This is a genomic window from Sneathiella sp. (assembly GCF_036960985.1).
In the GTDB taxonomy this organism is placed as follows: Bacteria; Pseudomonadota; Alphaproteobacteria; order Sneathiellales; family Sneathiellaceae; genus Sneathiella.
In genome coordinates this window covers 1-56028 of record NZ_JBALWD010000008.1, presented here as the reverse complement: position 1 = coordinate 56028, position 56028 = coordinate 1, and the positions used below count along the sequence as shown (strand labels likewise).

62 protein-coding genes, 1 tRNA gene and 1 pseudogene (1 of these 64 only partly in view) are annotated in these 56028 nt (G+C 48.0%); 34 read left to right on the top strand and 30 right to left on the bottom strand.

The features are described from left to right. From V7723_RS06395 to V7723_RS06385, 3 genes are all read right to left on the bottom strand, one after another. A protein-coding gene (locus tag V7723_RS06395) for a sensor histidine kinase (RefSeq protein ID WP_335683612.1) crosses the window boundary here: on the bottom strand, positions 1 to 417 show its 5' portion. The gene continues 1515 nt to the left of window position 1, outside the view; the window shows 417 of its 1932 coding nt (coding positions 1-417); it begins with the start codon at positions 415 to 417; the stop codon falls past the left edge of the window. Between the two features lie 198 nt (positions 418 to 615). Continuing rightward, positions 616 to 1923, bottom strand: coding sequence for an adenylate/guanylate cyclase domain-containing protein (locus V7723_RS06390; RefSeq protein ID WP_335683611.1), 1308 nt, complete (start codon positions 1921 to 1923; stop codon positions 616 to 618). Positions 1924 to 2090: 167 nt separating this feature from the next. Then, entirely contained in the window at positions 2091 to 3350 is a 1260-nt protein-coding gene (locus V7723_RS06385) for an FAD-dependent oxidoreductase (RefSeq protein WP_335683610.1), read from the bottom strand. Between the two features lie 307 nt (positions 3351 to 3657). Between V7723_RS06385 and V7723_RS06380 the strand changes: the two genes are divergently transcribed. From V7723_RS06380 to yddG, 4 genes are all read left to right on the top strand, one after another. Then, the gene (locus V7723_RS06380; RefSeq protein ID WP_335683609.1) at positions 3658 to 4902 is read left to right on the top strand and encodes an alpha/beta fold hydrolase; all 1245 of its coding nucleotides are present in this window, start codon (positions 3658 to 3660) and stop codon (positions 4900 to 4902) included. Positions 4903 to 5053: 151 nt separating this feature from the next. Continuing rightward, positions 5054 to 6226, top strand: coding sequence for an acetyl-CoA C-acetyltransferase (locus tag V7723_RS06375; RefSeq protein ID WP_335683608.1), 1173 nt, complete (start codon positions 5054 to 5056; stop codon positions 6224 to 6226). Positions 6227 to 6254: 28 nt separating this feature from the next. Beyond that, on the top strand, positions 6255 to 6977 hold the full coding sequence (gene phbB / locus V7723_RS06370) for an acetoacetyl-CoA reductase (protein ID WP_335683607.1): 723 nt from the start codon (positions 6255 to 6257) through the stop codon (positions 6975 to 6977). 75 nt (positions 6978 to 7052) lie between these two features. After that, the gene (gene yddG / locus V7723_RS06365) at positions 7053 to 7976 is read left to right on the top strand and encodes an aromatic amino acid exporter YddG (protein ID WP_335683606.1); all 924 of its coding nucleotides are present in this window, start codon (positions 7053 to 7055) and stop codon (positions 7974 to 7976) included. On the opposite strand, the gene V7723_RS06360 is transcribed toward yddG, so the two are convergent. Then, positions 7956 to 8384: a cupin domain-containing protein gene (locus V7723_RS06360; protein WP_335683605.1), complete on the bottom strand. Its 429-nt coding sequence runs from the start codon at positions 8382 to 8384 to the stop codon at positions 7956 to 7958. The genes yddG and V7723_RS06360 overlap by 21 nt on opposite strands. A gap of 13 nt (positions 8385 to 8397) precedes the next feature. Next, on the bottom strand, positions 8398 to 9168 hold the full coding sequence (gene gloB / locus V7723_RS06355) for a hydroxyacylglutathione hydrolase (RefSeq protein WP_335683604.1): 771 nt from the start codon (positions 9166 to 9168) through the stop codon (positions 8398 to 8400). Between the two features lie 66 nt (positions 9169 to 9234). Here gloB and V7723_RS06350 point away from each other — a divergent pair, with 66 nt between their 5' ends. After that, complete coding sequence (locus V7723_RS06350; RefSeq protein ID WP_335683603.1) at positions 9235 to 9990, top strand: methyltransferase domain-containing protein; 756 nt, start codon at positions 9235 to 9237, stop codon at positions 9988 to 9990. A gap of 10 nt (positions 9991 to 10000) precedes the next feature. Here the strand turns inward: V7723_RS06350 and metW are convergent, their stop codons facing one another. Together metW and metX are read right to left on the bottom strand one after the other, a co-directional pair. After that, on the bottom strand, positions 10001 to 10636 hold the full coding sequence (gene metW / locus V7723_RS06345) for a methionine biosynthesis protein MetW (RefSeq protein ID WP_335683602.1): 636 nt from the start codon (positions 10634 to 10636) through the stop codon (positions 10001 to 10003). After that, complete coding sequence (metX, locus tag V7723_RS06340) at positions 10633 to 11778, bottom strand: homoserine O-acetyltransferase MetX (RefSeq protein WP_335683601.1); 1146 nt, start codon at positions 11776 to 11778, stop codon at positions 10633 to 10635. The genes metW and metX overlap by 4 nt, the downstream gene beginning before the upstream one ends. Before the next feature lie 170 nt (positions 11779 to 11948). Between metX and V7723_RS06335 the strand changes: the two genes are divergently transcribed. From V7723_RS06335 to V7723_RS06325, 3 genes are read left to right on the top strand one after another with little or no spacing between them, the layout of a single operon-like run. Further along, positions 11949 to 12800 (top strand): chorismate mutase, encoded by an 852-nt coding sequence (locus V7723_RS06335; RefSeq protein ID WP_335683600.1) that lies wholly within the window; start codon positions 11949 to 11951, stop codon positions 12798 to 12800. 30 nt (positions 12801 to 12830) lie between these two features. Beyond that, complete coding sequence (gene hisC, locus V7723_RS06330) at positions 12831 to 13919, top strand: histidinol-phosphate transaminase (protein ID WP_335683599.1); 1089 nt, start codon at positions 12831 to 12833, stop codon at positions 13917 to 13919. 1 nt (position 13920) lies between these two features. Then, entirely contained in the window at positions 13921 to 14850 is a 930-nt protein-coding gene (locus V7723_RS06325; RefSeq protein WP_335683598.1) for a prephenate/arogenate dehydrogenase family protein, read from the top strand. Between the two features lie 11 nt (positions 14851 to 14861). Here V7723_RS06325 and V7723_RS06320 read toward each other — a convergent pair whose 3' ends face one another. Together V7723_RS06320 and V7723_RS06315 are read right to left on the bottom strand one after the other, a co-directional pair. Then, positions 14862 to 15296 (bottom strand): DUF3995 domain-containing protein, encoded by a 435-nt coding sequence (locus tag V7723_RS06320; RefSeq protein ID WP_335683597.1) that lies wholly within the window; start codon positions 15294 to 15296, stop codon positions 14862 to 14864. A 10-nt stretch (positions 15297 to 15306) separates the two neighbouring features. Further along, the gene (locus V7723_RS06315) at positions 15307 to 16329 is read right to left on the bottom strand and encodes a DUF2125 domain-containing protein (protein WP_335683596.1); all 1023 of its coding nucleotides are present in this window, start codon (positions 16327 to 16329) and stop codon (positions 15307 to 15309) included. 101 nt (positions 16330 to 16430) lie between these two features. On the opposite strand from V7723_RS06315, the gene V7723_RS06310 reads away from it, so the two are divergent. Next, positions 16431 to 17339: a DMT family transporter gene (locus tag V7723_RS06310; protein WP_335683595.1), complete on the top strand. Its 909-nt coding sequence runs from the start codon at positions 16431 to 16433 to the stop codon at positions 17337 to 17339. After that, a complete protein-coding gene (locus V7723_RS06305) occupies positions 17336 to 17938 on the top strand; it encodes a gamma-glutamylcyclotransferase (RefSeq protein WP_335683594.1) in 603 nt (200 codons plus the stop codon). Before V7723_RS06310 ends, V7723_RS06305 begins: the two co-directional genes overlap by 4 nt. A gap of 56 nt (positions 17939 to 17994) precedes the next feature. On the opposite strand, the gene V7723_RS06300 is transcribed toward V7723_RS06305, so the two are convergent. Then, entirely contained in the window at positions 17995 to 18837 is an 843-nt protein-coding gene (locus tag V7723_RS06300) for a TauD/TfdA dioxygenase family protein (protein WP_335683593.1), read from the bottom strand. 103 nt (positions 18838 to 18940) lie between these two features. On the opposite strand from V7723_RS06300, the gene V7723_RS06295 reads away from it, so the two are divergent. Then, complete coding sequence (locus V7723_RS06295; protein WP_335683592.1) at positions 18941 to 19612, top strand: TetR/AcrR family transcriptional regulator; 672 nt, start codon at positions 18941 to 18943, stop codon at positions 19610 to 19612. Here the strand turns inward: V7723_RS06295 and V7723_RS06290 are convergent. From V7723_RS06290 to ftsE, 6 genes are all read right to left on the bottom strand, one after another. After that, a complete protein-coding gene (locus tag V7723_RS06290) occupies positions 19599 to 21920 on the bottom strand; it encodes an adenosylcobalamin-dependent ribonucleoside-diphosphate reductase (RefSeq protein ID WP_335683591.1) in 2322 nt (773 codons plus the stop codon). The two genes, V7723_RS06295 and V7723_RS06290, sit on opposite strands and share 14 nt — an antisense overlap. 87 nt (positions 21921 to 22007) lie before the next feature. Further along, positions 22008 to 22739, bottom strand: a complete 732-nt coding sequence (locus tag V7723_RS06285; RefSeq protein WP_335683590.1) for a lysophospholipid acyltransferase family protein — start codon at positions 22737 to 22739, stop codon at positions 22008 to 22010. Then, entirely contained in the window at positions 22736 to 23344 is a 609-nt protein-coding gene (locus tag V7723_RS06280) for a YdcF family protein (protein WP_335683589.1), read from the bottom strand. Before V7723_RS06280 ends, V7723_RS06285 begins: the two co-directional genes overlap by 4 nt. A 4-nt stretch (positions 23345 to 23348) precedes the next feature. Next, on the bottom strand, positions 23349 to 23894 hold the full coding sequence (locus V7723_RS06275) for a D-glycero-alpha-D-manno-heptose-1,7-bisphosphate 7-phosphatase (protein ID WP_335683588.1): 546 nt from the start codon (positions 23892 to 23894) through the stop codon (positions 23349 to 23351). Between the two features lies 1 nt (position 23895). Beyond that, positions 23896 to 24783 (bottom strand): cell division protein FtsX, encoded by an 888-nt coding sequence (locus tag V7723_RS06270; protein ID WP_335683587.1) that lies wholly within the window; start codon positions 24781 to 24783, stop codon positions 23896 to 23898. Then, on the bottom strand, positions 24780 to 25478 hold the full coding sequence (gene ftsE, locus V7723_RS06265; RefSeq protein ID WP_335683586.1) for a cell division ATP-binding protein FtsE: 699 nt from the start codon (positions 25476 to 25478) through the stop codon (positions 24780 to 24782). Before ftsE ends, V7723_RS06270 begins: the two co-directional genes overlap by 4 nt. A 124-nt stretch (positions 25479 to 25602) precedes the next feature. On the opposite strand from ftsE, the pseudogene V7723_RS19765 reads away from it, so the two are divergent. From V7723_RS19765 to V7723_RS06225, 10 genes and pseudogenes are all read left to right on the top strand, one after another. Continuing rightward, a pseudogene (locus V7723_RS19765) lies at positions 25603 to 25698 on the top strand (MJ0042-type zinc finger domain-containing protein); the annotation flags it as partial. A gap of 30 nt (positions 25699 to 25728) precedes the next feature. Next, on the top strand, positions 25729 to 26310 hold the full coding sequence (locus tag V7723_RS06260) for a DUF3426 domain-containing protein (RefSeq protein WP_335683585.1): 582 nt from the start codon (positions 25729 to 25731) through the stop codon (positions 26308 to 26310). Between the two features lie 67 nt (positions 26311 to 26377). After that, positions 26378 to 26917 (top strand): hypoxanthine phosphoribosyltransferase, encoded by a 540-nt coding sequence (gene hpt / locus V7723_RS06255; RefSeq protein ID WP_335683584.1) that lies wholly within the window; start codon positions 26378 to 26380, stop codon positions 26915 to 26917. A gap of 13 nt (positions 26918 to 26930) precedes the next feature. Next, positions 26931 to 27407, top strand: coding sequence for a response regulator (locus V7723_RS06250; RefSeq protein ID WP_335683583.1), 477 nt, complete (start codon positions 26931 to 26933; stop codon positions 27405 to 27407). Positions 27408 to 27452: 45 nt separating this feature from the next. After that, positions 27453 to 27644 carry a mercury resistance system transport protein MerF gene (locus V7723_RS19760; protein WP_443024198.1) on the top strand — a complete coding sequence of 64 codons (192 nt, stop codon included), beginning with the start codon at positions 27453 to 27455 and terminating at the stop codon, positions 27642 to 27644. Then, positions 27578 to 27733: a GDCCVxC domain-containing (seleno)protein gene (locus V7723_RS06245; RefSeq protein ID WP_335683582.1), complete on the top strand. Its 156-nt coding sequence runs from the start codon at positions 27578 to 27580 to the stop codon at positions 27731 to 27733. Before V7723_RS19760 ends, V7723_RS06245 begins: the two co-directional genes overlap by 67 nt. A gap of 70 nt (positions 27734 to 27803) precedes the next feature. Further along, on the top strand, positions 27804 to 28574 hold the full coding sequence (locus V7723_RS06240; protein WP_335683581.1) for a 2-keto-4-pentenoate hydratase: 771 nt from the start codon (positions 27804 to 27806) through the stop codon (positions 28572 to 28574). A 150-nt stretch (positions 28575 to 28724) separates the two neighbouring features. Further along, a complete protein-coding gene (locus V7723_RS06235; RefSeq protein ID WP_335683580.1) occupies positions 28725 to 30536 on the top strand; it encodes a hypothetical protein in 1812 nt (603 codons plus the stop codon). Continuing rightward, on the top strand, positions 30533 to 31570 hold the full coding sequence (locus V7723_RS06230; protein ID WP_335683579.1) for a glycosyltransferase family 2 protein: 1038 nt from the start codon (positions 30533 to 30535) through the stop codon (positions 31568 to 31570). Before V7723_RS06235 ends, V7723_RS06230 begins: the two co-directional genes overlap by 4 nt. A 33-nt stretch (positions 31571 to 31603) precedes the next feature. Further along, positions 31604 to 31957, top strand: a complete 354-nt coding sequence (locus V7723_RS06225) for an EamA family transporter (protein WP_335683578.1) — start codon at positions 31604 to 31606, stop codon at positions 31955 to 31957. A gap of 9 nt (positions 31958 to 31966) precedes the next feature. On the opposite strand, the gene V7723_RS06220 is transcribed toward V7723_RS06225, so the two are convergent. Together V7723_RS06220 and V7723_RS06215 are read right to left on the bottom strand one after the other, a co-directional pair. Then, complete coding sequence (locus V7723_RS06220; protein ID WP_335683577.1) at positions 31967 to 32488, bottom strand: A24 family peptidase; 522 nt, start codon at positions 32486 to 32488, stop codon at positions 31967 to 31969. Positions 32489 to 32625: 137 nt separating this feature from the next. Continuing rightward, positions 32626 to 32711 (bottom strand) — tRNA-Leu (locus V7723_RS06215). A 166-nt stretch (positions 32712 to 32877) separates the two neighbouring features. Between V7723_RS06215 and V7723_RS06210 the strand changes: the two genes are divergently transcribed. From V7723_RS06210 to V7723_RS06200, 3 genes are read left to right on the top strand one after another with little or no spacing between them, the layout of a single operon-like run. Then, positions 32878 to 33459, top strand: a complete 582-nt coding sequence (locus V7723_RS06210) for a YqaA family protein (RefSeq protein WP_443024197.1) — start codon at positions 32878 to 32880, stop codon at positions 33457 to 33459. Positions 33460 to 33490: 31 nt separating this feature from the next. Then, positions 33491 to 33979: a disulfide bond formation protein B gene (locus tag V7723_RS06205; RefSeq protein WP_335683575.1), complete on the top strand. Its 489-nt coding sequence runs from the start codon at positions 33491 to 33493 to the stop codon at positions 33977 to 33979. 10 nt (positions 33980 to 33989) lie between these two features. Beyond that, positions 33990 to 34556 (top strand): demethoxyubiquinone hydroxylase family protein, encoded by a 567-nt coding sequence (locus V7723_RS06200; protein ID WP_335683574.1) that lies wholly within the window; start codon positions 33990 to 33992, stop codon positions 34554 to 34556. A gap of 4 nt (positions 34557 to 34560) precedes the next feature. On the opposite strand, the gene V7723_RS06195 is transcribed toward V7723_RS06200, so the two are convergent. The 5 genes from V7723_RS06195 to V7723_RS06175 form a co-directional block, all read right to left on the bottom strand. After that, positions 34561 to 35289, bottom strand: coding sequence for a hypothetical protein (locus V7723_RS06195; RefSeq protein ID WP_335683573.1), 729 nt, complete (start codon positions 35287 to 35289; stop codon positions 34561 to 34563). Between the two features lie 111 nt (positions 35290 to 35400). Continuing rightward, complete coding sequence (locus V7723_RS06190) at positions 35401 to 35946, bottom strand: HNH endonuclease (RefSeq protein WP_335683572.1); 546 nt, start codon at positions 35944 to 35946, stop codon at positions 35401 to 35403. Between the two features lie 128 nt (positions 35947 to 36074). Continuing rightward, positions 36075 to 36782: an alpha/beta hydrolase gene (locus tag V7723_RS06185; protein ID WP_335683571.1), complete on the bottom strand. Its 708-nt coding sequence runs from the start codon at positions 36780 to 36782 to the stop codon at positions 36075 to 36077. A 26-nt stretch (positions 36783 to 36808) separates the two neighbouring features. Beyond that, positions 36809 to 37444 (bottom strand): DNA-3-methyladenine glycosylase family protein, encoded by a 636-nt coding sequence (locus V7723_RS06180; protein ID WP_335683570.1) that lies wholly within the window; start codon positions 37442 to 37444, stop codon positions 36809 to 36811. After that, a complete protein-coding gene (locus V7723_RS06175) occupies positions 37441 to 38727 on the bottom strand; it encodes a S41 family peptidase (protein WP_335683569.1) in 1287 nt (428 codons plus the stop codon). The genes V7723_RS06180 and V7723_RS06175 overlap by 4 nt, the downstream gene beginning before the upstream one ends. A gap of 139 nt (positions 38728 to 38866) precedes the next feature. Between V7723_RS06175 and gluQRS the strand changes: the two genes are divergently transcribed. Next, positions 38867 to 39712, top strand: coding sequence for a tRNA glutamyl-Q(34) synthetase GluQRS (gene gluQRS / locus V7723_RS06170; protein WP_335683568.1), 846 nt, complete (start codon positions 38867 to 38869; stop codon positions 39710 to 39712). Positions 39713 to 39751: 39 nt separating this feature from the next. On the opposite strand, the gene V7723_RS06165 is transcribed toward gluQRS, so the two are convergent. Beyond that, complete coding sequence (locus V7723_RS06165) at positions 39752 to 41764, bottom strand: protein meaA (RefSeq protein ID WP_335683567.1); 2013 nt, start codon at positions 41762 to 41764, stop codon at positions 39752 to 39754. 246 nt (positions 41765 to 42010) lie between these two features. Between V7723_RS06165 and ccrA the strand changes: the two genes are divergently transcribed. Both ccrA and V7723_RS06155 read left to right on the top strand, forming a co-directional pair. Beyond that, on the top strand, positions 42011 to 43315 hold the full coding sequence (ccrA, locus tag V7723_RS06160; RefSeq protein WP_335683566.1) for a crotonyl-CoA carboxylase/reductase: 1305 nt from the start codon (positions 42011 to 42013) through the stop codon (positions 43313 to 43315). 32 nt (positions 43316 to 43347) lie between these two features. Then, complete coding sequence (locus V7723_RS06155; protein ID WP_335683565.1) at positions 43348 to 45042, top strand: acyl-CoA dehydrogenase family protein; 1695 nt, start codon at positions 43348 to 43350, stop codon at positions 45040 to 45042. A 20-nt stretch (positions 45043 to 45062) separates the two neighbouring features. On the opposite strand, the gene V7723_RS06150 is transcribed toward V7723_RS06155, so the two are convergent. From V7723_RS06150 to V7723_RS06140, 3 genes are read right to left on the bottom strand one after another with little or no spacing between them, the layout of a single operon-like run. Beyond that, positions 45063 to 45890 carry a YihY family inner membrane protein gene (locus tag V7723_RS06150; protein WP_335683564.1) on the bottom strand — a complete coding sequence of 276 codons (828 nt, stop codon included), beginning with the start codon at positions 45888 to 45890 and terminating at the stop codon, positions 45063 to 45065. Positions 45891 to 45908: 18 nt separating this feature from the next. Further along, complete coding sequence (locus tag V7723_RS06145) at positions 45909 to 46103, bottom strand: 2-hydroxymuconate tautomerase family protein (RefSeq protein WP_335683563.1); 195 nt, start codon at positions 46101 to 46103, stop codon at positions 45909 to 45911. A gap of 20 nt (positions 46104 to 46123) precedes the next feature. Continuing rightward, complete coding sequence (locus tag V7723_RS06140) at positions 46124 to 47320, bottom strand: NAD(P)/FAD-dependent oxidoreductase (protein WP_335683562.1); 1197 nt, start codon at positions 47318 to 47320, stop codon at positions 46124 to 46126. 48 nt (positions 47321 to 47368) lie between these two features. Between V7723_RS06140 and V7723_RS06135 the strand changes: the two genes are divergently transcribed. From V7723_RS06135 to V7723_RS06115, 5 genes are all read left to right on the top strand, one after another. Next, a complete protein-coding gene (locus V7723_RS06135) occupies positions 47369 to 47563 on the top strand; it encodes a twin transmembrane helix small protein (RefSeq protein ID WP_335683561.1) in 195 nt (64 codons plus the stop codon). An 18-nt stretch (positions 47564 to 47581) separates the two neighbouring features. Next, positions 47582 to 48145: a cob(I)yrinic acid a,c-diamide adenosyltransferase gene (locus tag V7723_RS06130; RefSeq protein ID WP_335683560.1), complete on the top strand. Its 564-nt coding sequence runs from the start codon at positions 47582 to 47584 to the stop codon at positions 48143 to 48145. Positions 48146 to 48341: 196 nt separating this feature from the next. Then, the gene (locus V7723_RS06125) at positions 48342 to 49088 is read left to right on the top strand and encodes an electron transfer flavoprotein subunit beta/FixA family protein (protein WP_335683559.1); all 747 of its coding nucleotides are present in this window, start codon (positions 48342 to 48344) and stop codon (positions 49086 to 49088) included. Beyond that, entirely contained in the window at positions 49089 to 50018 is a 930-nt protein-coding gene (locus V7723_RS06120; RefSeq protein WP_335683558.1) for an electron transfer flavoprotein subunit alpha/FixB family protein, read from the top strand. It abuts the gene before it with no gap. 63 nt (positions 50019 to 50081) lie between these two features. Then, a complete protein-coding gene (locus V7723_RS06115; protein WP_335683557.1) occupies positions 50082 to 50954 on the top strand; it encodes a 3-hydroxybutyryl-CoA dehydrogenase in 873 nt (290 codons plus the stop codon). A 62-nt stretch (positions 50955 to 51016) separates the two neighbouring features. Here the strand turns inward: V7723_RS06115 and V7723_RS06110 are convergent, their stop codons facing one another. The 3 genes from V7723_RS06110 to arsC all read right to left on the bottom strand — a co-directional run bounded on the left by V7723_RS06110 (position 51017) and on the right by arsC (position 53943). Next, positions 51017 to 52096, bottom strand: coding sequence for a phosphotransferase (locus tag V7723_RS06110; protein WP_335683556.1), 1080 nt, complete (start codon positions 52094 to 52096; stop codon positions 51017 to 51019). 152 nt (positions 52097 to 52248) lie between these two features. Beyond that, a complete protein-coding gene (locus V7723_RS06105; RefSeq protein WP_335683555.1) occupies positions 52249 to 53433 on the bottom strand; it encodes an acetyl-CoA C-acyltransferase in 1185 nt (394 codons plus the stop codon). Positions 53434 to 53595: 162 nt separating this feature from the next. Beyond that, positions 53596 to 53943 carry an arsenate reductase (glutaredoxin) gene (gene arsC / locus V7723_RS06100; RefSeq protein WP_335683554.1) on the bottom strand — a complete coding sequence of 116 codons (348 nt, stop codon included), beginning with the start codon at positions 53941 to 53943 and terminating at the stop codon, positions 53596 to 53598. Between the two features lie 158 nt (positions 53944 to 54101). Here arsC and V7723_RS06095 point away from each other — a divergent pair, with 158 nt between their 5' ends. After that, on the top strand, positions 54102 to 54938 hold the full coding sequence (locus tag V7723_RS06095; RefSeq protein WP_335683553.1) for an ABC transporter permease: 837 nt from the start codon (positions 54102 to 54104) through the stop codon (positions 54936 to 54938). 148 nt (positions 54939 to 55086) lie between these two features. Further along, the coding region (locus V7723_RS06090; protein ID WP_335683552.1) for an aspartate aminotransferase family protein at positions 55087 to 56028 on the top strand (942 nt) is incomplete at its 3' end.

The window sequence follows — 56028 nt, the reverse complement described above, 5'->3', positions numbered from 1 at the left end:
CACCCTGAGCGAAAATGTTGTGGCCCCCCCGAACGAGCCGACGAACGCGAACAAATACAACATCATTTGTTCATGAGCAGCCAAATGCGGCATCATGAAAAAGTTGAAACTCCCCCAAGCCGTCCCAAGTATCAGCGCGGTGATGAGGATAACCTTCAATCGGCGCCGGGAAATTGACTTGGGCCTCGGCTTGTTCCGCAAAGAATAGTAGCTCCGCACCCCCAGCAGATTGATTCCCAGCAAAACGATCAGTGACCCGATTGCGGCGGGCGTCAGGTTAGTTGGGCCGATTTGAAGTATCAGAACCGAAAATGCTGTTAGGAAAGAAACGGCAAATACAGGCGTTGTCGAAGACACATCCAATGCTTCGTGTATTCGAAGCTCGCCAGCGAACTCATGTTGTTCCGTTTCCTGCAAATGCCAACCCCGAATAATTCAATTATCTTCCAATCACTAAATCAGAAACGGCATAAACTGTGCAAGTCATATCTTGGTGAGGGAAGCAACGCTCCAAATTTTAACCTATTCTCCTTTGGGTCAGATGCAGACATTCTGAGATATCTCGGTCGACGTCCGCTCTTGTCCCATAAGCAGATGTGACCTGAGTTAGTCACATTATTGAAACTTGAAGACGAGCATTTCGCTAGAAAGTCCTCGTAACATTATAGGCTTTTGACGCTCAAGTTTTGTCATGTTTTTGGAACTCTCAGGGTGATTTTCTTTGTTCGCCGCATCGATAAGAGCACTACTCGCAAGGCCACGGCAACCGACTTGTCTGGTTGCGCCTTCTAAGCGACTGGCAACATTGACCGTGTCGCCTAGGACTGCGAATTCAAGTCTATCTTCGCTGCCGATATTGCCCATGACGATAGGGCCATAGTGGATACCAACAGCGAGTTCCAAATTACCGCTTTGCAACAGCTTTGAGTTATTTTTTAAGATCTCGAATTTTTCTACCATCTCAATCATCGCCGCAAGGGCACTTGATGCGTCTCTTTCAGAAGGCTCTGGCGTACCAAATGTCGCCATCATGCCATCCCCAATGAACTTGTCTAACGTTCCGTCGTTATGAAAGACGACCTGTGCAAGAAGGCCATGCACCTCACGTAATAGCTCTATCGTTTCTCCGGGCGTGTGCTTATCAGACCAAGTTGTAAACCCAACAAGATCGGCAAATAATACAGCTGCATCATGCTCACTCGGCGTGGAAAAAGGATCGGACCGATCCGCAAGCATCTGAGCCGTCTTCCGCGGGAAATAACGACCAAGGTTTTCTCTTTCGCGGGCCAGTCGCGCCTGCCTCAACGCGATCATTCTGGATCTCCTGACTGCCAAGGCAAGGAGGCCAGCCACTATCAGTAAAACAACAATCTCTTGGGTCCTGATATCTATATCGATGAAAGTTGGTTGTGCAAAAAACGTCGCCGTCGCCTCAACACTCATCCCTTCAGGCTGACGCCAAATTGTATCAGGGAGACTAATCAGCCAAGCGATCGCGACGGACCAACTTGCCGCCGCAGAAAGACCTCCCCACAACACCAGTCTTGGCTGATAGACGTAGACCAATCCGGTAAGTAGCACGAAATAGAAGATGAAGGATCCGTACCGCAAGGTGAACTGGGGCGGATAATCAATTGGCACAAATGGATTTGGATACAGAAGCGCGACCGTCATCAGCATAAAATCGACCGTAACAAATAAATATTGGTGCCAGGGCTTGCCCCACTTGGAATTGGCTACTCTCCAGGCCGCCCATCCCAGCACTAAAAATACGATCAACAGAATATAGATGAAGATCGGCCCGGGCCATGGGGCTAAAAAGGTGACCAGAGGGGCAATAAGGAGCAGCGCGATTGATCGTCCTATCATCGCCGTCTTTTGAGCGGCTAACTCTTCAGATTTTAACGAATGCTGCTTTTCCAATGGATCCCTTTCCTGGTTCCGTTCTGCGAAACTGAAAAACTCTAACATTTATTGTTGGTTGTAACTCGATTGGCAAGCAAGCTCTATAATGAAAATACCATATAGGGGATATTGAATTTTCTAATGTTTAGGATTCTTGTCACGACATTGAGTTGGGGAAGTAAAGATCAACGGGTGGAGCTTGTCGCCAATTTGGCAGATTGACGCAAAAGTTCGCGTTGGATTGAACCAACATCAACGCTGCCAGTTGCGGTCAGTTCGGCGGCGGCAACTCCAGCCGCTTGCCCTGTTGCGAAGGCAGTTCCCATGACCCGGATGGCCGCACCGGCCTTTCGGTCTCCATCCGCCGTCCGGCCGGCCGAAAACAGATTGGGGGTGTCGAGGCTCATGAGACTGCGAAGTGGAATTTCAAAAGCGGTGCCTTCCGCCGGTATATCCAAGCTACTCAAATAGGTTTCCCGATCGTGCCACTCCGCGCCCCAGGCACCCAGCGCGATACAGTCATCAAAAGATCTACGTGTTTCAATATCGTTCCAGGTCAGCTGATATAGTGCGTTGATATGACGGCTTTCACGGGTACCAAATTCCGGTCCCGTGCTCACCAGATAAGCCGTCTCGCATCCTTTTATGCGCTTTATGGCCCTCAAGTAAGATTGAGCCTGCTGACGTCCATTCATTTCAGCTTTTGACATACTTGGCACGTCTCGGGGATCATAATCTGTACTCGCCACATAAATACAAAGATCACCGCTTATGGGAAGGCGCGCGACAACGCTCGACTTTTTAGTCAATAACCGGTCGCCGTCCGCCATCTCGGCTTCTACAGCTTTGGCAATGTCGGCGGCTGTTACGGTTAAATCAGCTGGAATGCCGCCAAACCGAGTCCCAAGGGAGGCTAAATTAACCCCGTCCTCATTGCCATAACGGGTTGAAGCCCCCCCAAGATGGGCGAGATTGGCTTCACCGCTTGCATCAACAAAAGCCGTGGCGCTAAATTCATTTTGGCCGCCATGATCCTGCACTAAAATTTTGGAAATTTTGTCGCCCTCGCGCGACGCATTGATCAAGGTGCTATGAAAACGCACCTCCACTCCAGCTTCCTGACACACTTCATCCAGCGCAACCTTGTTATGTTCAGGGTCGAAGACCATAAACACCCCGCGAAACCGAAGCGGATCGGTGATGGCATTTCGCGCCCGAAGCTTTGCAAACACCCGCTCTGCCACGCCGAACACGGCCTGTTTGGGCTCCCGCCCCAAAGTATATATGCCGCAATAGGTTATCACGTTCCGAAGTGCCGCTGCGCCGCCCAGCATCCCCGACTTCTCCACCAACAAAACCCGAGCTCCGGCATCCGCCGCCGCGACAGCTGCCCCGACGCCTGCTGAGCCACCGCCGATTACAATGACGTCGTACGTTGATTTCATTATCTTCCCAGATCCTGATTTTCAGTTTCGGATGAAATCGTAGCCTCATTCGATTGTCAACGAAACGTAATATTAAAATCAAGGGTATGTGAGAATATGCTGCGGCCTAGACAAAGGCATGTCCAGCCTGACGGAATCCTGGATCGAATGGATCTGGCGACCACGCGAGATTGCACAGGTGACGTGCATTTCACAGGAAGAAGTGAATAAAATTGGCTTTTCGCTGCTGGAATAGTCGGGGTATGGTATCCTCGTAGGGACGGTGGTATCTGGCCGTCTTGCTTCTGCTGCCGCGATTTGGACCCCGATGACTGAAAATAAAAAAAATGCTGATCCGCCGCCTCGTATGGGGCCGCGGCCGCTGGCATTGCATCTGGGGTTGGCAACGACAAGTATTGCTGGCCATCTTGCCGGTTTGCCATTGGCGCAGGAGGGAAATTTACCCTGGCCACCTGAATTGCTAACCGGCAGTGCAGATGCCTTCGGGCAGTTGAGCCAGGCCGGCAGTGGTCCGGAGTATCTTGAAAATCTGGGACGGCAAGGCTCTTCCTTGGTGCAAGAGATGATTGATGGGATTCACCGATATCATGCGCATCCCTACCGCCGGGCGACCCCCAAACATCCAGCCCTCTGGCAATCGGGGACGACAAGATTGCTGGATTGCCATCCGGATGCCGAGGAAACGGCGCCGATCCTGTTTATTGTCCCTTCCCTGGTCAACCGCGCCTATATTCTCGATTTGATGCCGGGGCGCAGTCTTGTTGCCCATTTGGCGGAGCAGGGGATTCGCCCATTGCTCCTCGATTGGGATGGGCCGGGAGAGGTAGAGAAGGATTTTACTCTTGCTGATTATATCCTGCGGCGGATCTGTCCGGCACTGGATACAGCTCGGGAGATGTTTCCGGCAAGCGACTTGCATCTTGCCGGTTATTGTATGGGCGGAACGCTTGCAATTGCGGCCGCCGAACAGCGACAGGATATTTTGAAAAGCTTTATTGCCTTGGCGTCGCCTTGGGATTTTCACGCGGACCTCGACGATAATGCCAAAACATTGCTGGGGCAAAAGGATCTCTGGTCTAACGTTCTTAACGGTTTCGGGGAGTTGCCGGTGGATTTGTTGCAAACCCTGTTCACCAGCCTGGATCCGAATCTTGGCCTGCGCAAATTCAGCATGTTTTCCAAAATGGACATGATGTCAGCGCGGGCGACGGAGTTCGTTGCCCTTGAGGACTGGCTGAACGATGGTATACCCTTGGTCAAAGCCGTTGCTGCAGAATGCTTTGATGCTTGGTATGGGGAGAATGCCCCCAAACAGTTGCACTGGAAAATAGACGGGCAAGTTGTCTCGCCAGAAAATGTTCGCTTACCGGCGCTGGTTGCGGTCCCCAAGACCGATAAAATAGTCCCGCGATTGTCGGCGCTGGGCTTGGCCGACATGCTGCCGAACGCGAAAGTTGTCACGCCACCATCGGGCCATATTGGCATGATCACCAGCCGTCAGGCGAAGGCTGGATTATGGCAGGATTTAAGTCACTGGATTTTGTCTTGCTAATGTATTATTACCGCAGTTGCAAAATAAATGTTGCGATTGCGAGAAACTAACGTTATTTCGTATAGAGAAGTTTTTTATAAGAATAATTTCTCTTTCGAGGTAATTTTTGAATTATAATTACGTTAATCGAAAGAAATAGGAGAATTCAGTAATGGACGTTGTCATCACAAGTGCGGTGCGCACACCTGTCGGTTCTTTCAATGGGGCGCTGGCTCCCTTGACAGCACATGAGCTTGGCGAAGTGGTTATCAAGGAATCCCTGACCCGGTCCAAGACGGATGCCTCTGAAGTCTCCGAGGTTATTTTAGGACAAGTACTCTCTGCTGGTGAAGGCCAGAACCCGGCTCGCCAAGCCTCAATCAATGCAGGCGTTCCGGTTGAAGTGCCAGCCTGGGGTGTTAATCAGCTTTGCGGCTCCGGCCTGCGCGCCGTTGCGTTGGGCTATCAGGCGATCCTCAATGGCGATTCGGATATCGTCGTTGCTGGCGGCCAGGAAAGCATGAGCCGCGCCCCGCATTGCGCACATTTGCGTGATGGTCAGAAAATGGGTCCCCTTAAGTTCATCGACACCATGATCGAAGACGGATTGATGGATGCCTTTAACGGCTACCACATGGGCAACACGGCAGAAAATGTCGCGGCGAAGTATCAGATTACCCGTGATGATCAGGATGCTTTTGCTGCAAACTCACAACGCAAAGCATCGGAAGCGCAAGCCGCTGGTCGGTTTAAAGATGAAATCGCGCCTGTCACGATTAAAACCCGCAAAGGTGAAACCGTCGTTGATCAGGATGAATATATTCGCGGCGCAACGACTGTTGAAATGCTAAGCGGATTGCGGACAGCTTTCCAAAAAGAGGGCGGAACGGTCACAGCTGGCAATGCGTCAGGCATTAATGACGGCGCAGCGGCGGTTGTTCTAATGACAGCCGAAGCGGCCGAAGCAAAAGGCTTGAAGCCAATGGCACGGATCGTGTCCTGGGCACAAAGCGGTGTCGATCCTGCCATCATGGGAACTGGACCAATTCCAGCCAGCCGGGCGGCCTTGGAAAAAGCGGGTTGGTCTGCAAGTGATCTCGATCTTGTTGAAGCTAATGAAGCCTTCGCCGCACAAGCTTGTGCCGTGAACAAGGATCTGGGTTGGGATACGGATAAAGTGAATGTCAATGGTGGCGCTATTGCCATTGGTCATCCGATCGGTGCTTCCGGGGCGCGGGTTCTTGTGACCTTGCTTCATGAAATGGAAAAACGCGACGCGCATAAGGGATTGGCAACTCTGTGCATTGGCGGCGGTATGGGTATTGCCATGTGTGTAGAAAGATAATTTAACTTAAACTCAAGGGGTGTAGAAAATGTCGAGAGTAGCAATTGTCACCGGTGGAACAAGAGGCATCGGTGCCGCAATTTCCGAAATGTTGCATGATAAAGGTTATAAAGTCGCTGCCAATTATGGTGGGAATGATGCGCGGGCCAAGGAATTTACCGACCGCACGGGTATCAAAGCCTATAAATGGGACGTCTCGGATTTTGATGCTTGCGCCGCAGGTGTGGCGCAAGTGAAAGCCGATCTCGGCACGGTCGATGTTGTTGTAAATAATGCCGGGATCACCCGGGACGGTACGCTGCACCGGATGGACCAATCCAGCTGGCAGCAGGTTATCGACACCAATCTCGGCTCTTGCTTCAACATGTGCCGGGCAACCATTGAAGATATGCGCGCCAATAAATTTGGCCGCGTTGTCAATATTGGCTCGATCAATGGCCAAGCCGGTCAATATGGTCAGGTCAATTACGCAGCGGCGAAATCCGGTATCCATGGCTTTACCAAAGCCATGGCACAAGAAGGTGCAGCTCAAGGGATTACAGTCAACGCCATTGCGCCCGGTTATATTGATACGGACATGGTTGCTGCGGTTCCGGACAATGTTCTGGCGAAAATCGTTGCCGGCATTCCTGTTGGTCGCCTCGGTCAGGCGTCTGAAATTGCCCGTGGCGTATGCTTCTTGGCGGCAGATGATGCCGGATTTGTAACCGGCTCTACCTTGTCCATCAATGGTGGCCAGCATATGTATTGATCGCTCCGGCGGTTGACCTTTTACGAAATTAAAAGGCATGATGTCTGAAGTTCAGGCACATGCCTTTTTTTGTTTATGAGGCTGAAGAGCATTTCCACTTCTCCGCAAAAATCAGGACGTTCGATCGCAACCCTCTGTGGTCTGGGCGCTATCTTACTGTGGGCGCTGCTGGCTCTGTTTACAGCGTCAACGGAGACCATTCCACCTTTCCAACTGACGGCTATGACGTTCGCTATCGCTTTTTCCTGCGCTTTAATCAAATGGTTGGTGACAAAACAAAAACTGGGTGTGCTGTTCCGGCAACCGTTAGCTTTATGGGTTCTGGGTGTCGGAGGATTGTTTGGCTATCACGCCTTTTATTTCCTGGCGCTGAAGAATGCCCCGCCGGCGGAGGCCAGCCTGATTGCCTATCTCTGGCCGTTGTTGATCATCTTGTTTTCCACCTTGTTGCCGAACGAGAAATTCCATTGGTATCACCTGGTCGGCGGATTGGTTAGCCTGGCGGGTGCCGGTGTTTTGATCACGAAGGGTGCTAGCCTTGATCTGGAGCCTGAATATATTGCCGGTTATAGTGCCGCGGTCTTATGCGCTTTTATCTGGTCGAGCTATTCGGTTCTGAGCCGGAAATTTGCCGCCGTATCGACGGATGTCATCGGCCTGTTTTGTGGGGCAACTGCTATATTGGCCGTGGTCGTCCATCTACTGATTGAACAAACCATCTGGCCGCAAACTGTGTTGCCGTGGCTGGCGGTTTTTGGATTGGGCTTGGGGCCTGTGGGGGCTGCCTTTTTCCTTTGGGATCGGGGCATGAAACTAGGCGATATCCAGACGTTGGGCGTCCTTTCTTATTTATCTCCTTTGCTATCGACGGTGATCCTGGTGGGCATGGGAGTTGCCAGTCTCTCGACGTCGCTGGTTGTCGGGTGCCTGATGATCACCCTCGGTGCGTTAATCGGGTCGTATGAAGCGTTGATGGGTTTATTTCGAAAGCCCCGGTGACCAGTCCGGCGGCGCCATTTCAAATTTTTCAAACTGAAAGGCTGGGGCGACGGTGCAGCCGACTAATGTCCAGTCACCTAGAGATTGCGCAGCTTGCCAGTGACCGGCGGGAACGACCCACTGCGGTCGTTCGTTTTTACCGAGGTTCGTCCCGAGTATAAGATCTTCCGTAACATCCCCATCTGCCGATAGGGATAGCCGTAGGGCCGCGCCAGCGTAGTGATGCCAGACTTCCGGCGCGTCGACCCGATGCCAATGCGATACTTCGCCGGCTTGCAACAGGAAATAAATAGCCGTCGACGCCCCGCGATTTTCCGATCCATTCGCATCACGAAATGTTTCGATGAAGTGCCCGCCTTCTGGATGCGGGGCCATATTTAAATCGCGGATGATATCGGCGGCGTTCATGTTTTCCGTCTCTTTAAAAAGAATCCTTGCGTGCCCGCGTTTCGGTGAAAACGGCGACGGGATCAGCGCCACTTAGGCCTAGTGCTTCTTGTAGTCCGGGATCATCCGCCCGCATAAACGGATTGGTCGCCTTCTCTTCGCCTAGCGTGGAGGGAACCGTCGGGATCAAATGTTTGCGTTTTTCCAGAATGTCTTCAAACCGTAATTGTAAGGCAGCGTTTTTTGGATCAACCGTCACGGCAAAACGGGCGTTGGCTTCTGTATATTCATGGGCACAATAGACTTTCGTCTGATCCGGTAGATTGCGGAATTTCCCGATGCTGTGCCACATCTGCGCCGGTGTTCCTTCAAAAAGCCGACCGCAGCCGAGGGCAAACAGAGTGTCGCCACAAAACAGCGCGTCGGAATCTTCGAACCAATAGGCAATATGCCCGCTAGTATGGCCAGGTACTTCAAATACGTGAGCTTTTTGTGCGCCAAATTCGTAAATGTCGCCGTCTTTCACGCGGATATCAATCCCCGGAATGCGTACGGCGTCAATTTCCGCCCCCACAATGGTGCACCCGGTTTTCTCTTTCAGCTCCAGATTGGCACCTGTATGGTCCATATGATGGTGGGTATTGATAATATGCGTAAGCGTCCAGCCCAGTTCATCCAGTTTTTCAACAACAGGATCCGCAACGGCCGGATCGACAATGCCAACAAAACCACTGTCCGGGTCTTTAAATAGATACAAGTAATTATCATGTAAGACAGGAATTTGATGGATCTCTAATGTGCTCATGACAGGCTCTTTCACAGGGCTGATTTTTTAGGGGTCTTTTACCAGGTTTTGAGGCAGTATAGCACTATGATCAGACCTGATGTCATAGATTTACGTAATTTCTACCACAGTCCCTTCGGACAAGTGGTTCGCAGCATCTTGCGCCGTAAAATCCGGCTGATGTGGCCGGATGTTGCAAATTTTCGGGTGTTGGGAATGGGCTATGCGACTCCGTATTTAAATGCCTTCCGCTCCGAAGCCGAACGAGTCATCGCCTTTATGCCGCTTCAGCAGGGCGTCATCCAATGGCCGCGGGATAGTGACGGGCTTTCAGGATTGGTTGACGAGAATATGCTGCCGCTCGAGGATGCTTCCGTGGATCGGCTGATTTGGGTGCATGGATTGGAAAACACCACGGATATTGATGAGGTCTTGCAAGAAATCTGGCGGGTACTCACCTCAACGGGTAAATTGCTGGTGGTTGTCCCGAGCCGGCGGGGGTTATGGGCGCGCACCGAAAACAATCCTTTCGGCCATGGCCACCCTTATAGTGATAAGCAATTGAACCGGTTATTGCGCAACAATATGTTTACGCCGGGAGAACGGCAGGGCGCTCTTTATATGCTGCCGAGTAAGCTGCGCCTGAATTTAAAAGCAGCGCAAACCTTTGAGAAGATGGGCGAGAAATGGTGGAGCCGATTTAGTGGTGTCCGCCTGATGGAAGCCGAGAAGCAGGTGTATGCTGTGACCGAAGTACCCGAAAGAAAAAAGCGAAGGCGCCCTGTTATTGTTCAGGCCGCTCGTCCGGTCATTACCCGCCGCGAAAATCCTTCTTCTGAATAGATCTCATGAATTAGTCTCGCGATAACATAAAGATACACTCAGCGCCTAACAAGTTGGCGATGGGTCCGGTATGGGATTGTTTCATGACTTTCCCGGTGGAATTGACGATCACGGATTTTTCGATGGTCAGCCCCATTTCATCACAGAGTGCCGTAAAGTCCCGCAGAGTACAGAAATGAATATTCGGTGTTTCGTACCACTGGACATCAAGCGCGCTGGTCATTGGCATGCGACCTTTCAGCGCCAAATAGTAGCGACAGCGCCAATTGGCAAAATTTGGGAAGGAAACAATGGCCCGCCGTCCGACCCGCAGCAATTGCTCCAGGACCACATGAGGCTGGTAAGTTGCCTGCAGGGTTTGGCTGAGAATGGCATAATCAAACCCGCCGTCAGGATAGTAGACCAAATCTGTATCGGCATTCCCCTGGACAACGGATAATCCGTTGGCGACGCAAATATTCACCCCATGTTGGCTGAGTTCAATTCCGCGGCCGTCCACATCTTTTGTGTCCATAAGATGGGCCAACAACTGACCATCATCGCAACCGACATCCAGAACACGGCTTTTCGGCTCAATCATATCTGCAATCAGTTGCCAATCGACACGGACATCTCTTTTGGGTGTGAACTTTGGTTGCTGGTTCATGTGGTCAGTCCCCGGCTTTTTGCAGTGGATTTCAGAAATCCCTGAACGGTTTTAAACAGCTCGGGTGTTTCCAGCAAAAAAGCATCATGGCCTTTATCGGTTTCCACTTCCACAAAACTGACATTCGCAGCCGCGGCGATAAGGGCATGGACAATATCGCGGTTTTCTGATGTCGGAAACAGCCAATCACTGGAAAAGGAGACGGAACAGAACCGGGTTTTTGTATTGTCGAACGCCTTGGACAATGAACCGCCATGATCCTGCGCCAAATCAAAATAATCCATTGCCCGCGTGATATAGAGGTAGGAATTGGCATCAAAACGATCAACAAAGTTGATTCCCTGATACCGCAAATAGCTTTCGACTTGGAAATCCGCATCAAATCCATACGTCAGGTTGTCCCGATCTTGCAAATTGCGGCCGAACTTACGATGCAGTGCGGCTTCGGACAAATAGGTGACGTGGGCCGCCATACGGGCGACGGCCAAACCGGCTGTCGGTTTATTATCACTTGCGTAATAATCGCCGCCCTGCCAATTGGGATCAGCCATCACGGCTTGTCGTCCGACTTCGTGAAACGCAATATTTTGCGCTGAATGACGCGGCGCGCAGGCAATCGGAATGGCGCTGAAGCATCGCTCTGGGTAAGCACTTGCCCATTGCAAGGTTTGCATACCACCCATGGAGCCACCGATAACACTGAACCAACTGTCGATTTCAAGATAATCCTGAAGGCGCGCTTGCGCTCGCACCATATCGCCAATGGTAATAATGGGAAATTTCAGGCCATAGGGTTCGCCGGTTTTCGGATCAATATCCTTTGGGCCCGTCGTCCCCATGCACCCGCCTAAAACGTTGCTACATACGATAAAATATTTTTCCGTATCCAGAACTTTGCCAGCTCCGATCATGGCCTCCCACCAACCGCTTTTTCTGGTAACAGGTTGGCGGCTTGCCGCAAACTGATCCCCGGTTAGAGCGTGGCAGACAAGAATCGCATTTGATTTTTCCGCGTTAAGCGTCCCATAGGTGCAATAGGCCATATTGAAACTACTGATCGACGTTCCGCAATCGAGCGGTAACGGCATATCTTTTCCCAATATGACGGACTGAATTTCAATATCTTCGGGACGTTGGGGCACTTAAACGGCTCTTTTCTCGCTTTGGGATTAGAAAAATCTTTGTTTTATAGGACTTTGCTGATAGCTAGAGCCGGGGGATAAGGTCTGTCAATATATTCTTTGCCAATTGTGGGGCTTTTGTGGTCCAATTTGGGAAATTTTGGCTGTTTATTTGGATTAGCATTGTGTCGATGACAAATACAAAACTAAAAGAACTAAGAGCGGAGATTGACCGTCTGGATGCGGAATTGTTATCTGTGCTCGAAAAGCGCATCGCAATTGTTGGTGATATCGCCGCGGCAAAACAGGATGACGGCAAGGCGCTTGCCTTCCGGCCGGGTCGCGAAGCTTCAGTCCTGAGAAATATTCTGAACAAACATTCCAGCAAACTTCCGGACACCGTCATTGCGGCCATATGGCGAGAATTGATTGCCGCAGTTGGCGGCTTACAGAAACCCTATACCGTTTCAATTACCGCGCCGGATAAATCAGTTGGATACTGGGATCTGGCGCGCTTTCATTTTGGCTCCGCGACGCCCATGACATTGCATCAGCTGCCGTCCGTGGTTCTGCGGGAAGTTTCAGAAAATCCGGCGGCTTTGGGAGTCCTTCCGTGGCTCAGCCGGGAGCGCGATACCTGGTGGGAGCATCTGGCGCAAGGTGGTGATGACGTGCCGAAAATTCTGGCGGCGCTACCCTTTCTGAACAATCCGTCGGGCGAATTTGAAGATTTAAATTCGTTGGTTATTGGGCAAGCCGAACCTGAACCATCTGGGGATGACATTTCACTGGTCGTTGCCGTGACAAGCGGTGAAGTAAGCCGTGCGCGCCTGAACGAACATCTTGAAACGACAGGCTTGAACGGATTTTGCGCAGATTCACGCTCGCCTGTAATTGAAGAGGGCGACTGGCTGCATCTTCTTGAAATACCGGACTTCGTTTCTGACGGAGATCCGCGCCTGACGGCTCTTCACGAATTGCTGGGTGATAATGTTATCAAAATCGTCATTCTCGGCGCTTATGCGGTTCCTATGAGATCCTAATCCTATTCGTCAACACTTGGAAATAACCATATGTCTACCCCGGTCCCACAACCCGGCATCCTGAATATCAACCCCTATGTAGGTGGTAAATCCTCAGCCGCGGATGGTCAAAAAGTCGCCAAATTGTCTTCCAATGAATCTCCACTTGGGCCCAGCCCAAAGGCAATTGAAGCAATTGAAACTATTGTGCAAGACATGCATCGGTACCCGGATGGTGGCGCATCGGAATTGGCGTCAGCCATTGCTGATGTTTATGGATTGGATGCCGAACGCATTATCTGCGGTAACGGGTCAGATGAGATCATTTCACTATTGATTTCGGCATATGTCGGCGTGGGTGATGAGGTCTTGTATCCTGAACATGGTTTCCTCATGTACCCCATATCAACGCATGCGGTAGGCGGGACACCAGTTGCGGCGGCAGAGACTAACCGGACGGCTGATGTGGATACGCTATTAGCAGCGGTAACGGATCACACTAAAATTCTTTTTTTGGCCAATCCGAACAATCCAACGGGAACTTATTTGCCGATCTCCGAGGTTGAGCGATTGCGGGCTGGCTTGCGTGATAATGTTTTGTTGGTGCTCGATGCGGCGTACGCGGAATATGTTGTTCGCGATGACTATCAATCAGGCACGGAAATGGTAGAGAGTCATGACAATGTCGTTATGACACGAACCTTTTCAAAGATTTATGGATTATCTGCATTGCGTATTGGCTGGGGGTATTGCCCACTGGAAGTTGCTGATGTTCTGCACCGTATCCGCGGACCGTTCAATACCAATGCTCTGGCTCAAGCAGCAGCTGTTGCCGCGGTCCGTGATCAGGGACATGTGGAAAAGGCCCGCGAGCATAACGACAAATGGCTGCCAATTCTGACGCAGAGTTTCCGCGGTATGGGCCTAGAAATAACGCCTAGCGTTGGGAACTTTCTGCTGATTGATTTTGCCAATTGCGGGAAATCTGCAGAAGATGCAGAAAAATATCTGAGCGGACAAGGCCTCCTGTTACGGGCTGTTGGCGGATATGGTTTGCCGCACTGCCTCCGGATGAGCATCGGGACGGATGATGAAAATCATGCGGTCATGGACGCCCTTCGGACTTTTTTGGATACTTAACATGACGGACGTAAAATTCAAGAAACTGGCGTTGATCGGAATCGGACTTATCGGCTCGTCAATTGCACGATCCGTACGATCCCATGGCTTGGCAGACGAAATCGTCTGTGCTGCCCGAACAGCGGATACGCGGCGTATTGCGCTGGAACTGGGCATCGTCGATGCGGCTTTTGAGAATCCGGCTGAGGCCGTCAAAGGCGCGGACCTGGTTATTCTCTGCACGCCGATCGGGACCTATAGCACGTTGGCGGCAACCATCGCGCCGGCGCTGGAAGCCGGAACCATTCTAACAGATGTGGGTTCCGTGAAAGAAGCAGTGGTGAAAGCAGTGGCGCCACATTTACCGGACTATGTCGACTTCATACCAGGCCATCCAGTGGCAGGTACGGAAAAATCCGGACCGGCAGCTGGCTTTGCCGAATTGTTTATCGGGCGGTGGTTTATTATAACCCCGACGCAAAAGTCAACAATTGAGGGTGTAGAAAAACTATCGGCTTTCTGGACGGCCATGGGCAGCAAAGTCGAGACCATGGATCCCGCCCATCATGATCTGGTCTTGGCAATTACATCCCATATTCCGCATTTGATTGCTTATAACATTGTCGGCACTGCTGATGACCTTGAGGATGTGACCCAGTCGGAAGTGATTAAATACTCGGCGGGTGGTTTTCGGGATTTCACCCGTATTGCGGCGTCGGACCCGACTATGTGGCGTGACGTGTTTTTACATAACAAGGATGCTGTACTTGAAATGCTCGGCCGGTTCTCAGAAGACCTGACCGCTTTGCAACGTGCCATTCGGCGTGAAGACGGCGATACTTTGTTCGAGATTTTCTCCCGAACCCGGGCGATCAGACGGCAGATTATTGACGCCGGGCAGGAAACGGCGGAACCGGATTTTGGCCGTGTCCATGGTCCGGACGAAGACTAGGCTGCGGATTTCTATATCTGGGCGATAATTCCGATGACCATAAGCGAGAGACACAGGCAAAGCGGGCCATAATATCGCCTGTCCAGCCGGGCGAATGGTTGCTCGGGTGTCATCCGCCGCCAAAAAGGCATAAAACTGAATATCCCCCTCATGCAGAAACCGGCGGCCAGCCCTCCCAACATTACCTTTAAGACGACCATTGGCAAAAGGGGAGTAAAAAGGCCAATCGCCATCAAGATGATAATCGCGGCGAAAACCAAAAACGCTGCAACAACAAAACATGCGGCCTGCGACGGCATTGTCTGAATGTTCTTAAAGCCGGCGACACGCCGGGCCAGAGATTGGCTATCTTTTTCGGGCCACGTGTACCCCAACCCCCAGACGGCGTGCAGTGCCGCTATCACGCTAAAGATCAGGGCTGGAATCCATCCGAGGAAAATAACCATTGCTCACCTCCTAAAATAAGGGTGAAACAGGAGCGATAAATATCGGGCCCAAATAAACGCCCCCCTCTTGCGCCGATAGCGGCATCTTGATGAAACTCCGCCCATCCGCATCTTTTGTTGAAAGCTGGCTCAAGGCGAACCCGATCATGCGTGCGGCATTGGGTTCTATTTTCCCGGTTGTAGTCAGCGCCTCCAGAATATTTTCGTATCCTAAAATTTGGGTTTGAAGAGTGCCTGTCGGGCGGTCTGCATCGTCCAAGGCTACGCGGCCATTGCCGCGGACAACGCCTTTTCCCCATTGAATGTCGAGGGCCTTGATATCAATAAATCCCCCCTCTTCGCGCCACTTTGTCAAGGACGCTTCTGACGGCAGTTTTTCGATCTTACCTTCGAGGATTGATGATATGGCAACTTGTTTGATGGATTTTCCAAGCGGAAAGTCATCCATTCCTTCAACAATCATTCCGTCTATTCGTACAGCTATTTGCTGGCCGGTCTCGACGGTGTCTTCATTTGCTGCGGGCGCGGGCCGGCCATGTATCTGCAGGCGATCAGCCGTCAGTGGCGGGCGCCATGACGGCGTTGCAATGACATCTGTAATATCAAGCGCCAGAGTTTGCATTCGGCCCTGAAGGTTGAAGGTCGCACTGCCGAGTGTTGTTTCAGCCAGGAGATCGAGATTACGGCGTTCTTCTCCCTCAAACCAGGTGCCGACCATGTTACCGTCTATACCAAAGATAATATGGTTGACCTGCCAGGGCTGGGCGACAGCCCATAGGGAGTCAATATCAATATCAGGCTTTTGATAATGTGTCGGATTGGACAACGATAATGCGTCGGCGGTAATTCGGACGCGATAGGGGAACCCACTGGTCACAAACGGTTTGTGGTTGATTTCATATCCTTCTGCAATCCGCTGTTGTTTCCAGTTTTCTGCAAGATTGATCATGGTCTCGGCCACGTGAAACCACCAAAATACATAGCCTCCGATGACAAGAAGGAGAGCAATAATTCCTGAATAGAGAACACGCATCGGGTTTCCTACGTTGACTGCTTGTGAAGTTGCCCTGCACTCTATATAGAATGGGCGAGAACTGTCACTGAATTTTCCGCAACCCTGCCCAGAAAAGTTTCATGAAAAACCCCGCTGCCACATCGCCAGAGACGCCGTTTTTGTTGGCCATGCCGATTGTTTTCGTGTTTTTATGGAGTACAGGGTTTATTGGCGCGAAACTAGGGCTTCCCTATGTGGAGCCATTGACTTTTCTGGCGACGCGGTTCGGCATTTGTTTTTTGATAATGCTACCCGTAATTTTATTCACAAAAACCATCTGGCCTAATCGATGGCAGGATTTTGGCCATATTTCCGTGAGCGGTTTGTTGATGCATGGCGGTTATCTCGGCTTCGTGTTTTTATCTATCGATCAAGGTGTCCCGGCGGGTATTTCCTCGCTTATTGTCGGTATCCAGCCGCTGATCGTGGCGGCCTTAGCCGGTGTATTGTTAGGTGAGGTGGTGTCCGGCCGACAATGGGCTGGTCTGCTGTTAGGCCTGGCCGGTGTCTTTTTGGTCGTTTTCAATAAACTGAGCCTTGGACAGGGAACTACTTTTGGCATGGGTCTGTCGTTTATTGCTCTCTTCAGTATTGCATTAGGCACTCTTTACCAGAAAAAATTCTGTGCACAGATGAACCTGAAAAGTGGAAATTTCATCCAATTTATTGCTGCAGGTTTATATTTTTACGCCCTGTCCCTGATTTTTGAAGAGGGCGATATTATCTGGCATGGAGAGCTGGTTTTTGCAATGGGCTGGTTGGTGATTGTTCTGTCTTTTGGCGCGGTGACATTACTTTATATGCTTCTTCGTACCGGTGCCGCCGCGAACGTATCTAGTCTTTTTTATCTTACGCCGCCTTGCACGGCGATTGTCGCTTACTTTTTGTTTGATGAAACATTGGGCCCGCTGTCCCTTTTGGGGATGGCCGTTGCTGTCGTCGGTGTAGCTCTGGTGAATTTTAAAACGACGAAAGAGAAATCTACATGAGCCGTTCCTATGATCTTGTGCTTGAGCCGGACTTACCGCCTGTGGACTTTCCTTTGCCAGATCTTCCTGCGAACGAAGATTTATGGATTTTCGGATATGGCTCCCTCATGTGGCGACCGGGATTCGAGCATTTAGGCGTGAAAGATGCGCAGCTGTTTGGCTATCATCGGGCTTTCTGTGTATCTTCCGTCGTACATCGGGGTACTCGGAAAAAACCGGGCCTTGTCCTTGGGTTGGATAAGGGTGGGTCCTGTAGAGGAAAGGGCATTCTATGTTCGGCTGCCATTCGAGAACCGGTTATTGATTATCTCTATCGCCGGGAGATGGTGACAAGTGTTTATGTTCCGAAAATGGTGCGCATTAAAATTGGTTCAACGGATGAAATGGTTCCGGCGTTGACGTTTGTCGCTGATCCGGCGCATGAGCAATATTGCGGCAAACCGGCCATCGAGGATGCGGCCCGTATCATCGCAGAGGCCCATGGCCGCGGCGGCCCTAATCGTGATTATCTTGCCAGTACTCTAGAGCATCTGGATGATTTTGGTATAGCTGATGGTCCCTTGCATAAGATAATGGCGTTGATCGACAGAATGGATTGACGCGCGTGCTAGCGTTAGCATCCGAGGAAAGAGTGCTTTCGTGTAAAATTCTCGGGCTAGTAAAAATCAGCGCTATCAGCAATTGTCAGGCGATGTAAACGCCGCTCATATCCCTCAAAGCCGCCCGATGCCCGATGAAGAACAGAACGATTGTCCCAAAGTACCAGCATATTGGGTTTCCATTTATGCTGGTAGACGAATTCATCTCTGTCTTGCCAATTAACAAGCTCTTCGATTATTTCACGCGCACGGGTCTCTTCAAGTCCATCAAAATCGACCACATAACTGCCACCAAATATTCCTTGTTTACCACTTTCAGGGTGGTCGCGAACAAGAGGATGGTGCTGAATTTTATTGGCTTCGTCGGAAACGGTAATGTTCATCGCGCCATCAAACTTATGTTTTGCATAGACCCCATCCCGGGAATATGCCGATTTAGCAGAATGAATAGATGTGAGCTTCTCATACTTTTCTTTCATCTCAGGCTGCATACTTTCATAGGCAAGATGCTGATTAGAGAAATAAGTGTCGCCACCAGAGGGGGGAATGACAACGCCATATAGAAAGGTGCCGGCTGGCGGAACGGGCATAAAGCTCCAATCAGAATGCCAGTTGTCCGCAAATATGCGGCCCTTTTCGTCGGCCTTGCGATGGATCGCTGCAATACGATCATGCCCCGGGATAGGCTCGATAAAAGGATCGTCTCCGATTGGTCCCAGATATTCGGCAAATCTCACGAGATCATCGTTATCCAGTTTTTGGTCTGGAAAAACAAGGACATGATGTTCCATCCAGGCATTGCGAATGATCCGAAGATCCTCGGTCGTGAGTGGCGACGAGAGGTCCGCACCACGGATTTCGGCGCCGCACGCTGCGTCTTGTTTATGAACTTTAACCATGAAATCGGCCCTTCTTGTTTTCTTAACGAATAACATTAAAATTGTTGTTGACCAACAACTTTTTTAGAGTATCCTTATCTAATTGATATTATTGGTAAAAAATATGGAAAAAACAGCACTCGCGCCAATTCCACGAAAAAACGTAGATCGACGAAAAGACTCCGATCAACGAATTATCCAGGCCGCCATGTTGCTGTTCGCGGAGCATGGATATCAACGCACGACGTTAATTCAAATTGGTTTAAAAGCGGGTTATACCGGGACACTGGTGAGTAATCGTTTTGGAAGTAAAGAGCGAGTATTACGGGCTGTGCTCGCGCTTATCCTCAATCGGTTTGAGACGAGCGGGAATATTGACCAGCCCAATAATAATTCAGAGGCTGTTCCGGTGGCCGAGCAATTATCTGGTTTTGTGGCCGCTTATCTTGAAGATGTGGCCTTAAGGGGAACCAGAATTCGGGCGCTCTATGTCCTTATGGGAGAGGGAATGGGATCTCTACCTGAGATAACAGACGAAATAGCTCATGTGAATGAGGTTTTCCGCGGCAGGATAAGTTCTTTTGTTGAGAGTGGGAAAGAAAAAGGCGAGTTTAAAGCCACGTTGGACATTCTAACAACGGCGGTATTAATTGTCGGGCTGCTACGCGGTGTCGCCATGCAAATACTGGTGGAGCCGAAGTCTTTGCCATTAAAAGATCTTATTGCCGCCACTCAGGAAACTGTTCGATCCATTGTCACTATTCATCACCCTCACAAAACCCTCAACCGCATTTAGAGTATCCGCAGGACGTACAAGTATCGCATCCTTCCGATTTTATAAGACTTGCATCACCGCATTGTGGGCATTGACGGAGAAGGCTGTTTCGAGCAAGATCTTCACCGGAGGAAACGGCTTTCGAAACGGGTTCTGGCTCACTATCGGACGCTTTGGGGTTTGGCAAAAATCCAATTTGGATCATATGTGTTTCGATCATTCCACCAATGGCGGCCAATAACGATGGTACGTATTTTCCTTTAACCCAAGCGCCGCCCCGTGGATCGAAAACGGCTTTCAATTCCTCAACGACAAAGCTCACATCACCGCCCCGCCGGAAAACAGCTGAAATCATTCTGGTTAGTGCAACCGTCCAGGCGAAATGCTCGACATTTTTCGAATTGATAAAAATCTCGAACGGGCGGCGTCGGCCATCCTGAATGATATCGTTCAGCGTTATATAGATGGCGTGATTGCTTTCCGGCCAGCGAAGTTTGTAAGTTTGTCCCGGTAATGTGCCAGGCCGATCAAGCGGTTTGGTCATATAGACAATACCGCCTGCCTCGAAACTATCTTCAGGTTTTGAGAAAGGCTCATTCAATGGTAAGGATTCTTGTGGGTCGTCAGATTTCTCGGGTGTGATTTCAAGGACAGCGCCGGTCACGTCATTGGGTCGATAGGTTGTACATCCCTTGCATCCCATATCATAAGCCTGCATGTAGATATTCTTGAAATTCTTGAAGGAAATATCTTCCGGACAATTGATGGTCTTACTTATGGAACTGTCGATATATTCCTGAACCACCGCCTGCATGCGAACATGCTCTGGTGGTGTGAGCGTTTGAGCGTCGACAAAGTAATCCGGCAGGGGCGCTTCATTTCCTTTGAGGCGTCGGAACAAGCGGAGGGCATAGTCGGTGACTTCCTCTGCTTTGCGGCTGCCATCGGGCATCAGGACGTTTCGTGTGTAGGAAAAGCTGAATACGGGTTCCAGGCCACTGGAAATATTATCAGCAAGGAGAGAAATAGTTCCCGTGGGGGCAACAGAAGTTACCAATGCATTCCGTATTCCGTTTTTCTGGATGGCGGCGCGGATGTCTTCGTCGAGATCCTGTATGGATTGCCCGGCCAAATATGGTTTTTCCTCATATAGCGGGAACGAACCTTTTTCAGCAGCGATGTCTGATGAGGACAGATAGGCGGATCTTTGGATTTGGGCCATCCATTCTCGCGACGTCTCAACAGCCGCATCCGAACCGTATTTTACACCGCACATGATCAGAGCGTCAGCGAGGCCGGTTATGCCGAGACCGATCCGTCGTTTCGATGTGGCTTCATGGGCCTGTTCAGGCAACGGATATCCCGACACATCGACCACATTATCCATGAGGCGAATAGCGTCCCGAACCACTTGATCTAGCAATTCACTGTTGATCTTCGCGGTATTCTCGAATGGGTCTGTGATCATTCTTGTCAGATTGACGGATCCGAGCAGACAGGCGCCATACGGGGGTAACGGTTGCTCGCCGCAGGGGTTGGTGCTGGTGATGGTTTCGCAATAGTGCAGATTATTGCGATCATTAATTCGGTCGATGAAAATAACGCCGGGTTCCGCGAAAGCATAGGTTGCGCGCATAATTTCATCCCACAATTCGCGAGCCTGTAATGTCTGGTAATGGGTTCCGTCAAACGAAAGCTCCCAAGCTTCGTCTTTTTTAACGGCGTCCATAAACGCATCGGTGACCAGTACCGATAAATTGAACATTCGAAGCCGTCCCGGATCCTGTTTTGCCTTAATGAAATCCAGGATATCCGGATGATCACAGCGCATTGTCGCCATCATGGCGCCACGACGTGATCCTGCACTCATGATGGTTCGGCACATGCTGTCCCAGACATCCATGAAGCTCAAGGGCCCGGAAGCATCAGATCCCATGCCATGAACGGGGGCACCTTTCGGGCGCAGGGTGGAAAAATTATATCCGATCCCGCCCCCTTGTTGCATGGTGAGGGCCGCTTCTTTCAGGTTGTCGAATATCGACGACATATCGTCGGGGATATTTCCCATAACGAAGCAATTAAACAAGGTGACTTTTCGCTTCGTTCCGGCGCCGGACAGGATACGCCCAGCTGGCAAGAACTTGTAGTCCTTGAGAAGGTTATAAAATCTCTTTTCCCATTTTGCTTTGTTTGTTTCCGGCGCTGCCAGTGCTTTGGCCACACGGGACCATGTATCCTCGATGGACTTTTCCTTGGATTTACCATCGGCAGATTTGTGCCGGTATTTCATATCCCATATTTGCTGGGAAATGGGCGCAACAGACGACATTAAGACACCTATCGAGTTGAGTGGGGCCGGATCTCATAAATATAGTCTTAAACACTACATCCGCAAAATTTAATGTTCGTTAACCGGCTATTTCGCCAGATATTGTGCTCTGCCTTCCTCGACCAGTTCCTTGGTCTTGGTTTCGATCCGGGTTTTAAGCTCTGCCATAAAAACTCTGCGATCCAGCCCAGCTTCAATGGGAGGGAGAAATTCAATCACCATTTTGCCGGGGCGACAGAGGAAGCTTTTCCGGGGCCAGAACAATCCGGTGTTTAAGGCAACAGGCGTCACAGGTTGCTTGAGTTTTGAATAGAGCGCCGCAATTCCGGGCTGAAAAGGTAAATCACTATCAACCGCAGATCGAGTTCCTTCTGGGAAAATAATAATCGGGCGATTATCATCTAACGCCACTTGGGCCTGAGCCAGCATGCTCTTTAGTGCTGCCGCTTGCCCTTTTCGGTCAACGGCGATCATTTTAGTTTTACGGCAGTACCATCCATATACCGGGATATTGAGCAGTTCCTTTTTTAGGATAACCGCAGGGTCACGGGTAATGCGATGAAAGATCATGGTTTCGAAGGCCGATTGGTGCTTGCAGGCCACCACCGCCGCGCCGTCGGGTAAGTTTTCTTGTCCACGTATTTCTAATCTGAGTCCGCAAATAGTCCGCAGCAGAAAAATGATGCCGTTCGTCCATATGGTTTGGCCGCGAACGATCCAAATTTTATCAAAGGCAAGCATGGGCAGAAACGCCAAATTCATGATCACCGACCAGGCGAAAAAGCAGATGAAAAAGCTGATTGATCTAATTTGGGTCAACTGCGAACCTCTTCATTGTTTACCATTTCCAAACGAGACCGCATCAGACTGAAAATATATTTGTTAAATTCCCCGCCAACGACGACAAAAGTATGCAGATTCGTCCACCATGCCTCAATATTGAGTGTTGCACTTTCAACAGGGTAGGCGATCAAAGTTGTTTCCGGCATTTTGCGTCTAAGTTCAACCAGGCTGCGGGGCATGTGGTAAGCGCTGGTGACGACCAGTACTTCGTTTATATTGTGGTTTTTTACCCATAATGCAGTTTCTTCAGCATTACCTTCTGTATTGCGTGCTATCCGGCCCAGATCGACACAACAATCCATAAGACTATTGCTTTGACCTGTTGCTTGCCTAAGCGTCTCCCGCGTTACTTTTGCGTTGACGCCGGAGACCAGTAATCTAGCGCCTGGGGTTTTCTTCAACAAGTCAAATCCTGTTTTCAATCGGGCCGGTGTCCCGGTCAAAATAACAATTCCATTTGTTTCTTGGGGTGAAGCAGGGGCAGTATGCTGAATGTCTTGAACGAAAGTTAGAAACCCACCCATCCAAAAACAACCGCAAAAAAAGATCACTTTAATCATACTTTTAAATATCGACCCCATAAAACTAGAACCTCTCCTCAAGCACGTAGCCTACTGCTTGCTTAAGGTCACGCGCAACGGAAACGGGAAGAAGGTGCGGCGCTAAACCTGCCCGTTGGGTGTGTTGACCTTTGCCGGTCTGTACAAGGATTCTGTGACAGCCTGCTGCAAACGCAGCTTCCAAATCACCCGGACTATCGCCTATTAACACCGTTCGGTCGGGTGTTTGATTAAACTTATTCATTGCTTTCAATATCATGCCTGGAGCGGGTTTTCGCATTTGCGTCGCAGCCCAAGGGGCATCCGGTGCGACGAAAATAGCATCGACATGTGCCGCAGCACGCCTCAAACTATCTTGAAGTTTGTCATGGATGGCGGTTAACTGATCTTCGGTGATAATACCGCGTCCGATGCAAGATTGATTTGTGACTATTGCTACCAGATGGCCTGCATTGTTCAGCTTCGAAACGGCCTCTAAGGAGCCTGAAATAAACACTAACTCTTTCGGAGATTTAACGAAGTCCGATCGATCCGCATTTATTACCCCGTCTCTATCCAATAACACGAGCATTTCACATCATCCGGCTGAGAGATTTCAGAACAACGGTCCTGACGGTGTATCTGGTCAACAAAGCGACCAGAAACGGAAGTACGGCAAGAGATACAAAGCCAAATATACCGAGGCTCAACGGCGGCAACATAGACGCTTCCAACGAACCGACAAGAAAATTAAAGATAAACATGACAATAATGGCAGTTATAAGTCCGGGGAGTGCGCCAAGAAAGCTAAGACGAGAAAAATAATTCTGGAATTGCTCTGCTATATATCGATCTTGTGCGCCAATAAGATGTAAGACTTGTATGACATCCGAATGCATTATCAGGCCTGTGCGGACTGCAAATATAACAATTATAACAGTAACTAAACCAATTAGTAACATGACGGCAAAGCCGAGAAGCTGGACGGATCGACCCAGAACAATCATTCTATCTAACCATGGCCGGTGCGTATCAAGCTTGGCTCCGGGAACAGCCTTGGAAAGTTTATCATTGAGCGCCTGCAGATCCAGAGCGCTATCATCCTCGACAATGACTTCGATGAGTCGTGGGACAGGGAGCTGCGCAATCGCCGCGCTTTTACCAAGAAAGGGTTCAAGAAGTTTCAATGTTTCGTTCAATTCAATTGCACGAACAGATATAATTCCGGGTGTCCCAGAAAGTACCTTAACGGCGGCCTCTACTTTACCATCCAGATCTGCCCCCGCTTCATAGGCGATCTCGGCTGTCAGATTTTCGGTGAGGGTTTCAGACCAATCGCTGATCGCTCCGCTTAAAGACGAAATTCCACCAATAGCAAGTGCTGCCAGAAAAATCATTGCCGAGATCACTATTGGCAAATACCTACTGGAAACATCTTTTTCCAGCTGCAATTCGGCTGACTTTCCAAAAATTTGTATCATGCACCAGTCTCATCGAAACGTTCAGGGATATTGGCCGGACTACGAGAGGATAATAGACCGTCTTTTAAATACATTACTGGATTGCCGAATCTCTGTATCATATCCAAATCATGGGTGGCGACGACCACTGTCGTCCCAATTTTATTGAGCTCTTGGAATAACCGCATCAAGCGCAGGCCCATTTCAGCATCCATACTTCCAGTTGGTTCGTCGGCGATTAGTAACTGAGGGCGATTTATGATTGCACGAGCGATGGCCACCCGCTGCTTTTCACCGCCTGACAATGTCGGCGGCTTGGCATCAACTTGATTTCCCAAGCCAACCCAATCGAGTAATTCAGCCACATGTTGGTAAATCTGGCTATCGACGGCGCCGGCAATTTTTAAAGGTAACGCAACATTATCAATCGCCGATAAATGATCCAACAGCCTGAATTCTTGATAAACGACACCAATTTTTCGCCGGAAGGCTGGCAAGTCGTCGCGCTCCAACGTTGACACTTCTCGATCGAACAGAGTTACGAGACCACGGCTTGGTCGATGAGAGAGTGCCAGTAATTTCAAAAGGGAGCTTTTCCCGGCACCAGTAGGGCCAGTTAGAAAGTGAAAAGAACCGGGACGCAAATGGAAACTGATGTCGCGTAAAACTTCCGGACCCATGCCGTACCGCATGCCTACATTTTCAAATCTGACCAATGAATCCTCCGCAAATAGCTGAAATGACGATAAACTAAGATAGATTTATCAGCCAGTCTTGTGCATGTCTAAGCAAACGCCTATAAAAAAGAAAGTTTAAACAGTAGGCTGATTACTCTGAGCAATGATTTTAACTTGTTCAACATGTTCAACACGGTATTCTATAGATCCGATTTCGATCGGTTCGGAAGGCCGTGCTGTTAAATGCGCGAAATGTGGGCACAAGTGGCGGGAGTTTCCGCCTGGTGATATGCCAAAGACCGTGACGGCCGATTTACCTGAAGAAAAAACGATGGCCGAAATGGCGCCAGCAGGTGGCCAGGAAGGGTTGAGCATTGAGCAAATGACAACCTCCAAGGCGACGATGAGCAGTGCTGCTACTTCTGGTAAAAAAGGAAAACGGCTTGGTTGGCTGATCCTTTTATTAGTGCTGATTGGGATTGGGGTGATCGCATTTTATGGCCGCAATTACGTTGTTCAGATCTGGCCGGGAAGTGCTGCGCTCTACCAGTCTTTTAAAATAGACGTCGAAACGACGAATACTCTTGGTTTGGAAATCCATGATTTGACAACAAAAACAGTGTTGCAAAATGGTGTCACAACCTTGACGGTGACGGGCGTAATTAAAAATATTACGGAGATTACGCAGCCCTTACCTCGTGTAAGTGTCGCACTTATTAATACCGATGGTCAGCATGTTTACAGTTGGACAACCACCGTCGAAGAGCGAGAAGTACAACCTTGGGGACAAGTAGAGTTTTCAACGAGTATGAACCAACCACCAGAAGAAGCAAAAAATGTGAAAGTTGATCTCATTGAGATTGGGAAATAGCAAAAAGCTGAGATATCACGTGCAGAACGCCGCAGTATTTTAGCATAGAAAGAAAATGGGAGTTGGAATGGCAGATTCGAAGCCACAAATTGAAATTTTATTTTCAAGCGCGGATATTGCAAAACGCAATGAAGATCTAGCGGAAGAAATCGCGAATGATTTGGGACACGACATACTTGTCATCGCCGTATTGAAAGGTAGTTTCGTATTTGCAGCAGATCTCATACGTTCTCTGCACCATGCGGGAGTACAACCTCAAATCGACTTTATGGCGCTTTCCTCATATGGGGATAAAACAATCAGTAGCGGAACAGTTGTTATCACGCGTGACATTGTGGATACCGTTAAAGGTCGCAAAGTGTTACTGATTGACGATATCCTTGAATCTGGTCGAACGATGGATTTTGCTAAGAATGATCTCTTGTCTCGCGGTGCAGAAACAGTGAAAACCTGTCTGATGCTCGACAAAAAGGGGAAGAGAGTGAACGACTTTGAAGCCGATTTCGTGGGCTTTGACTGTCCAGACTTGTTTGTTATCGGCTATGGACTGGATTATGCGCATTATTATCGAGAACTCCCATACATTGGTTACATCGTTCAGAATTGAGTGAGGTAATGAGATGGCGCGCATACTAGTTGCAGAAGATGAAGCCGCTCTTCGGGAATTTGTGAGCCGGGCGCTAACTCATCACGGTCATGAAGTAAGCGTTGCGGAAGATGGCGCAGTCGCGCTTGATATGTTGGCTAAAGACCCAAACTATGACCTGCTCTTGACCGATATTATGATGCCCATTATGGACGGTATTGCGTTGGCGCTAAAAGTCACGAAAGAAAATCCCAAATTGAAGATTTTGATGATGACAGGATTTGCAGCTGAGCGGCAACGCGCGCATAACTTAGACACGCTCATTCATGACGTTCTAGCAAAACCATTCACGCTGTCAGAAATCTGCGAAAAAGTAGATGAAGCTTTGGCCAGTGATGGTCAAGAAGTACGCTCGGTGACGACCACGGATGAAGGCCTGGTCTCTGCAGAACGGCTCACAATCAACCATATTCCTAGTAATGTGCGAAAATCGAACGAGAGCGAAGAATAAGGTATTTTTGACGATAGGGCTTATCGGCAGTAGTGTTGCTTTACGCTGATCCTTGTCTTTTTATTTGATATTACTGGATTAGGTGCTTGGCTATCTGTCGTTGATATCGAACTTATTCCTGCGCTGATTGGCTTTCTCGGACTGACGCTATTTTCCGTTGTTCGACATCAATGGGAAAAAGGCCAACTGATGAGTGTCAATTTTCCTATGATTTTAAGAAATGCGAAATCCTCTTAAAACCGTTGTGTGGAGATTACTGCGTTTTATGGTCGTTCGGCGATATCCCGTGCCCTTTTATTAAAGAAGATAAAGTCTGTTGCTCTTGAATTGGCCATTGAAGACGGTTGCTAGTCATGATTAAGTAACCTAATAAAAATTACGTTAGACGGAAATATTATGGATCATCAATCGATCGTCGAACAGCTCGCAAGTGCGAAAAAACAGGGAGAACATGTTGACTTAGATGTTTCCTCCATACCTCTTAGCATTGAGGATAGTTACGATCTGCAGGCCGAATATATTGCACAGATTGGCTGGCCCATTCGAGGTTGGAAAGTTGGGGCAACATCGAAAGCTGGGCAAGAAGCCCTGAAAATTGAAGAACCCATAGCGGGCCCGATATTTGAGCCTTGCTTACGTGTTTCTGGTGAAACCGTTAAGACGCCGACAAATGCCATGCGCGTACTGGAACCAGAATTTGCTTTTTTGATGGCGCGTGATTTGCGGCCAAAGGAGCATGAGTATTCTGTTTCCGATGTTAGTGCGGCAGTTGCAGGTGTGGCCGGGGCCATCGAAATAGTTGATTCTCGTTTTGATCGACATTTTGATGTTGGGATTGGCTGGACGATCGCCGATGGTAGTGCCAATCATGCATTTATTCCAGGAACCCTGCAGGAAGATTGGCAGGGGTTAGACTTACAATCCCATTCCACGCGATTATCGATAAATGGGGATATTGTCGCTGAAGGCAATGGTGGAAATGTCATAGGTGGGCCGCTCAATATCCTATGTTGGGTATGCAACCATCTGATTTCTCGTGATTTGTATTTGAAAGCAGGCGATTGGGTTTCTACCGGATTGACGACGAAAGTTGTGACTGGGAAAACGGGTGATCTAGTAGTTGCGGACTTCGCTGGTTTGGGGACTGTTTCTGTCCGCCTTGATTAATAGGAGTGAATTGAATGTCCTCCTGCGGCACCTAAAGTAGCTTAAGGTTAATAATTTACCTATCATTCCGCTATCCGGTTTATTTTTGTTAAGGAATTTCAGCTAATTTAACATCTAAATCTCGCATTACTTGCGAAAACCCGGAGATGGATGTTGACCCTAGAGCGAATTTTCCTCGTCATTGCACTTTGGCTTGTGTGTTTTATTGTACTGCCAGTACAAATGGGCGATAGCGCGCGCAATTTTGAGCCCAATGGTCCAGATTCCTATATGCGATTGGAACGCGTCAATATTCTAGCGGAAACTGGAAATTGGTATGACAACAAAATAGAACGAGCAGGTGCTGAAGGCGGCGCCGACATTCACTGGACGCGGCCCATGGATGTTTTAATTATGTCTCTCGCAGCGCCTATCCGGCCTTTTATGAGCGATAGAGACGCATTTGAGTTGGCTGGAATTATCCTGCCTGCACTGATGTCATTGTTACTCATCGGTCTGGTCCTTTGGGCTTTAATACCTTTGATGCAGACACAAAATTTTTTACTTGTCGCTTTGCTTATTGCTGCTCAACCTGCATTTCAAAGCTATCTGGGGATCGGCAGAATAGATCATCATGCGGTTCTCGCAGCACTTATGGCCGGGGTACTTGGTTGCTTGGTCCGCGCCAGCAATCCTACTAATTCCGCGAAACTTGCCTTGCTGGCAGGCGGTCTGACAGGGTTAGGCATATGGATCAGTTTGGAGTTTTTGATCGTTTATGTACCCTTGACTGTCGGCTTGGGCATATGTTGGATGTTGTGGGGAAAACCGTGGCGAGTGGCCAACCGGAATTTCGCAATCGGAGTTTTAAGCGCATGCGGTATTGGCTTGATAATCGACACACCATTTTCTGAGTTTTTGGTTGATCGATATGATCGTCTGACAATCGCACAGATATTTCTCGTTGCCTGCCCTGTTATGTTCTGGACAATATGCGCGAAATTCCTAGACAACATGGATCAATGGCTAAGACGTTTCGTGGGAACGGCTACATTTGGAGCTGTTTGTTTTTTAGGCATAGCAATATTCTTACCAGATCTTTTCGTTGGGCCCATGGCAGAAGCCGATCCACGTATTAACCCTATTTGGCATGACAAAGTCGCCGAAATGACCCCCTTAATCGTCAGCAGCAAGCTGGTTGTGCTTTACTGCTTACTACCAATGGTCGGAGTTGTTTATGGCGGCCTCGTGCTTTTTGGCCGAGTGCCGTCAGAACGTCGACAAATTTGGGTATGGATAACGTTGCTTTTGATATTTACAGGCGCCCTAGCTTTGGCCCACATACGCGCAAGTCTTTATCTTACAGTGGCAGCTGTCTTTGCTGCAGGCCCACTAATCGAAGATCTTATTGCCTGGGTGAATGAAAAATTCGCTGGATGGAAAAAAGGTATCAGCGGAATATTCGTGAGGGGGGTCTTTATCGTCGGACCATTTTGCTTAGCGATACTTGCGGGAAATATTACGAAAACATTTGAATCTAAGGAAGCCGAAGCGGCCGTCGCCAGTGAAGATGAGAAATGCGATATCTTTGAAATCACTGAATTCTTATCTGGCGAAAATTTCATCGCTGGCCGAAAAAACCTAAAGTTCGCTAACAATATCGATCGTGGGCCAGAACTCATATACCGCACACCGCATAAATTTTTAGCCGTGCCTTACCATAGGAATGGCGATGTGATTTTTGACTCCCACTCTCTACTTGCAGCGGACGACTTTGAGACAAGTGAAACGTTGCTGCTAAAGTATGATATTGACTATATATTGATATGCCCCAATGCTGCCGAACGTTGGTACTATCAAGAATCGGAGGAAACTCCTGCATTCTACAATCAATTGTTATCCGGAAACTTGCCGCATGAATTGTTATCGGTGAGCGTACCAAAGCCCTGGCGATTGTTCAAATATAAGGCCGAAAACCAGTGAACCAAAGTGAACCTATCATCAAGACAAGTTTGCCGCGAATGGCAGCTGATGGCATAACAACACCGTCGATTGCGGTGATGATACCGTGCTTTAACGAAGAGCAAACCATTGCAACGGTAGTTGAAGATTTTAAGAAAGCACTGCCTCAAGCGCGTATCGTCGTCTGCGATAATGTTTCAACCGATCAAACCGGCGATAGAGCCCGCGCTGCAGGCGCCGAGGTTATATACGAGTCCATGCCGGGAAAAGGCAATGCCGTTCGCAGGCTGTTTTCAGATATCGAAGCTGATATATACGTTATGGTTGATGGAGACGCTACCTATGAAGCTGCCGTCGCACCTAAACTTGTTTCACACCTTTTAGAACAGCGCCTTGATATGGTTTGCGGAAAACGCGAAGCGTCGGTAGACGCGGCGTATAGAAAAGGTCACGTGCTGGGCAATAAAATGTTTACAGCACTAGTTGCTGGCGTTTTTGGGCGAAGGTTCGATGATATCCTGACGGGATATCGGGTTTTCTCAAGAAGGTTTGTAAAATCATTTCCAATTCTGTCTGAAGGTTTTGAAATAGAAACGGAGCTTACAATTCATGCACTTGAGTTGAATATGCCGGTAGCGGAAATACCCAGTATTTATCTCGAACGCCCTGATGGCTCCGATAGTAAGTTGAACACAATCTCAGACGGCCTGAAGATCTCGAAATTGATTGTGAAATTGATAAAAGACGAGAGGCCGATGACTTTCTTCGGATGGTTGTTCCTCATATTCTCGGCCACATCCCTTATATTGTCTTTTCCAGTGGCAATTACTTATCTGGATACGGGACTCGTCCCACGATTGCCTACAGCTGTGCTTTCTAGTGCTGCAATGCTTTTGTCGTTCTTGTTTCTTGCCTGCGGATTTATTTTGGATTCAGTAACGCGAAGCAGGCGTGAAAGGAAACGCATTGCTTACCTTTCCATTGCCGGTCCCGCTTCAATCGATGCTGCCCAGATGTCTACATTTCCTCAAGGGGCAAGTAATGAACCGGTTTAAGAATCAGACCGGTCACTATGTCGGAGAAGCAGATTGGATATAACCAAAGACGCGCTTATTCTAATTATGCCGTTTATTCTGTCTGCCGGACAGATTCTGTTCAAGCTTTCAAGTAAAGACATTGCAGCTTTGAATGTGAGTTCTGTACTGAAATTATCCATGAATGGTTATTTTATTGTGGCGCTGGTACTATACGCTATCGCTACCATCTTATGGGTTTATATTTTAAAGCATTTTCCGCTGAACAAGGCGTATCTATTTATGGGCCTGAGCTTTGTCATTGTTCCGTTGATGAGCTACATCTTTTTAAAAGAGCCACTAAGCCTAAGATATATTGCGGGTGCTGCATGTATTATATTCGGAATTTGGCTCGCTCGCGCCGCTTGACGGGCGCTCCTAAGACCCACCTGAAATTTGGTAGAATACTGCGAACCCAGCAGCAGCGATCGCAACACCATAGGGTAATTGCAGCCCTTGCGAACTAGATGCCATCAACATCGGAGCAGGCCGTTTTAGTATCCGAATGAACAACCAATCAATACTGCTAGATACAGCCGGATTTTTAGCAAGAATTGCGGGTAGAACATACGCAACTGCTAACACCCCACCGCCAATTCCAGTAATCAGAAGGAGCAAAATGAGGTAGTCAGGGCCCGCCCATAGCGCCAGAGCAGCGAGCAATTTGACATCTCCTCCTCCGAGCCAGCCTAGAGAAAAAATAACGATTCCCACAACGAGCACACCGGCACCGGTCAAAAGGTGCCAGGGCACATCAGCCCATGCGGAAGTGTAAATGCATTGAACAAAATACAGAGCAGCAATAATGAGGGGTAACAGGTTTGGAATGCGCCGGGAAAACAAATCCCAGATTGCTGCAAGTAAAACCAACCCGCCGGCTGATATCATCAGAACAGGCATAATATTCCTTCTTCTACAAACTATTCTAATTGGCGTTGGTAAGAATTTTAAGCAGGAGAAGTTAGGATACGGTTAATAAATGATGAAAATTATTGGTATAATTACAAGGCTATACTTAGATATAGCCTTGTAAAAGATGGTGCCCCTGGCCTGACTCGAACAGGCACGCCCTAAGGACAACAGATTTTGAATCTGTCGCGTCTACCAATTCCGCCACAGGGGCCCGTGTGGAAACAGCCGCACTATAGCGATGTATTGCCATGGGTCAATAGACCATATCGTCGTCGATGCCAACTTTATAAATAATAGGATAATGATTGTTGCTGGCGTCGAAAACAGCTAGAAAGTTTATCTATGTTTTAACTGTTGAACAGGCTTTGGCACCTCTCATGTTGCGACGATTATATGATTTCACAATGAGTTTAGCGGCGAAGCCACGTGCAAAATGGTTTCTAGGCGGAATTTCGTTTATTGAAAGTTCCGTTTTTCCTATTCCGCCAGATGTTCTGTTAATCCCCATGGTTCTTGCAAATCGGGCTCAAGCTTGGCGTATTGCCTTTATTTGTAGTATTTTTTCGGTTCTTGGCGGCTTATTTGGATATCTAATCGGAGCTGTATTTTTTGATTGGATCGGCGCACCAATAATTGAATTTTATGGATATGCAGATAAATTTGACCGGTTTAAAGATGCTTATAATGAGTGGGGAGGGTGGATTGTCGCTTTTTTCGGCCTTACACCATTTCCATATAAGGTCATTACAATTGCCAGCGGTGTGACTCATTTAAACTTAGCCGTTTTTATCATTGCATCTGTCACGTCACGATCACTAAGGTTCTTTTTGGTCGCAGGATTGCTTTGGAAATTTGGCGATCCGATCCGCGATTTTATCGAAAAATATTTGGGACTCCTTACGATCGCATTTTTTGTTCTCTTGATAGGCAGTTTTTTAGCCCTTAAATATGTATTGTAGGATCTAGTCGTCATTTGGAAGTGGGCTGAGCTTGGATTTTTTGTATAAAAACGCGTTAGTTATCGCCCTAATAGCCGCACTGGGCGCGCTCGGATCAGCGTTTATAGCACAATATGTATTTGATCTTTGGCCCTGCGTGCTGTGTTTGTATCAACGTTGGCCTTATGGCGCCGTCATTCTGATTTCGTTGATAGGACTATTGGTTGGCAAGAATACCGGATCAGGTTATTTTCTGCTACTTTGTGCTGTTGGATTTGCAGCAACGGCGGCAATCGGTGGCTTCCATGTTGGCGTTGAGCAGGGTTGGTGGGAAGGTACGGCGGAATGTGTTGGAGACACTTCGAAGGCGATATCCGTGCAGGAACTAAAGGCACAAATTATGTCCGCGCCAGTTGTTCGATGCGACGATATTGCATGGTCTCTTTTTGGAATCTCAATGGCAGGTTATAATCTGATAGCTGCGGGTACGCTTGCAGTGTTTAGCTTAGTCGCTGGCGTTAAATCTTTACGTGCATCATGAGGCAGTTCTAATGACAGAGAATAAGAAATCGCGATCAAGGCTCGGGCGTCAGCCTGGAGATTTAAGCCCTCGAGAATTACTTGAACGGATTGTACGGGTGGACCATGCTGGAGAATATGGTGCTGTTCGGATATATGAGGGGCAATTGTCTGTTTTAAAAGATACGCCAGAATCTGATACTATCCGCCATATGAAAGAACAAGAAGAGGTTCATAGGGAGAGATTTGAGGAACTGATTGCGGAGCACCGCGTACGTCCGACGTTGTTGTCGCCACTTTGGCACGTCGCGGGTTATGCGTTAGGCGCGGGTACTGCAATGCTTGGCAAAGAAGCAGCAATGGCCTGTACAGAGGCTGTTGAAGAAGTAATTGATGAACATTATCGGGACCAGCTTGATCAATTGGGTAACAGTGAGCCTGAATTGAAAGAAGTCATCGAAAAATTTCGCAATGAGGAAATTGAGCATCGCGATATTGCACGGTCCGAAGGAGCTGCGGATGCGCCTGGTTATGAATTGCTGACGTCCGCGGTAAAAACCGGCTCAAAGCTGGCCATATGGCTTTCCTCTCGAGTGTGACCCCTTATGGGAAATCACACCGGGTAGCCGAAATTGTTGCAAAACTCTGCTTGCCTGAGAGGATGCTGAAACGATATTCATTGCCGCCGAACACGACGCTTTTATGCAAGGGTAAAACGCCCGTCAAAACCTCTTTCTTCCCGCCCAATTGCGTGAATATTATTTCGACCGGTCGAGTAGGATCATACCAAGCTTCGATTTTCTTTTCTGCATTGACCGTAGCTATTCCGTTCCCTGTTACAGTTATGGAACCTTTTCCCAAACTGACAGAATTGCCCGGGCTGTTGAAGATGGCAGTATTGACAATAAATCTTTTGGTTTCTGGTGCAGGGTCACAATTCTGACTATTCTCCGCTAGACCAATCAGGGTTTTTAGCCGTTCTGGCTCTAATCCACCAGCTAACCTTTGCTGTACCAACTCCAGAATTTCCAGCGTCGGTCCGCTAGGGATTTCGTTTTCGAATTTGTCGCGCCAAACGCGTGCTTCGGCCAGCGCGGAGCTCTGTTTGTCCAACGCGGCACGTGTTTGGTCATTGAGGCGATTATTCTCTTTTGTCAGAACTAGAACTTGATCTTCTACATTGGCAATCTGACGATTACCTTCCGCCTGACCTTCGTAGTAACCATAGACACCAACACCTGCAATTACCAAAAGGTAAAAAACAAACTTGAAAAATCTGTTCCGGCGTTGCCGAGCTTGTTTCTTTTCAGAAAGGCCTAATCCATAACTCATCGCAGGTCACATCTTTTAGCAAAAAAGGGAAGGACGTATTTAAGGTTCTATATAGACGCTACACAGGCGAAAAAGCAAGAGAGAGTGATGAAACAGAGTTGAATATCAATATTATTCTTCTAGTTCCGTATCCCAGTATAGATAGTCACGCCAGCTTTCGTGCAAATAGTTAGGCGGAAAAGATTGACCCTGCCGATTAAGGAGTTGCGGTGTTGGAACGTAGGGACGAATGCTAGGGAACATTTTTGAATCCCGATCCAGTCGACCGCCTTTGCGCATATTACATGTTGCGCAGGCCGTCGTGATGTTCTCCCAACTCGTTTGGCCTCCCAATCGCCGAGGAAGCACGTGATCAAAGGTCAAGTCGTCACCTGAGCCACAATATTGGCAGCGAAAGCCGTCTCGTAAAAATACGTTGAATCGAGTAAATGCCGGCTGCTTGCTTTGCTGAATATAGCGCTTCAGGCTGATAACACTTGGTAGTCGCATTTCGAAACTGGGAGAATGGACCACTCGGTCATACTCTGACACGATATGCACGCGTTTTAGAAACACGGACTTCAAGGCATCCTGCCAAGACCATAGAGACAGAGGGAAATAGCTAAGCGGCCGGTAATCGGCGTTTAGCACGAGGGCAGGAAATTTTTCTCCTGACATATGCACCGTCTTATCTCTCCATTTAGACCATCATCGGCATAAGTGTGGCCCGCAGGGGTGCAAATTGCAAATGCTAATACAGTATTTTGTGTTAAATAATTGTGACCCCACAGCATATCGTTTGTGATCTAGATATCCGATAAAACTGATTTTATAAATGACTGCCCTATATTCAGCCCTTGCTCATTAATTCCATGTCCAAGACCAGGACAACTATGCGCGGCAACATTAACGTTCAGATCGGAAAGTGTTTTAGTCGCACGCGATAGGGCGGGAAACGGGACAATATCGTCCTCTTCTCCGTGAATGAGACAAACTGGAGGGCGGCATTTAATTTCTTCACTCAACTTGTCATCACCAACTAGTGCTCCCGAATACCCAAGGATACCGGCGGGGGTCACTTGCTCTCGCAAGCCTGCGTAAAGAGAAACCATGGTTCCCTGGCTAAAGCCTACTAAAACGGTTTCTGAAAGGGATAGCCGATGTTCACTTGTTTCCTTGCCAATGAACTGGTCGACAACACGCTGAGCCGACCGGGCGCCGTCAATCATTGATGCAAATACCTTTGCGCCGGCAACAGGATCTCGTCGCTGCAAATCGGGGTCATATCTTTCAAGGGAAAACCATTGGCGACCAAAGGGTGAAAGTTCGCATGGCTCGGGCGCATTTGGCGCAACAAAGGCTGTGTCTGGAAAATCCTTTTGCCAATATTGAGCGAGACCAATCAGGTCATCTCCATCAGCTCCGTAGCCATGAAGAAGGATTATCAAACTCTTTGCGGGATTTCCGGATAACGGTCCTAAGCGAGGGCCGTCTATCAAAGGTATAATAGGCATTATTGAAGGCATCCCATTTATAACGGCTAAGTCCGCTTGCGTTTTCCAGCTTGGACAATATCAGCATAGTAGCGCCAGAGTATACGCGCGGCAATGGTTCGGTATGGGCGAAGCGGCTCAGCCAGTATGTCCATTTGTTCTATGGACGGTCTGACATCATGTCCTTTGAGATGCCCCATCGCGGACTGCAGTGCAACATCGCCTGCAGGCCATATATCCGCATGTCCAAGGCATGCCATCATATAAATTTCTGCTGTCCACCGACCAATCCCCTTGACTTGTGTGAGCTGCTCAATCACGGCATTATCCTCTAAGTCAGGTAATTCACTCAGGATGAGGCGTTTTTCGAGAATATCCGTCGCTAGTGCGCGACAGTATTTTGCTTTTTGCTGACTCAGGCCAAGTTCTCTCAATTGAGTTTCATTAAATTTAAGAAGGGCGTCCGGTGTGAAAGGAGAAATCGCCGCTGTCATTCGTTTCCATATTGCAGCGGCGCTGGCTAGAGATACCTGTTGCTCTATAATAATTTCAGAAAGTGTCTGAAATCCTGGCGGTTTGGACCTATCAGGAAGCGGCTTAATTACGGAAAGGGCGGTTGCAAAATCAGTATCCGCATTTTTTAGATAATCTAACGCTACCGTTAAATTGCCGTCTGAATTCATTGCGCCATTACATGTGCGGTCGTCAGCGTTGGAGAGCAATTCAAACTACGAGCTGCCCGATCAATCTGTTGCTTGTCCGCTTCACCTTCGGCTTGGGTATCCGGAATGTCCGGCTTTAAGCCAATGCCATGAAAAGTCGGCCCACCACCAGTAGTAAATCGCCCGGTCGTAAGGCGGATGCCTCCACCATTTTCGAGAGGGAGCAGCGTTTGCATCAAGCCTTTCCCGTAGCTTGTCTCACCAAAAAGTTTGGCTCGGTTCTGGTACTGCAAAGCACCCGCTACAATTTCTGAAGAAGAGGCGGATCTTTTATTCATCATAACAACTATTGGGGCGCCGCGAACGCGATCGCCACTGTCGGCATCGCGCGCCATCGTATTGCGCCCGCGGTTTTTTACGGCATAGATATTACCGCCATCGAGGAAAGAGCTTGCGACTGCTTCAGCGGCGGAAACCAGACCGCCTGGGTTATTTCTCATATCAAGTACGACGCCACAAAGCTGTGGTCCGAGGTCTTCTTCAAACGAGGCAAGTGCTTCAGCGACGCCGGGCGCTGTTTTAGCGTTAAAAGAAAAGATCCGAATATAACCAATATCGCCATCTATATGATGTTCAACGGCTGCGATTTCAATAGGGCTACGCGTTACACTGATTTGAAGTGGAGAAGCATGGTTTTCTCGTAGAATAGTGAGAACAGCCGTTGAACCAGAGGGTCCTTTCAGCGCCGTTCGGGCCTTGCCAAGAGAAACGCCTTCAATAGACGTTCCATTTACATGCGTAATCTTGTCATTATCCTGAAGTCCGGCGGCTTCTGCCCCAGATCCTTTCAACAAGCTTACAACGTGTAGCACCTGATCTTGCATTTTTATATGGATACCAAGGCCGACAAATCGCCCAGCGAGCCGCTCTCGATAGTTCGAGAAACTTGTTGGGCTCATATATCCTGTATATCGATCCAGTGAGGCAAACATTGCATCTAGGGCACGTGTCGTCGGATCGATATCTTCAATACTTTGCTCGTTTGGTGCACGAAGGCCCAGTATGGCTTGATCAATAAGGTCATTTGGATCGACCTTATCCACATATCGTCGATCTATCGTCTTTAGAACATCAGCCATCGTCTCAAGATTCGTGTCAATGTTAGGGTCATTCTTCACGATTTCCCGGTAAGCAATTTCGTATTTCTCCATAGCACCATAAAATTTGTGGTTCTGGGAAACAGGAAGTGCGCAGGCCGTTGCCAGCATTAATATATTTAGCGCGATCAATATTCGTCTAAACATTTGTGTCGCCTGTAAAAATTAATTATTATTAATAAAGTGTTAACGAGGCTACTGCCCTGCATGTCGGCTTGACAAGCAAAACAAATAAAATTTTCAGCTGATTGTAATATTTTTTTCGGAAATAAAGTTTGTTAACCATATGAAATACATCACACGTTTTGCTCCTAGCCCAACAGGAAATCTTCATTTGGGCCATCTTTATTCTGCGTCTTTGGCGATGCAAGCTGCGAAAGAAACCGGCGGAATATTTTTGTTACGATTAGAAGATATTGATGGGGGGCGTTGCCACCCAGAATATGAGCAGGGAATCTATGAAGATCTATCTTGGCTGGGATTCAAATGGGAAGAGCCCGTTCGCAGGCAGAGCGACCATATGGAAGATTATGCTGCTCTTATTTCTAGGCTAAGTGACCGAGGTTTAATTTACCCTTGTTTTTGTACCCGACGGGAAATTACGGCGGAAATTGCTCGTAGTAATTCCGCACCACATGGCCCTGAAGGGCCTGCATACCCTGGGATTTGCAAAGGATTGACAGATAGAGATCGGCAGCGGAATTTTCAGTTTACCAAGCCCTATGCTCTTCGTCTGAATATGGATAATGCGATTGCTAATCTAGACCTAACCTCGCTGCGGTTTCACGAACAGGATAAAGGATACATCCAATGTGATCCGCTACCTTTTGGTGATGTTGTTCTGGCTCGAAAGGAAACCCCAACCAGCTATCATCTATCCGTGACTTTTGATGATGCAATACAAGGTGTTAACCATATTATCAGGGGTCAGGACCTATTACCTTCGACTCATATTCACCGACTTTTACAAGCTCTTTTGGAACTGCCAACACCCTCATATCATCATCATGGATTGATATCAGATGGAAAGGGTCGGCGACTTTCCAAGCGTGATAAGGACGCAACGATCAAGTCCTTGCGAGAATATGGTTACCAACCTGAAGAGGTCCGAAAAATGGTAAGATATGGTTAATAAATTCCGAATCTCTTGAGATCAATCGGACGCCCGTAATCAGGCGTCGGCTTTTTCTTCCAAAATGATATCAACCATATCAATCATGATGCCGGTCATATCAAAATCTTTTGGCGTGTAGATAGCTGTAACACCTGCAGACTTCAATTCGAGTGCATCGTCTGGAGGGATTATGCCTCCAACAATGACCGGTATATGACCGAGACCCGCAGCGTTGAGCTTCTGACAGACCTCACTGGCTAATGGAACATGAGAACCGGATAGGATAGAAAGGCCAACAAGATGAACGGAACCGTTCTTTGCAGCCGTAACAATCTGGTCAGGTGTCAGACGAATGCCCTCATAGACGACGTCCATTCCGCTATCACGGGCTGCAACTGCAATTTGTTCTGCGCCATTTGAGTGCCCGTCAAGCCCGGGCTTACCTATGAGAACTTTTAGGGGATGTCCAAGTTTTCGGACAGCTGCAGCTACTTTTTCGCGGGCTGGTTCGAGATTTTCATGCCCGGCGTTTGAAGCGGCACCGCTGACACCTGTTGGAGCTCTGTATTCTCCATAGCATTTTCTCAGAGCCTCTGACCATTCGCCGGTTGTAACGCCTACTTTTGCAGCTTTGATAGATGCGGGCATAATGTTATCGCCGTTTTTGGCCGCTCGAGAAAGCTCATCCAAAGCACGCTTAACCGCCGCATTATCCCGGGCCTCGCGCCATGCGATCAATTGTGCAATTTGCTCGGCTTCCGCCGCTGGATCGACCGTCATAATTCCGCCGTCACCTTCTTGTAGGAGCGGGGACGGAGTGGTTTCCGTAAATTTATTGACGCCAACCACCGGTATATCACCAGAAATGACAGCTTGAACGCGATTAGTGTTGGATTGAACCAAACACTCTTTCAAGTAACCCGTTTCTACAGCTGCTACAGCCCCTCCCATTTTTTCAATCAATCTAAGTTCTTCACGAGCGGCTGTTTTTAGTTCTTCTACCTTACGATCGATTTCCACGGAACCTTCAAAAATGTCGCCATACTCAAGTAGGTCTGTTTCGAAAGCTACGATTTGCTGTAAACGCAACGACCATTGTTGATCCCAGGGTCGGGGTAAACCTAAGGCCTCATTCCAGGCAGGCAACTGAACTGCACGGGCGCGGGCATTTTTTGAAAGGACAACGGCAAGCATTTCCAGAAGAATTCGATAAACATTATTTTCTGGCTGTTGCTCTGTTAATCCAAGAGAGTTAACTTGGACACCATAGCGGAAGCGTCGATACTTTTCTTCTTGAACATCGTATCGTTCCAGAAGAATTTCATCCCAGAGATCCACAAAAGCTCGCATTTTGCACATTTCCGTAATGAACCGGATACCGGCGTTGACGAAAAAACTGATTCGACCTGTCGCGGAAGAAAAATCATCAGGGCTAATTTGCCCCCCCTCTTTCACAGCATCCAATACAGAAATAGCTGTTGCAAGGGCAAAAGAAAGTTCCTGGACTGGAGTCGCGCCCGCCTCTTGCAGGTGATAGGAACACACATTTGTCGGATTCCATTTTGGCATCTCTTTGTAAGTGTAACTAACGACGTCCGTAATAAGCTTCATGCTGGGTCCAGGCGGAAATATGTAAGTTCCGCGGGATAAATACTCTTTTATAATATCGTTCTGAACTGTTCCTTGTAACACTTCGGGGCTGGTACCTTGCTCTTCGGCGACGGCGACATACAATGCTAGCAACCATGCCGATGTGGCATTGATTGTCATGGAGGTGTTCATTTTTTCAAGCGGGATTTCGTCGAAAAGAGCTCGCATATCGCCAAGATGGCAAATTGGAACACCGACTTTGCCCACCTCTCCGCGTGCCAATATATGATCCGAATCATATCCGGTTTGTGTCGGCAGGTCGAACGCGACCGATAGGCCTGTTTGCCCTCTGGCAAGGTTCGTCTTATATAATTCATTAGATGCCGTTGCCGAGGAATGGCCTGAATAGGTCCGAAACAACCAAGGGCGATCTTTACCGGAAAAACCTGAGTTAGTGGTGCTCGCTGTGTTCTTAGCCATAATTATCTTTCGTTTCGGATCGGAAATAAGACCAGTTCTTTCGTTTCTGTATTATAGCGCGTAATAACATAACTTTGTGTTGCAGTGCAAAAAAAACTTGTACTCTGCTCAAAGGTCAGTAATCTGCTCATAAATCTGACCAATGTAAAGGTCTCAAATCAGACAATTGATGCGTTGCGGTATAAAAGAAACGGTCCATTTTGGTGGCTTTTCGAATGCCGGAATTAGAATATGAGGGATATTTAAATGTCAAACAACCAAGCTACTGTTCAATCAGAAGAAACAGCTGCCTCCATTCCAGGCGATTTGAAAGATCTTTATGAAGTGGGTGAAATCCCACCCTTGGGACACGTTCCCTCTAAAATGTACGCTTGGGCGATCCGGCGGGAACGCCACGGTGAGCCGGAATCTGCAATGCTGGTTGAAGTCGTGGATACGCCAGAATTGGATAGTCATGATGTGTTGGTGTTGGTTATGGCTGCTGGTGTTAATTATAATGGTGTATGGGCTGCTCTTGGCGAGCCAATTTCTCCCTTCGATGTTCACAAGCAAGAGTTTCACATAGCAGGATCCGACGCGTCAGGTGTCGTTTATGCTGTCGGAAATAAAGTGACACGCTTTAAAGTCGGCGATGAGGTTGTTGTTCATTGTAATCAGGATGATGGCGATGACGAGGAGTGTAACGGCGGTGATCCGATGTTTTCCACCAGCCAGCGGATTTGGGGTTATGAAACTCCGGACGGATCTTTTGCCCAATTCGCTCGCGTTCAGGATCGCCAGCTTATGCCACGTCCTCGACATCTAACTTGGGAAGAGAGTGCTTGTTACGTCCTGACTTTGGCAACAGCTTACAGAATGCTATTTGGCCATCGTCCTCATATCCTACGTCCGGGCCACAATGTATTGATCTGGGGAGCTTCGGGTGGCCTCGGCTCGATGGCAATTCAGATTTGTGCGGCCGCTGGCGCCAACGCAATTGGTGTTATTTCTGATGAAAGCAAACGCGACTTCGTCATGTCGCTTGGCGCAAAAGGTGTCATAAACAGAAAAGACTTTGATTGTTGGGGTCAACTTCCCACGGTTAATGGTGAGGGGTTTGGCGAATATATGAAAAAAACCAGAGAATTTGGTAAAGCCATTTGGGAAATTACCGGAAAAGGCAATGACGTAGACTTCGTGTTTGAACACCCTGGAGAGGCTACTTTCCCTGTTTCATGTAATGTTGTGAAACGTGGAGGTATGGTTGTTTTTTGTGCTGGGACTAGTGGTTTCAATTTGACTATGGATGCCAGGTTCGTTTGGATGCGCCAAAAACGTATACAAGGAAGTCACTTTGCGAACCTTAAGCAAGCTTCGCAAGCCAATAACCTAGTCATTGAGCGCCGCATTGATCCGTGCATGTCTGAAGTTTTTTCGTGGGATGATATCCCACGGGCTCATACCAAAATGATGAACAACCAACATAAGCCAGGGAATATGGCAGTGCTGGTTTCTGCAAAATACCCTGGACTTCGGACAGTTGAAGATGCCATTGAAGCAGGCAATTCATAAAAAACGTCCTGGGTAACAAGGAACAATAATAAATGACGATGATCGATATGATAGATGACGCCTCTCCAGTATTGCTAGATGAATTGGAAAGCCTGTGTGCTCAGGGGCTCGAGGCAGCTGAAACGATCAAGCAAAAGGCTATCTTGTCCGTCGTACAGATGACGCGCGGTGAAAACGGGCGCATTAGTGCAAAATTGGTTGAAGAAAATCAGTATGCAACTCATGGCCTTGCTTGGTTATCGACATATGTAGAAGCGTTGCGTGAAACACTCAACTGGTCACGTGAATTAATGTCTGAGGGAAAATTCGGCGAGTTAGAGCAATTGATGCTGCAGGCTGGGTTTAGTGAATATCTCAGTCAGATTGAAGGCGGTATTCCAATGACTTTGGGCGAAATCATTCGCCCTCTCGATTTGGGACTAGGACAAGCCGCTGTTGATGAGTTTAAAACAACTGACGTCGTAACGCTTATTTCAAATGGATATACTTCTGCAGTAAAACAGCGAATTGCTGCCTTGATTGCCGAAGGAATGGATACAGGCCATTTTGGTGAGCAGGGGTTAGACGAAACCTACTCAATGATTCGTGACCAGTTTCGTCGATTTGCCAATGAAGAAGTCATGCCTTTTGCTCATGGATGGCACTTAAATGATGAACTGATTCCTATGTCGGTCATTAAACAAATGTCCGAGCTGGGTGTTTTCGGGTTAACGGTTCCCGAAGAACATGGTGGCCTTGGCTTGGGAAAAATGTCTATGTGCGTCGTATCGGAGGAACTTTCGCGCGGATACATAGGCGTGGGATCCTTAGGAACACGTTCTGAAATCGCCGCTGAGTTAATTTTAACTGGGGGCACAGATGCGCAGAAAGCAAAATGGCTTGGTCCAATTGCTACGGGTGAAATTTTGCCAACAGCTGTCTTCACGGAGCCCAACACAGGTTCTGATCTGGCATCATTGCGAACGCGTGCGGTTCAGGACGGAGAAGTCTATAAGATAACGGGCAATAAAACTTGGATCACCCATGCAGCGCGGGCGGACGTGATGACCATGCTTGTGCGAACCAATCCGGAAGAGCCTGGATATAAAGGTTTGTCCATGTTCCTTGCTGAAAAGCCGCATATGAGTAATGATCAGGATTTTCCGGCGGAAGGCATGACCGGCGGTGAAATTGAAGTGCTGGGTTATCGCGGCATGAAGGAATATGAGCTCGCCTTCGATAATTTTGAAATCAAAACCGAAAACCTTCTGGGTGAAGAAGAAGGAAATGGTTTCAAGCAATTAATGCAGACTTTTGAAAGTGCCCGAATTCAAACGGCCGCTCGGGCGCTGGGTGTTGCTCAAAATGCCATGGAGCTAGGTCTGCGATATGCGCTGGATCGGATCCAGTTTTCCAAACCAATAATCGAATTTCCGCGAGTTGCTGGTAAACTTGCCTGGATGTCTGTGGAAATCATGATGGCCCGCCAGCTGACATACGCGTCGGCACGGGCAAAAGATGACGGGCGGCGGTGTGATCTCGAGGCTGGTATGGCAAAACTATTGGGAGCGCGAGTTGCCTGGAATGCTGCGGATAATGCCTTGCAAATCCATGGTGGCAATGGCTTTGCCCTTGAGTATCCAATAAGCCGGGTTCTTTGCGATGCTCGAATCTTGAATATTTTTGAAGGTGCTGGTGAAATTCAGGCACAGGTAATTGCACGGCGGCTTTTGGAAGGTGCAAACTAAAAGTGATCTTGTTGAAGCCACTAAGCTTCCTTTTTGGTCATATGTTCAAGCCCGAGAACTGCGGTGATGGTTGCCCCGAATAAGACAATGCCCCAACTTACATATAACCAGATAAGAAAAATTGGGAATGCGGCCATCGCACCGTAAACGATTTCGTATGATGGAAAATATTGCAAATATAGCTTGAACAAAGATTTGCCAGCGAGAAATAATCCGGTCGACACTGCGGCTCCAACAATTGCATGCTGCCACATTACCTTGCATGCGGGGACTATTCGAAAAAGCAGAAACAAAATTATAAAAGGTAATGCGATTGGAATAAGATCGCTTATAAATTCCATGGACGTAGTCAATTGATAGCCTGTGGCATCTTCACTGATATCGACGATCCAGTTCACTAGGGTAAGGCTGGTGCCAATAGCGATTGGGCCAATAAGAGTAATGAGAATATAGATTACAAATCTCTTGAAGGGGTTTCGTGTCGCTTCGACCTGCCAAATCTGACTGAAAATTTCTTCTATGCTGGACATCAAAAATAAAGCAGTCACGGCGATACCGGCTAAACCGATCAGGGTTAATTGATTGGCGTTAATGGTGAAGCCTTGAAGCACGGCATCTATTTGTGAAAATTTTGTAGGCAAAAGATTTTCAAACAGGAAATGGGAGATTTTGTCCTCGAGATGATCAAAAGCCGGAATCGCTGTAAACAGCGCGAAGACCACGGCAGCCAAGGGAACAATTGCGAGCAAAGTCTGATAACTCAAAGCCGTCGCCATTCGCATACAATGATGGCGTGAAAAATGATTCCAGATTTTAATCGGTATTTTAAGAAACTCAGTATTCTTCACGGTATTTCCTAGCGGCAATTAATCTGGGAATTTCTTACTTGCAAGGTCCCCTCCCATTCCCCAATTTTCTTTCTTGACGTCGGTGATGACGATATTGACACTTGCCTCACTGCAACCTGTAATTCGCACCATTTCAGAAGTTAAGGATTTGACCAATTCTTGTTTCGTATCGTGATTCCGGCCTTCAAACATCTCCACTCTGATTATTGGCATATTTTTCCCCTACGATAACATCATTGCAGGGCATTATGTTCGAAAAGGGCTTCACCTGTCACCATTCGCTCGAAAGAAAAGCGGGAAAGGTTCAAAGAACGATACTCGCCAAATATTATCAGTTCGGCGATTGCACGACCAATGGCTGGAGAAGCCTGCGCGCTGCGGCCCATGAAACCGTTCGCGAAATAGAAATTGTTAATTTCGGGATGCGGTCCTAACACAGGGCTCTGATCGAGAACATTATAGGTGTAATGCTCTGACCGGGCCTTCTCCATTGTAATTTTTTGAAACGCCGGAACACGATAAGAAAGAATTGGCCAGATATACTCTTCGAACAAATCATAATCAATTTTGGTATCGCTGCAGTTGGGATCTTTGTCTTTTGGCGGTACGCAGCCCGCATAAAACAGATTTCCATCATGGCGAAAATGGACGCCGGTTGGATCAACAACAATTGGACTTTTTTCCAGTAACATTCGGCAACTGAAAGAAAAAATTTGTCGCTTGCGGGATTCCATAGGAAGATTAATTCCTGCCAAGCTTGCAATTCTCGAGGAGTCGGCGCCTGCCGCATTGACAAGGGTTTTGAAGTAAATTGATTGGCCAGTTGAAAGCGTAATGGCATTTGCTAGATCATTGTTTTTGGCAATATCGATAAGTTCACCATTTTGAAATCGCACTCCGAGTGAAATGGCTTTCTGGCGAAAGGCCTTTCGTAGACGTTCCGCATTCAATCCACCTTCTCTTGATAGCCCGAGCGATCCACCGGCAAGATCGGTGATATTTAACCAGGGAAAACCTTGTGATAAATCCTCCGGATCGAGTAACCCGACTGATATGCCGTGTTGATGATGAAGAATGTTTGTGCTGTAAAGCATGGGAATATCTTGATTTTCAACTAGAAAAAGATATTCATTAGAATGATAGTCAACATTAACAATTTTATCTTCAACGCTAAGGAAGCGATTGAGCTCACCCAGAAATTCTTGGGCAAATTGCGCCATTTGAATATTTTCGGGGATGGAAAACTGCTGATGAAAACCTCCCCAAGAAGAGCCCTGGCTGACGGCTTCCGTTTCAATTACCAACACTGAGCCATCGAAATTGTCTGAAGATTGCAAAAAATAGGCAATGGATGTACCGATAATACCTCCACCAATAATGATAATATCTTCCAAAACTTGCATGAAACCCTCTGTCCAGATCCGGCTCATTAGTGTAGCGTCTCTTCAGATTTATTTATATTATGTTATTGGCTGGTCATGCTGAATTATTTCATTATCGCAGCGGTTGTCGCAACCGCCCTTGTCTTATTGTTCGGCGTTTTGACAATGGCGCGAGGAGGGGAGTTCAATCGTAAATACGGTAACAAACTTATGCGTCTACGGATATTGATGCAGGCGATAGCTGTTGTTTTGATAATGTTGAGTTTATGGGCGGCCAGTTCGGGCAGCTGACAGCAAGCAAAAGAAATTATGGTAAAACTAACGAAAATATACACGCGCGGTGGCGATACAGGACACACTTCTCTTGGTGATGGCGCGCGCGTGAGTAAAACAAGCCTACGCGTTGTGGCCTACGGTGAAGTGGACGAAGTAAATTCTGTTATTGGAATTGCGCGATTAGCGACCTCTGGAGATGCAGATGACATGCTCTCACGTATCCAGAATGACCTTTTTGATTTGGGAGCTGATTTATGTACGCCTGAACGGGAGGACCCCAAATATCCTCCGTTGAGAGTAATCCAAGAACAAGTGGATCGGTTAGAGCAAGAAATTGATGGACTTAACGCTGATCTCACAGAGTTAAATTCTTTTATTTTGCCGGGCGGTTCAGCAGCGTCCGCGCAATTACACCTAGCACGCACTGTTTGCCGTCGTGCTGAGCGTCGAATTATTGCGTTAAGCGATTCGGAAAATATTAACCCGCTGACAGTCATTTATATGAACCGATTATCTGATTTTCTGTTCGTATTGGGGCGGTATCTTAATAATAAGGGAAAAGAAGATGTTCTTTGGGTTCCAGGTGCAAATCGATAGCAAATATTGGTCGTTAATGAGATATTTGGAGGCCGAACTCAGATAAATTTTTTGAGGGGTTTCCGTCAATTGACAGACGGTCCTTTGCTATTTATTGTGCACTGCCGAAATAAATATTAAAATCCTACCTTTCACGGATGCAGAAAACGGTTTTTTGTAGGTCCGAAAGGCAAATTGGCTTGGAGATAACCGATCCATGAAAGTTCTCGTCGCTGTTAAACGTGTCGTGGACTACAACGTAAAGATCCGCGTCAAAGCGGACAATACTGGTGTAGACCTCGCGAATGTCAAAATGTCCATGAACCCTTTTGATGAAATTGCTGTTGAAGAAGCCCTTCGTTTGCGTGAAGCTGGCACTGCAACAGAAGTCGTAGCGTTCTCTGTTGGGCCCCAGGCCGCTCAGGAAACCATTCGAACTGCGCTGGCCATGGGTGCAGACCGAGGAATCCTTGTAAAAACGGACGCCGAAGTAGAACCGCTTGGAGTAGCAAAACTTCTTAAAGCCGTCGCGGATGAAGAAAAGCCAGATCTCATTATAGTCGGCAAACAAGCGATTGACGATGATTCAAACCAAACAGGTCAAATGCTCGCAGCCTTGCTTGGTTGGGCTCAGGGAACTTTCGCTTCAGAAGTTAACCTAGAAAGTGGCACAGCCAAGGTTACGCGGGAAGTTGATGGCGGTTTGCAAACGCTCGACCTGAAAATGCCAATTGTCGTGACGACAGACCTCCGACTGAATGAGCCACGTTACGCTTCTTTGCCAAACATTATGAAAGCAAAGAAAAAGCCAATTGACGAAAAGTCTCCTGAAGATCTAGGCGTTGATATTGCGACCCGCCTGACAACCTTGAAAGTCGAGGAGCCACCGAAGCGCGAAGCTGGTGTCATGGTCGAATCTGTTGCAGAGCTGGTCAGCAAGCTCAAAGAAGAGGGAGTTATATAGATGTCTGTTCTTGTACTTGCAGATCACGATAATAGCGCACTTGGTGCGGCAACATTGAACGCAGTTACCGCTGCTGGTGAATTAGGCGGCGATGTTCATGTCCTTGTCGCAGGTTCAGGTTGTCGCTCGGTTGCAGATGAAGCGGCAAATGTTTCTGGCGTTTCGAAGGTTATCCTTGTGGATGATGGCCTTTACGCAAATTCACTGGCGGAAAATACCGCAGATCTCGTTGTCTCGCTTGCTGACGGGTACGATGCAATTGTTGCGGCTGCAACAACATCCGGTAAGAACATTTTGCCAAGGGTTGCAGCACTTTTGGATGTGGCACAAATTTCCGAAATTACGGAAATTGTCTCAGCGAATACATTTGTACGCCCTATTTATGCAGGCAATGCCATGGCAACAGTGCAGTCCGGTGATGCTAAGAAAGTAATCACAATACGGACAACTAATTTTGCGCCGGCGGAAGCAACCGGCGGATCGGCTACAATCGAAGCTGGAACAGCTGCGGCCGATGCAGGGTTATCCACTTTTGTTGGCGAGGAGCTTTCTAAATCTGAACGTCCAGAATTGACCTCGGCAAAGATCGTTATCTCTGGCGGCCGGGGTATGCAATCAGGGGATAATTTCCCGCTGATTGAGGCCGTAGCAGATAAACTGGGCGCCGCTGTTGGTGCTAGTCGTGCGGCAGTTGACGCGGGATTTGTTCCCAATGATTATCAAGTCGGGCAAACTGGTAAGGTCGTTGCACCGGATCTGTACATTGCCGTCGGGATTTCTGGAGCGATCCAGCATCTTGCAGGTATGAAGGACAGTAAAATCATTGTAGCCATTAACAAGGATGAAGACGCGCCTATTTTCCAGGTTGCCGATTACGGACTTGTCGCTGATTTGTTTAAAGCTATTCCGGAACTGGAAGCAGAGCTTTAATGGCTTGTACGGGCCGAGAAACCCGAACTATTATCACGTTCACAATATACGCAGGAACAGGCAATGATTACTAAAGTTGGCGTTATTGGAGCGGGCCAAATGGGCAATGGTATTGCACATGTTATGGCTGTCGCGGGTATTGATGTGGTTTTGAAGGATGTTACGGACGAACAGCTTGAAAAAGGCTTGAATGTCATTCAATCCAATTTGCAACGACAAGTCGGTCGCGGTAAATTATCCGAAGCAGATATGGCCTCGGCGTTGGCCCGTATAATTCCGACGATTTCAGATGATTTGATGTCTGATGTCGATCTTGTTATCGAAGCCGCCACCGAAAATGAAGAGATCAAGAAGCTAATACTTGAAGATATTTGTGGGAAGCTAAAACCGGACGCAATTATTGCTACGAATACCTCTTCCATATCTGTTACCCGTCTGGCGGCGGTAACGGATAGACCTGAGCAGTTCATGGGTATGCATTTCATGAACCCTGTTCCGGTCATGAAATTGGTGGAATTGATCCGGGGCATTGCAACCAATGAAGAGACGTTTGAAAAAGTTAAGCGCCTGACGGTAAGATTGGATAAAACACCAACGCCAGCAGAAGACTTCCCAGCTTTTATCGTCAACCGCATTTTGCTTCCAATGATAAATGAAGCAATTTATACCTTATATGAAGGCGTTGGATCGGTTCGGGCGATTGATACGGCCATGCGGTTGGGCGCTAATCATCCGATGGGGCCCTTGCAATTAGCTGATTTTATTGGGTTAGACGTTTGCTTGGCGATCATGCAGGTTTTGTACGAAGGTCTGGCTGATACAAAATACCGTCCATGCCCATTATTAGTTAAATACGTGGAAGCTGGATGGCTTGGTCAAAAATCAGGGCGTGGGTTTTATGATTACACAGGTGATGAACCTGTACCGACGCGATAAATGAGTTGCATTGAAAATTAAGGAGGGATGGAATTATACTCCGTCCCTTTTTTATGGGCGATTTAGTCAGGCAATACAGACCCTGCATTTAGTTCGAGTGCAGCTGCAAAAAATCTCGAGACAATGACATCAATGAGCTGTTGCCGGCGTCCGGTTGCTGTCCCGCCGCCGCGCGAATAAATATTAACCGGGATAAGCAGGCAGTGAAGGATACCAAGACGAAAATCATCTTCTGCTTCACTCCGGCTATAATCAGTTATTCCGGCTTCCAGGAGGGATCCGTGCCAAGCATGTACAATTTCCATTTGATGGCCCTGGCGTTGCAAAATGGGCTCACTGCCACCAAGAAGACGTGCGATATCAATGGCCCCCAGGTTTTTTGTTACTAGTTGCCAATCTAAAATCACAACTTCATCATCACCAGTTTCTCGGCTAAACATTAGATTGTCTGCTCTCAAGTCCCCATGGATAATCGAGGTGGGCCGGCTGGCAATTTTTTCCTCCAACCAATTGAGGTTTTTAGCCACTTTGGCGCCGATGTTGAGAGCTTCCGCACCAATCTTTGTTCCAAAAGCCTTAGCAAATTTCGGCCAATGTTCGACATAATGATCTGCGTTGAAATGGTCTCGCGCAGGTGCCCAATCCAGACTCTCAAGTTTGGGACTGTTCCAATAGGCGGCGTGTATTTTGGCGATTTCTCGAGCCGTGGCGACAGCCTGTGAATGTTCGATACCTAAAATTTGATCACCACTTGCCAGAGATCCCAAATCTTCCATGACCAAGGCACCTGCACCGGTTGTCGTATCTGCAAAATATATTTCTGGCAATCTTACCGGCGCTGTTGGTGCGACATCACGATAAAAGCTTACCTCTCTTCGGAAGGCATGTAGCTCTTTTGCGGTTGCTTTGTAAAGGCCACTTGTAGGTTGCAGTTTAACGATGACAGATTTTGGGAGTGTGACTGAAGCTGTGTCTCCAAAATGAAGTTCTACTTTAAAAGTTTGGCTCAGAAACCCTCGCTCCTCCCCAACATTTGTTTTAGTGATGCGGGTGAGGCGCGGAAAGCCGGAATCTGGGAAAACAATTTCTTCGAACCATTGAGGCGTAATTTCTTCGACGCTACGCGGTATAGATACGGTCATTCAAGCAGTCCCCATTCTGGTAACGATGATTGTCATTTCGCGAGGCCCCGACATTTGGATATATTACACATTAACCATATCCTAGTTTTAAGACAAAAAAAATCCCGGACATTTTTTGTAAACGTCCGGGAAAATAATTTGTGAGCGATTGTTTAGTTTACTTCAAACAAACCTGCGGCACCCATACCACCACCAATACACATGGTGACGACGACATATTTTGCGCTGCGACGCTTGCCTTCGATAAGGGCATGGCCCGCAAGACGTGCGCCAGACATTCCGTATGGGTGGCCGATCGAAATTGCGCCGCCGTCAACGTTCAGCAGTTCGTTTGGAATGCCGAGCTTGTCGCGGCAATAAAGAACTTGAACCGCAAATGCTTCATTCAATTCCCACAAGCCAATATCATCCATACCGAGACCATGACGTTCCAGCAATTTCGGAATAGCAAAAACAGGTCCAATACCCATTTCATCTGGTTCACAGCCGGCAACTACTAGTCCGCGATAAGTACCAAGAGGTTCAACGTTACGTTGCTCCGCAAGTTTACTATCCATAACGACGCAAGCCGACGCGCCATCTGATAGCTGACTGGCATTACCTGCTGTAATGAAACAATCTTCGCCAAGGACAGGTTTCAGGTTGGACAATCCGTCGAGTGTTGTACTCGCGCGGTTACCTTCATCTTGCATCAAGGTGACTTCTTCTTCCAAAGTTTCGCCTGTTTCCTTGTTGACCAATATTTTGGTTGTTGTCATCGGCACGATTTCTTTGTCGAAGCGCCCTGCTTCTTGTGCGGCTGCCGTTCGCATCTGGCTTTGGAAGCCGTATTCATCCATCTGCTCGCGAGTAATACCGTAACGGGTGGCAACTGTTTCAGCCGTTTTTAGCATTGGGTCGTAAATGGCGGGCTTATTTTCCGCCAACCATTCATTTCGTGCCCGAAAAACGTTCGAATGTTCATTTTGGGTCAGGCTGACGCTTTCCATGCCGCCGGCAACCATAACAGGTACTTTGTCGACAATTACACGCTGCGCTGCCATCGAGATGGTTTGCAGTCCGGATGAGCAGAAACGGTTAACAGTTGTTCCTGCCGTTGTAATTGGCATGCCGGCCCGCAAGGATGCTTGACGTGCAATATTACCGCCGGTCGCTCCTTCAGGATTGGCGACACCAAAGATAACGTCTTCAACTTCGGCAGGATCGACACCAGCGCGTTCAACCGCGTTTTTGATGACATGTCCTCCCATATCTGCGCCATGCGTATTGTTAAAGGCGCCGCGATAGGCTTTGCCGATGGGAGTTCTTGCTGTGGATACGATAACGGCTTCAGCCATTGGACTTCTCCTGTTTGTTATTGTTGTTTAGACGGCACTATCCATGTGTCGACGGTTATTGGGCGTAATTCTATATAGTGTCATGCGCAATGAAAAGGTGGAAATTAAAGAAAGCGAACTTGCCGCCAAAAATTTGTGCAGATAATTGCCAATCGATCCTGGTTAGATGATTTCCAGTACGGATTCGGGTGGCCGCCCAATCCGCGCCTGTCCGTTTGCCAATACAATCGGACGTTCGATAAGTTTCGGAAAATCTACCATGGCTTGAAGAAGCTGTTCACTTGTGAGGCTTCCGTCGGAAAGATTATTTTCTTTATATTTTGCTTCGCCTTTTCTCATAAGATCCCGTGGCTGCATCTCAAGCAAACCCAAAATTTTACGAAGCTCTTCTATACTGGGCGGGTTCGAAAGATAATCCACAATGACAGGCGTGACCCCATTTTCTTCCAAAATCGCTAGTGTTTGGCGCGATTTACTACAACGTGGATTATGCAGAATTTCAACAGGCATCTTTAAGGTCTCCCAAGAAAATCGATAGGTCAGTTTGTAATCTTTCTATCGTAGTCAGGATAAGTAAGCCAGAACCGAAATATTTCAATTGCATGCGTCACGCCATACGGATCCATAGAATTCTTGCGTATTCTGTCCATATTGAATATCTATGCGCCATGACTTCTTCAACAGACCGCCAGATTCAATCGCCGCCCGCCTTACCGATAGTTCCTGCCAACCAGATAGGATTGGTGAATTGGTTGGGTGTTTATACTTTATTGTCCAAAGAAGTGAGGCGATTTCTCAAGGTGCCATTGCAGACGGTCCTCGCTCCGATGATGACAACCATGTTGTTTTTGGCGATTTTTACGTTGGCTTTCGGAAATGGCGAGCGCTATATGGGCGATCTTCCCTATGCGACGTTTTTGGGCCCCGGCCTAATTATGATGGCTGTTATTCAAAACTCCTTCGCCAATACGTCGTCCTCCATTCTGATATCAAAAGTCCAAGGCAATATTGTCGACATTCTGATGCCGCCACTTTCGGCAGCAGAATTAACGTTTGCAATTGCCCTGTCAGGTCTTGCGCGCGGCATGGCCGTTGCCATCGCTGTTGGTTTTAGCATGTGGTTGTTAATTGATCTGACCGTATATTCTTGGGCGGCCGTCCTGTATTTTGTGGTTGGTGCGGGTTTAATGTTATCTCTTCTCGGGATGATTGGCGGGATCGTATCGGAAAAATTTGATCATATGGCAGCAATGACAAATTTCGTGATTATGCCTCTTTCGTTCTTGTCCGGGACATTTTACTCAATTGATCGACTTACAGGGGTTTGGTATCAGATCAGCCATATTAACCCGTTCTTCTATATGATCGACGGCTTTCGATACGGTTTTATTGGCAAATCGGATAGTTCCATCTGGGTTGGTGTGATTGTAATAGCGGTTCTTGATATTGCACTTTATGTGACGGTTTGGGCCTTATTCAAACGTGGATATAAGCTAAAAGCCTAAAAATTTACCTTAAAGAGAGAGTTTGATTGACACAGAGGCCTGTCCTGTCAATACTTCGCCGCTTTCTGGGGTTCTTTTATCTGAAAAACTGTTGTTTCATGCCCCTTACACTTAGTTGCATTGTTATTTTAAACTGTGGAGAAAGCATATGATTCCGGCATTATTATCAAATTATGCTCCCGCCGATCTTTCCTTTGAAAAAGGAGACGGCCCCTATCTCTATGGTAATGACGGTCGACGATACCTCGATTTTGCAGCTGGTATAGCCGTAAGTTCTTTGGGGCATGCCCATCCTCGGCTTGTCGCCGCGCTGACGGAACAGGCGTCGAAAGTTTGGCATGTATCGAACCTTTTTCGCATTCCGGGGCAAGAAGAGTTAGCGCAAAAACTGGTCGATGCAACATTTGCAGATGCCGTCTATTTTTGCAATTCCGGGGCCGAAGCTAATGAATGCGCCATCAAGATGGTGCGAAAATATTTTAGTGAGCAAGGACAGCCGCAGAAATATCGCATTTTGGCCTTCGAAGGATCTTTTCATGGCCGAACGCTGGCAACGATTGCCGCGGCTGGACAGGACAAGTTGCTTGAAGGCTTTGGCCCGGTAATGGATGGGTTTGATCATATTCCTGCTGGAGATATAGAAGCGGTGAAAGCAGCGATCAGCGAAGAAACAGCTGCTATTCTTATCGAACCTGTTATGGGTGAAGGCGGCATACGTGTCATAGAGCCTGAATTTCTGCGGGCATTGAGAAATTTATGTGACGAGTTAGACCTTTTGCTGGTTTTCGATGAAATTCAAACTGGCATGGGCCGTACTGGAAAATTGTTCGCTTATGAGCACGCAGACATGGCGCCGGATATCATGACCTCTGCAAAGGCTTTGGGCGGCGGATTTCCGGTTGGGGCTTGTCTTGCCGTTGAAAAAGTAGCTAAGGCAATGACCGTTGGAAGCCATGGGTCAACATATGGCGGAAATCCGATGGCCATGGCCGTCGCTGGTGCCGTAGTCGACATTATGACAGAAGACGGTTTCCTCGATCATGTTGTGGAAATGGGAAACCATTTGAAGCAAGGCTTGGCGGGCGTCGTC

Excerpts from the sequence above, each read along its gene's own strand:
- V7723_RS06120 (WP_335683558.1), top strand. The coding sequence starts at position 49,089 with ATGTCTGTTCTTGTACTTGCAGATCACGATAATAGCGCACTTGGTGCG.
- hisC (WP_335683599.1), top strand. The coding sequence starts at position 12,831 with ATGTCTACCCCGGTCCCACAACCCGGCATCCTGAATATCAACCCCTAT.
- V7723_RS06140 (WP_335683562.1), bottom strand. The coding sequence starts at position 47,320 with ATGAGCCGGATCTGGACAGAGGGTTTCATGCAAGTTTTGGAAGATATT.
- V7723_RS06115 (WP_335683557.1), top strand. The coding sequence starts at position 50,082 with ATGATTACTAAAGTTGGCGTTATTGGAGCGGGCCAAATGGGCAATGGT.
- V7723_RS06185 (WP_335683571.1), bottom strand. The coding sequence starts at position 36,782 with ATGCCTATTATACCTTTGATAGACGGCCCTCGCTTAGGACCGTTATCC.
- gloB (WP_335683604.1), bottom strand. The coding sequence starts at position 9,168 with ATGAGCACATTAGAGATCCATCAAATTCCTGTCTTACATGATAATTAC.
- V7723_RS06130 (WP_335683560.1), top strand. The coding sequence starts at position 47,582 with ATGGTAAAACTAACGAAAATATACACGCGCGGTGGCGATACAGGACAC.
- V7723_RS06190 (WP_335683572.1), bottom strand. The coding sequence starts at position 35,946 with ATGTCAGGAGAAAAATTTCCTGCCCTCGTGCTAAACGCCGATTACCGG.
- V7723_RS06210 (WP_443024197.1), top strand. The coding sequence starts at position 32,878 with ATGTTGCGACGATTATATGATTTCACAATGAGTTTAGCGGCGAAGCCA.
- V7723_RS06145 (WP_335683563.1), bottom strand. The coding sequence starts at position 46,103 with ATGCCAATAATCAGAGTGGAGATGTTTGAAGGCCGGAATCACGATACG.
- V7723_RS06250 (WP_335683583.1), top strand. The coding sequence starts at position 26,931 with ATGGCGCGCATACTAGTTGCAGAAGATGAAGCCGCTCTTCGGGAATTT.
- V7723_RS06335 (WP_335683600.1), top strand. The coding sequence starts at position 11,949 with ATGACAAATACAAAACTAAAAGAACTAAGAGCGGAGATTGACCGTCTG.
- V7723_RS06325 (WP_335683598.1), top strand. The coding sequence starts at position 13,921 with ATGACGGACGTAAAATTCAAGAAACTGGCGTTGATCGGAATCGGACTT.
- V7723_RS06165 (WP_335683567.1), bottom strand. The coding sequence starts at position 41,764 with ATGGCTAAGAACACAGCGAGCACCACTAACTCAGGTTTTTCCGGTAAA.
- V7723_RS06360 (WP_335683605.1), bottom strand. The coding sequence starts at position 8,384 with ATGAACGCCGCCGATATCATCCGCGATTTAAATATGGCCCCGCATCCA.
- V7723_RS06375 (WP_335683608.1), top strand. The coding sequence starts at position 5,054 with ATGGACGTTGTCATCACAAGTGCGGTGCGCACACCTGTCGGTTCTTTC.
- phbB (WP_335683607.1), top strand. The coding sequence starts at position 6,255 with ATGTCGAGAGTAGCAATTGTCACCGGTGGAACAAGAGGCATCGGTGCC.
- V7723_RS06235 (WP_335683580.1), top strand. The coding sequence starts at position 28,725 with ATGTTGACCCTAGAGCGAATTTTCCTCGTCATTGCACTTTGGCTTGTG.
- V7723_RS06380 (WP_335683609.1), top strand. The coding sequence starts at position 3,658 with ATGACTGAAAATAAAAAAAATGCTGATCCGCCGCCTCGTATGGGGCCG.
- V7723_RS06280 (WP_335683589.1), bottom strand. The coding sequence starts at position 23,344 with ATGGGGTCGATATTTAAAAGTATGATTAAAGTGATCTTTTTTTGCGGT.
- V7723_RS06295 (WP_335683592.1), top strand. The coding sequence starts at position 18,941 with ATGGAAAAAACAGCACTCGCGCCAATTCCACGAAAAAACGTAGATCGA.
- V7723_RS06245 (WP_335683582.1), top strand. The coding sequence starts at position 27,578 with ATGGGAAAAAGGCCAACTGATGAGTGTCAATTTTCCTATGATTTTAAG.
- V7723_RS06195 (WP_335683573.1), bottom strand. The coding sequence starts at position 35,289 with ATGAGTTATGGATTAGGCCTTTCTGAAAAGAAACAAGCTCGGCAACGC.
- V7723_RS06125 (WP_335683559.1), top strand. The coding sequence starts at position 48,342 with ATGAAAGTTCTCGTCGCTGTTAAACGTGTCGTGGACTACAACGTAAAG.
- V7723_RS06270 (WP_335683587.1), bottom strand. The coding sequence starts at position 24,783 with ATGATACAAATTTTTGGAAAGTCAGCCGAATTGCAGCTGGAAAAAGAT.
- V7723_RS06290 (WP_335683591.1), bottom strand. The coding sequence starts at position 21,920 with ATGTCGTCTGTTGCGCCCATTTCCCAGCAAATATGGGATATGAAATAC.
- V7723_RS06095 (WP_335683553.1), top strand. The coding sequence starts at position 54,102 with ATGACTTCTTCAACAGACCGCCAGATTCAATCGCCGCCCGCCTTACCG.
- arsC (WP_335683554.1), bottom strand. The coding sequence starts at position 53,943 with ATGCCTGTTGAAATTCTGCATAATCCACGTTGTAGTAAATCGCGCCAA.
- V7723_RS06155 (WP_335683565.1), top strand. The coding sequence starts at position 43,348 with ATGACGATGATCGATATGATAGATGACGCCTCTCCAGTATTGCTAGAT.
- V7723_RS06275 (WP_335683588.1), bottom strand. The coding sequence starts at position 23,894 with ATGCTCGTGTTATTGGATAGAGACGGGGTAATAAATGCGGATCGATCG.
- V7723_RS06260 (WP_335683585.1), top strand. The coding sequence starts at position 25,729 with ATGCCAAAGACCGTGACGGCCGATTTACCTGAAGAAAAAACGATGGCC.
- V7723_RS06135 (WP_335683561.1), top strand. The coding sequence starts at position 47,369 with ATGCTGAATTATTTCATTATCGCAGCGGTTGTCGCAACCGCCCTTGTC.
- V7723_RS06175 (WP_335683569.1), bottom strand. The coding sequence starts at position 38,727 with ATGTTTAGACGAATATTGATCGCGCTAAATATATTAATGCTGGCAACG.
- V7723_RS06310 (WP_335683595.1), top strand. The coding sequence starts at position 16,431 with ATGAAAAACCCCGCTGCCACATCGCCAGAGACGCCGTTTTTGTTGGCC.
- V7723_RS06350 (WP_335683603.1), top strand. The coding sequence starts at position 9,235 with ATGATCAGACCTGATGTCATAGATTTACGTAATTTCTACCACAGTCCC.
- V7723_RS06300 (WP_335683593.1), bottom strand. The coding sequence starts at position 18,837 with ATGGTTAAAGTTCATAAACAAGACGCAGCGTGCGGCGCCGAAATCCGT.
- V7723_RS06220 (WP_335683577.1), bottom strand. The coding sequence starts at position 32,488 with ATGCCTGTTCTGATGATATCAGCCGGCGGGTTGGTTTTACTTGCAGCA.
- V7723_RS06180 (WP_335683570.1), bottom strand. The coding sequence starts at position 37,444 with ATGAATTCAGACGGCAATTTAACGGTAGCGTTAGATTATCTAAAAAAT.
- V7723_RS06200 (WP_335683574.1), top strand. The coding sequence starts at position 33,990 with ATGACAGAGAATAAGAAATCGCGATCAAGGCTCGGGCGTCAGCCTGGA.
- V7723_RS06105 (WP_335683555.1), bottom strand. The coding sequence starts at position 53,433 with ATGGCTGAAGCCGTTATCGTATCCACAGCAAGAACTCCCATCGGCAAA.
- V7723_RS06305 (WP_335683594.1), top strand. The coding sequence starts at position 17,336 with ATGAGCCGTTCCTATGATCTTGTGCTTGAGCCGGACTTACCGCCTGTG.
- V7723_RS06385 (WP_335683610.1), bottom strand. The coding sequence starts at position 3,350 with ATGAAATCAACGTACGACGTCATTGTAATCGGCGGTGGCTCAGCAGGC.
- ccrA (WP_335683566.1), top strand. The coding sequence starts at position 42,011 with ATGTCAAACAACCAAGCTACTGTTCAATCAGAAGAAACAGCTGCCTCC.
- gluQRS (WP_335683568.1), top strand. The coding sequence starts at position 38,867 with ATGAAATACATCACACGTTTTGCTCCTAGCCCAACAGGAAATCTTCAT.
- V7723_RS06110 (WP_335683556.1), bottom strand. The coding sequence starts at position 52,096 with ATGACCGTATCTATACCGCGTAGCGTCGAAGAAATTACGCCTCAATGG.
- yddG (WP_335683606.1), top strand. The coding sequence starts at position 7,053 with ATGAGGCTGAAGAGCATTTCCACTTCTCCGCAAAAATCAGGACGTTCG.
- metW (WP_335683602.1), bottom strand. The coding sequence starts at position 10,636 with ATGAACCAGCAACCAAAGTTCACACCCAAAAGAGATGTCCGTGTCGAT.
- V7723_RS06240 (WP_335683581.1), top strand. The coding sequence starts at position 27,804 with ATGGATCATCAATCGATCGTCGAACAGCTCGCAAGTGCGAAAAAACAG.
- hpt (WP_335683584.1), top strand. The coding sequence starts at position 26,378 with ATGGCAGATTCGAAGCCACAAATTGAAATTTTATTTTCAAGCGCGGAT.
- V7723_RS06315 (WP_335683596.1), bottom strand. The coding sequence starts at position 16,329 with ATGCGTGTTCTCTATTCAGGAATTATTGCTCTCCTTCTTGTCATCGGA.
- V7723_RS06320 (WP_335683597.1), bottom strand. The coding sequence starts at position 15,296 with ATGGTTATTTTCCTCGGATGGATTCCAGCCCTGATCTTTAGCGTGATA.